A 56,717-nucleotide genomic window follows, 5' to 3' on the forward strand; every position below is an offset into this window, starting at 1 on the left:
TACTGTACATCTCGAAGGGAGCGGACGCGCTCGACCTCGGCGTTTCGGAGGGATTCCGCATGGCGATGGCGACGAACGCGCCTGGAAAGGCGATACTCGCCCACCTTCCAGAAAATCAAATCGATTCGATACTTGACGAGCACGGACTGCCGGAGATAACCGAGAAGACAGTGACGGATCGAGCCGCCCTTCGGGAACAGTTAGTGGAGATCCGCGAGCGAGGGTACGCGACGGATCAGGGTGAGCGGGTCGAGGGCGTTCGAGCCGTCTCCGTCCCGATCATCCCTGAAGGTCGCGTCCGGGGTGCGCTCACCATCAGCGGTCCGGCGAATCGAATGGAAGGCGAGCGGCTCGAAGCCGAACTGCCTACCCTGCTGTTACAGTCCGCAAACGTCGTCGAAGTGCAGTACACGCTCGGCGGGTAACGTAATCGACCATATGGGTGACGGCGATTCAAGCGGCGTCAATCGGTTCCGCATTCCGACCGCGCAAGTACGTCTCCACATATAGACTTATTACAAGGTTCCATGAATGGGATGGTACACCATGTCAGAGACAGGTGCGGCGATCGCTGCGGAGACTCTCGCAAAATTCGCGGACAGGGTGTATGGCCTCTGCGGCGGTCACATCCAGCCGATATGGGACGAGATCGGCGACACGGGGGCGTCGATCATCGATACGCGCGATGAACGTGCAGCCGTCCATGCCGCCCACGCCGAGGCGGCGGTGACCGGGGAACTTGGCGTCGCGCTCGTCACCGCCGGCCCCGGTTTCACGAACGCGCTGACGGGAATCGCGAACGCATATACGTCCGGTACTCCGATGCTGATCGTCACCGGCTATCCGCCGATCCCACAGTTCGAACGAGGGGCGCTTCAGGAGATCCCCCATCGCGATCTTGCGGAGGACATCACCGTCACGGATCGAACGGTCTACGAGACTGGCCGGATTCAGGAGTACCTCGTCGAGGCGGCAGGTGCCGCGCTCGATAACCGCGGCCCCGCGCTCGTCGAGATCCCGACTGACGTCCTCCGAAACGAGACCAAATGGACGCGTGACCGTCCGGATCCGACGGCACCCCACGATATCATCGCCCCTCAAGAGACGCTCGACGCGGCGGCAGACGCAGTGCGGAATGCCGACCGGCCGGTCGCGATACTCGGACGGGGCGCCCGCGATGCAGCGGCGGAGATCCGTTCATTCGTCGAAGAAACCCGGCTCCCGGTTCTCACGACGGCCGGAAGCAAGGGCGTCGTCCCGGAGACGAACGACTACTGCGTTCCGGGCGCACGCGGCGACGCGATGGGTCAGGCGGACCTCTTCCTGATCCTCGGCAAACGACTCGACTTCACGCTCGGATACGGGAGTCCGGCCGTCTTCGACGAGACGGTCTTCGTACAGGTCGATACCGACCCGGATGCGCTGCGCCGCAATCGAACCCCGGACGTTTCCGTTCGGAGCTCCGTTTCGTCCGCCGTCGCTGGACTCCGGGACCGACTTGAAGGGGCCGTCGGAACGGGCGAGTGGGTCGACGACCTCCGAGAGGGCCACGAGAGCCGAGCGGCGCGCATGGCCGAGCGGAAGACCGGAGACGAAACACCGATTCACCCCTACCGGGTCTGCGGTGCGATCGAACGGGCGATCGACGACGATGCGATCGTCGTCTGCGACGGCGGCGACGCCCTCTCCTTCGGCCGGATAGCGATACCGACAGCGAACCCGCGGGGCTACCTCGATCCCGGTCCGCTCGGCTGCCTCGGCGTCGGACTCCCGTTCGCCATTGGCGCGTCTCTTGCTCGACCGGAGTCGGATGTCGTCTGCTTTACCGGTGACGGCTCGCTCGGATTCAATATGGCGGATATCGAAACCGCGGTGCGCGAACGAGCGGATATTACGGTCGTCGTCGCGAACAACGCCGCGTGGAACATCGAGCGATACGATCAATTAGAGAACTACGGCAGGGAAATCGGGAGCGACCTCACCGACATCGCGTTCGACGAGGTCGCGACTGGCTTGGGTGCTGAGGGTATCTCCGTCTCGGAGCCGGACGCGCTTGATGAAGCCGTCGAACGCGCCGTAGCGACGGACGGCCCTGTCGTCGTCGACGTCGTGGTCGACCCCGATGCCGTGAGCCCGGACGCTGCAAACGGACTGGCTCGCGTTCCAGATTACCAGCCGCTCGACGCGTGGGACGAACTGGAACGGAAGTCCCGACACGAAAAGGGTGACTAAAACATCGACAGATAAACTCGCTTGAAATAACCGGGTGACGACCAGAACCGACCACGTAAACTTATAACAGTTGCCAACAGATACCACGGATAGGATGAGTTGGCCAACTACCGCCGGGTCGGACTCTCATACGGATCCGGATTCAGAGTACTGGGACGAGGAACAGGAGACTCGTCCCCCCGACGAACGCCGCGACGAAATCATCAAGAAAATACGCGAACAGGTTCGGTACGCGTACGATAATAGCGAGTTCTACCGCGAGTTCTACTCGGACGTCGATGTCGATCCGCGCAACATAACGTCGTTCGAGGAGTTCGAACAGTTACCAATCCTGCGCTCCGACGATATCAAACAGGAGCAGAAGGAACACCCGCCATTTGGTCGCTTTCTCTGTATCGACGAGGAGGCCATCACCCGTATCTACGGGACGTCGGGAACGACTGGTCGACCCAAGGTATTCGGAATCGGTCAGGATGATTGGGACCGAATCGGCGAGTGGCACGCACAGATTCTCTGGAGTGTTGGCCTTCGCCCGGACGATCGGGTCATCATTACGAGTCCGTTCATTCAGTATCTCGGCTCTTGGGGTGCGCTCGCTGGCGTCGATCGCTTAGGATGCACGACGTTCCCGTTCGGCGCCGGGATGGAGGGACAAACCGAGCAGGCCGTCGAGTGGATCGCCGACCTGCAACCAGACGCCCTCTACGGAACGCCCTCGTACGCCCTCTATCTGGGCGAGACGGCAGTGGAGAGAGGGTACGATCCGGCCGAAGACTTCGACTTCAAGGTAATGTTCTTCTCGGGCGAACCGGGTGCCAGCGTCCCGTCGACCCGTCGGCAGATCGAGACGATGTTCGGCTGCGAGGTCGTCGACCAAGGGAGTATGGCCGAGATGACGCCGTGGATGTCGAACTCCGGCTGTCGACACTTGGAAAACGGCATGCACGTCTGGAACGATATCGTCTACACGGAACTCCTCGACCCCGATACGGAGGAGTCGCTAGGGTACGGAGCGGAAGGCGTCCCGACGTACACCCACCTCGAGCGAACCTCCCAACCGATGATTCGCTATTGGAGCGGCGACATCACAACGTGGGAGCGCCATGACGAGACCGACTGCGAGTGCGGTCGCACGTACCCTACGCTCCCAAAAGGTATATACGGACGCGAGGACGACATGTTAGTTATCCGTGGGAAGAATATCTTCCCGTCACAGATCGAAGACCAGCTACACGCCCTTGATGACTACGGTGACGAGTTCCGGATCGTCGTCGAACGGGAGGGAACGCTTGACTCTCTCCAGATTGTCGTCGAGGCAGCAGACGACGCCGAGACAGATCCGGGCGAGTTCCACGATCTCGTCAGGCGGGAGATCAAGTCGGAAGTCGGCGTAACGCCGGACGTCACCATCGTCGAACAGGGTGAATTGGACCGAACGCAGTTCAAGGCGGATCGAGTGAAAGATAAACGCGAACTCGCCGTCGACATCTAACGAACGGAGAACACAGAATGAGTTCAGAAACAGACGAGAAAGCCGATACGCGGATTCCAGACGAACCGGAAGGGATGTACGATCCCGACGAAATGAGCGAGGACCCGCTGTTCGACGAAGAGCGACTGCGGGAGTTCCTCGAAGCGAAGGGCGACTGGGAGGAAGGAACCCTCGGGGAGTGGCTCGAGGGTCATCCCGAGCGAAAAGAGACGTTCGAAACGCTGTCAGGGTACGAACGAGAGCGACTGTACACGCCTGAGGACGTCGAGGACCTCGATTACGAGGATGACCTCGGCTTCCCGGGTGAGCCGCCGTTCACCCGCGGCCCTTATCCCACGATGTACCGGGGACGTCACTGGACGCATCGGCAGATCGCGGGCTTCGAGACGGCGGAGGAGACGAATGAACGGTACAAGTATCTCCTCGACCAGGGGCAGACGGGGCTGTCGACCGACTTCGATCACCCGACTCTGACGGGGTACGATTCCGACGACGAGCACTCCGAGGGCGAGGTCGGCCGCATCGGCGTTGCGATCGACACGCTGGACGATTTCGAGGACCTCTTCGAGGACATTCCCCTCGACGAAGTATCGACGAGCATGACGATCAACTCACCCGCGCCGATCCTCCTGGCCTTCTACGTCGCGTTAGCCGACCAGCGCGGCGTCGACCGAGAGAAGCTGCGTGGGACGATTCAGAATTCCATCTTCAAGGAGTTCATCGCCCAGAAGACCTACGCGCTTCCGCCGCGGCCGAACATCAAGCTCGTTGAGGACGTCATCGAGTACTGTACGGAGGAGGTTCCGAACTGGTACTGGGCGAACGTCAGCGGGTACCACACTCGAGAAGCCGGCGGAACCGCCGCTCAGGAGGCAGCATTCACTATCGGAGCGGGAATGGGCTACGTTGAGTCCGGTATCAAGCGGAATCTAGATCCGGACGAGTTCGCTCCCCGAATGTCCTTCTTCTACGTCTCCCAGACGGACTTCTTCGAGGAAATCGCGAAGTTCCGGGCCGTGAGACGTATCTGGGCACGTCTTATGGAGGACCGATATGGCGCGAAAACCGACGCTGCGCGCCGCATGCGCTATCACGTTCAGACTGCCGGCGAGAGCCTCACCGCAAAACAGCCTATGGTCAATATCGCCCGAACGACTATACAGGCGCTCGCTGCGGTGCTGGGCGGCTGCCAGTCTCTCCACACGAACGGATACGACGAGGCACTGTCGATTCCGAGCGAAGACGCGATGCGTATCGCCTTGCGCACTCAGCAGGTGATCGCTCACGAATCAGGCGTCACAGACACCATTGACCCGCTGGGCGGCAGCTACTACATCGAGAAAGCTACCGACGAGATGGAAGCGCGCATCCTCGAATACCTGGCTGATATCGAGGAGATGGGCGAGGGAAGCATGAGAGAAGGAATGCTACGAGGGATCGAGAGCGGCTACTTCGAGCAGGAGATCGTCGATTCGTCGTATCAGTGGGAGAAGCGCAAGGCGGAGGGCGACCTGAAGAAAGTCGGTGTCAACTGCTACACGGAAGGCGGCGACGACACGGAAATCGAGCTCTTCCAAGCGAATCCGGAGACCGAAGAACGCCAGAAAGAACGGCTGAAACGGGTGAAGGAGTCGCGAGACGACGACCTCGTCGAAGAACGTATCGACGCCCTCCGCGAGGCCGTCGAAAACGACGAAAACATTATGCCCTACCTCGTTGACGCCGCGAAGGCGTACGCTACCGAAGGCGAGATGATGGGCGTACTACGAGACAAGTATGGGACGTACGAAGATCCAGGAGTGTTCTAAAATGGCAGCAACAGATTCCACCGAAACGGAGCGTACAGTTCGCGTACTGATCGGCAAACCCGGGCTTGACGGTCACGATAGGGGTGCGAAGGTAGTGGCTCGCGCCTGTCGGGATGCAGGCTTCGAGGTCATTTACTCTGGCCTCCGCCAGTCGCCGGAAGCAATCGTCCAAACGGCCGTTCAGGAAGACGTCGATGTCTTGGGCTTGAGCATCCTAAGCGGCGCTCACGATACCCTCGTTCCGAAAATTATCGATCTACTGGAAGAGGAGGGAATGACCGACGTTCTGATGCTCGTGGGCGGCACCATCCCTGATGATGATCAGACGGAACTCCTCAATGAAGGCGTAGACAAGGTATTTGGACCAGATACCGATATCAACGAAATCGTCGAATACGTCGAAGGGGAGGTAGAAACATGAGTTCCCAGTCCCTTCCGAGCTACCATGAGCGCTTCTGACCTCGCAATCACGGATCTAAACGACGACCTGCGGCCGCTGGTCGAAGGCGTCCTCGACGGGGAACAGCTGTCGCTCTCGCGGCTCATCTCGAGAATCGAGAATGGTGCACCAGGGTATCAGGACGCCGTAAAAACACTCCACGACCACACGACTGGCACCCGAACCATCGGCATCACCGGACAACCGGGATCGGGAAAATCAACGCTCGTTGATAAGTTGGTTGATCGACTGCGTGAGCAGGACCTCACCGTCGGTGTGATCGCAGTCGATCCGTCGTCGCCGTACTCGGGCGGAAGTGTCCTCGGCGATCGCGTCCGCCAGACATCGCGCAACGAGGATCCGAACGTGTTCTTCAGATCGATGAGCGCACGCGGACACGTTGGTGGCCTCGCGGCAGCGACGTTCGACGTGGTTCACGCAATGGACGCGTTCGGGAAGGACGTCATCCTTATCGAGACGGTCGGGGCCGGGCAGAACGAAGTGGAGATTGTCCGAGCTGCGGACACCGTCTGCGTCGTCGCTATTCCGGGAGCCGGCGATGACGTTCAGGCGAATAAGGCGGGTATCCTCGAAATCGCCGACGTTTTCGCCGTCAACAAAGCCGATCTGGACGGCGCGACAGCGACAGCTCAGGAGCTTCAGCAGATGATCCGCATCGGTCAGGACCTCGAGCGAAGCGATACAGACGACCCGGTTGACGATCCCGACACCTGGGTTCCACGAGTCGAACTGACCGCTGCGATCAAGGACGAGGGAGTCGAAAATCTCGTCGACGCGTTTGACGCGCACTACGCGTTCATCAAGGAGAGCGGCGAACTAGCCGAGACACGAGCCAGACGGTTCGAACAGGAAGTACGAACACACATGGGTAACGAACTCGACCAGCTGGCCGACGCCGTCGCGGAAGCGCGTCGCGACTTACTCGCTGCAGATGCGGACGTCGACCCCTACACTGCGTCAGAGGAACTCGTTGTCCCCTTCCGAAGAGCCGTAGAGGAGTATATAGACGATGGCTGACTGGACGTCTATCGATGATCCGGTCGCTCGCCTTCACGGTTTCGTCAGCGGATTTCACGCGACGTTTTACGTATACACGGGGATCGAATGCGGGCTGTTCGAAGCTCTGATCGATCCACGAACGCCGAGCGATCTCGCCTCGCAACTCGGCCTCCACGAACCGTACGTGCGTCGGTTCTGCGAGATCGGCTTGCGGTGGGGCCTGATTGAGGCCAAGCCGCGTGACGGGAACGGTGAGACCGACGGAACTGTCCAACTGGCGGGAGACGACGATCACTATACCTTTCGTCTCTGCAAACCGTTCGTTCAACCACTGGCCGACCCCGAAGCGGCGCAGTACATGGGCGATCTCTTCCGGTTCGCGGCTGCTCACGTGAGCAAGGACTACGGGGAGTATCCGCAGTATTTCCGTAGTGGCAAGACGAGACCGTTCACCGATCGCGGCCCGGCATTCACGGACGTCATCGAAGGGACGACTCGCGGACTCCAGACGATCTTCGTCGAGAAACTGATTTCAGAGTCGCTCCCCGCGCTCGAAGCCCGGCTGTCACGAGGCGGCCGCGTCCTCGATGTGGGCTGTGGAACAGGGTATCTTGCGTGCCAGCTCTGTGAACGGTATCCCGATCTCACCGTCATCGGCGTTGATTTGGACGAGGATGCTATTGACCGAGCGCAGGAGCGCGCCAGCGAAGCAGGTATTAGTGATCGGACGACTTTCCGTGTCGAGGACGCGACGACGGTCGCGGCGGAAGCAACTTCGTTCGATGCAGCTATTTTCTTTATGAGCCAACACGAGATCGACGCAGACGGACGAATAGCTCTGTTCGATACGCTCGGAGACGTGCTCGTCGACGACGGTATCATCGCGGTTTTCGACGAGGTGTATCCCTCATATCCGTCGAAGTTTGACCAGCAACCATTTGCTACCGGCGTAGAGACGCAGTGGTCAGAACTCGTTTGGGGAAACGTCATCCCAACGGTCGCCGAACAGCGTAAGTTGTTCGCTACTGCTGGACAGACGGAGCAGTCTCGAACAACTTTTGCGGACCGATTTATCGTATATGAAGGGGTGAATGATAATGACTGACGAACCGTCTTCGCCGTACAATCAGACAATAGCCCATGAACGGGACGTATCCCAGTACCGTCATCCCTACCCGAACTTCGATTACGAAGAACGAATCGCCGAACTCGCTCAAGGGATCGAAGCGATCGAGGCTGACGCGGCGATACTACCGAATCACGTGGACCTCACCTATTACACGGGAAGCGGTCAACCTGCGAACCTCTACGTCCCCGCTGGAGACGGCGGAAGCGCGAAACTCTTCGTCCGCCGAGCAATGGCCTTCGCGAAACAGGAGTCCGAGTTGCCCAGTCGCTATCTCAAACAGGGTGGACTCTCCGCGCTCACAGAGTACGCGGACGACGTCTCGACCTTGGGTGTTCCCCTTGATGCTGTTCCGGCAGCGCTCACGTCGAAGCTGGCGACCGCTCTCGATGTCGAACTCGTCGACGTTTCTGACGTCGTCCTCTCGCAGCGTGCGATCAAAGCGGAAGGCGAAGTCGAACTTCTGGCGGATGCGGCCGAACTTTACGAGGTAGCGCACGACGCAATCCGACGGCGAGCGGCACCCGGCGTTACTGAGAAAGAGGTCGCAGGCGAGGTGATCGGCGCATTGGTGGCGGCAGGAATGGACGATCGCATTTTTTTCCGGCGCTGGGACGCTCGCCTTCCTGCGGCCGGACTCATTGCCAGCGGCGACGCGCTCCCGCTGGTTTCAGGACACGCCATGACTGTGACTGGAACCGGTGTCACTCGGAGTATGCCGTGGGGTCCGTCGAACCGACCACTGGAAAACGGCGACTTTCTAGCGGCGGATCTCGCACTGAACTGGGCAGGCTACCACGGTGACGTGGCCCGGACGTATGTGATCGGTGAAGCCACACCGGACCAACGGGAGTGGTTTCACACAGTACTCACCATCCACGAGGAAGCCAGAAACGCCGTCGAACCCGGTGCGCCCGCCGAAGTACCCTACCTCGCCGCACGCGAGTGCGCTGAGGAACTCGGCGTTTCCGAGTGGTTGTGCGGGTACGCGGAGATGCAGGCGCCCTACATCGGTCACAGCATTGGTCTCGAAGCAGACGAAGAACCGACGCTCGTACGGGGTAATACGACGGAACTGCGCGAAGGTATGGTTGTTACTATCGAACCCAAACTGATACACCCCGATCGCGGAACGGTAGTCGTCGAGGACGACTATCTCGTTACTGACAGCGGTACGGATCGCCTCTCGACAACGCCGCAGGAACTATTCGTAATTTCGAACGAAACGGACGGTCTATAAGCAAGTCCTGACCATCAACCGGTAGTGTGCCGACACTCAGGCATTTATTCAACAATTACGGGTCTACTTTTCCACACCGGGAACGAAAACGGGTCGGTCGCTCTCGAGGAGAACTGACTGTGTTACGCTTCCGAACAGTACTTTTCCCGACGGGGAACGTTTCCGTCCGGCGACGCAGATCGCATCTCTGTCCCGCTCCCTCGCGAACTCAACGATGTTTTGGGCTGGATCACCGCTGGATTCTCGAACGTCGACATCGACGCCGTGATCGGTGAGCTGGTCTCGGGCCGCTTTCACCGACTCAAGCTGGTGTGCGGACGCTCCCTCCGGATTATCTTCGAATACGTGAAGGAGCGTCACGTCGGTCGTTAGCCCCGATGTTGCTAGCTCGATGATCAGTTTCGCTTGTTCGACTGCCCATTCTTCGTTCGTACCGATGCCGGCGACGATTTCGTACATACCGTGAGTATTTGAGGAGACAACATATTAAACCTCGTTCCGATAGAAAGACAGCAGGACCGAGCTCGAAAAACGTCTGGAACGTAAGACGGACGAAGAGAGGGTGGGAGACATTCGGCTCTTTAGCCCTGTAATCGAGGTGGAACACTCTCGAGACGGACGACCGTTTCTCCGAACGGAAACTTAGGTTCCACGTAGAGTTATCGTGCCGAAGGTAGCGAACTGGACCTCGACAAAATCGCCGGGGGCAATTGGGACGAGGGGAGTGACCGAACCAGTCAACACGATATCGCCCGCTTCCAAACGGTCGTCGCATTCACGAAGCGATCGTTCGAGCCAGCGTACCGCATTACAGGGATGGCCGAGCACGTCAGCGCCGACGCCTGTCGCTTCCTGGGTACCGTTCTTTCGCACTCGTATCCCCTCGAGGGCGAGGTTTCCGTTTAGCGACGAGGGATCGCGGATTCGGTTCCCACAGATCACTCGACCGGAGAGCGTGTTATCGGCGACTGCTTCCGCTGCGGTGACATCCCAATCGTTGATTCGGCAATCGACAATTTCGACGACCGGAACGACGGCTTTCGTGGCCGTCAGAACCTCAGCCGGAGTTACTGGTCCGGTCAGCGGTTCTTCGAGACGGATCGCTAGTTCCGCTTCGACCTTTGGTTCGACGAGCGGCCCAAGATCGACTCTTCCGTCCGATTCGAGCGTGCCTGCGAGGAGGTGTCCGGAGGCGGGTTCGTCGATACCCAGTTCGTTCTGAATCGCTTCGGAGGTGAAGCCGACCTTGTATCCGACATGAGGGCCTTCCGCGGACCGGCGCCGCTCGGTTACCGCCCTCTGAATGCGGTACGCGTCCGATAGTGTTAATTCATATTCCTCTCGAATCGGTGATATGGGGATGCTGGACCGGTATGCTTCATAGAGCGACGATACGATCTCTTCTCGCGCCTGTGAGTTGGCTTCCATCGTCCGATACGGGGGCCCTCGAAGTATAAATTGCTGTACCGGCGAACAGTCGCTTACACATCCCGTACGAATACGATTGGTTCATTTAATCCATTAGATGCCATTATATACTCAGCTTCGAGACTCGACTAAAGCATATACAGGTATGTTAACATCCCCAAACACTTAATATTCAACATATGAAAGTGGGTGTCATGGCATGGGATGCCAATGATGTACGGCGACGGGATGTGTTGAAGACGACCGGTGCGTTAAGCGCTGCCGGTCTCAGTGGCCTAGCGGGATGTACGGGAAGACCTGGTGGAGGTGGTAATACAGAGTTGGGGGACGAGATCCACGTCGGACTCGTGGAACCATTCAGTGGTGTGTATTCAAACCTCGGAAACGCCGAGGTGGAAGGCGCTGAACTCGCAATACAAGACTTAGAAGAAGAGTTTGATATTACGATTCAAACAACGGAGGCGGACACTGAAGCCGACCCGGACACGGGTGTCCGGCGCATCGAAGAAGTCGTAACACAGGATAACGTTGATGTCGCGTTCGGCGGCGTTTCCTCATCAGTGGCTATTGCTATGGGACAGTGGGCGTCACGGAACGACCTCGCGTACATTGCGTCCGGGAGCCACTCAGACGCAACGACGGGAGGTGACTGTGGTCAGTACATGTGGCGGACTGCGAGTTCGAATACGATGCTCGCACGGACTGCTGGCGCAGCGATGGCGGACCACGCTGACTCGTGGACGCTCGTCTACGCAGATTACACTTGGGGCCAGACCGCTCGAGACGCTGTTTCCCAGGTCCTCCAAAACGAAGGTGCGGAGGTCGTTGACACAATATCAGTCCCGTTGGGTGCGGGTGACTATTCCTCTGCACTCAATCGAGTCGAGGATTCTGGTGCCGAGGCAATGGGGAATATTACCGCCGGTGCAGACACAACTCGTTTGTGCCAGCAGTACCTCGACAGCGGCCTCGCAAGCGAAATGAAAACCGGAGGCGTACTGCTCGAAGACGAAGTCATGTGGTCGCTGGGTCCAGAGGGGGTTGCTCAGATGGGTGTCTGGGCGACTGTCTGGAATCCTGCCTACCAAGAGGGCCAGATGAGCAATTTCGTCGAGCGTGTACGGAACGAGTACAGTAAGACAGCCTATTCACGGCATTACTTGGGGTACACGTCGATGGATCAGCTCGTTCGCGCGGCGGTCCGAGCGGAATCTACGGCCGCGGCCGATATTGCTAACGAACTTAACGGGCACGACTACTCCGACGTCGGACTCCTCGATGGGACCCAAGCCTGGCGAGAATGTGACCACCAGAACGAGAAGCCGACTTACGCTGTTCAGGCGAAGTCGGCTGACGATATGGTTGACCAGGACGGCGAGCGAATCTGGTTCGAACAAGTCGCGAAACGCTCCGGTCAAGAAGTCATGCGGTCATGCGACGAGACCGGATGCGACCTGTAACGACTTCCGCTATCGAAAAGCCTAACAAGCTTTTTAGCTAGATACCCCCTGTAAACAAAGAACATGGCGAATGATACGCTACCACAAGGTCGGTGGATAAAGCACGTCACTAGTACGTTTTCTACTATGACGACGACGTGGAGAGTAATCTATGCCCTTCTAGGGCTCTGGGTACTCCTGACAATCGCAGTCAAACCGGGACTGTTCGCTACTCAGCTCATCAGCGGCTTAGTGTACGGGATGATCCTCGTCATGATCGCGCTCGGTTTAACGTTGATTCTGGGTCTAATGGGAGTGATCAACTTCGCACACGGCGCGTTCTTCATGCTCGGGGCGTATCTCGCGTATGCGATCGTTGCTCAGTTCGGATTCTCGATCTGGATCGCATTGATCGCGGCACCGATTGGTGTCGGTGTCCTCGGTGTGCTCGTTGAGAGGTTCCTCCTCAGACGGCTATACGGGACAGAACCGATCAACGGACTACTGCTCACCTTCGGACTTGCTTTGATGATCGAGGAATCGATTCGCTTCATCTGGGGTTCCTCGCCCATGTCGTACTCCGCTGACATCCTGACCGAGCCCGTTCCGCTCCTCGTGACTCAGGTCGCCGGAATACGAGTATTCACCACGATCGTCGGAATCATATCGGTGATAGCGATCTACCTGTTGATCGTTCGAACTGATTTCGGGCTCTCAATTCGTGCTGGCGTACAAGATCCGGAAATGACAGAACTCGTCGGCGAGAATTTACCGATTAAATTTACGTTTTTGTTTTTCATCGGCTCTGCGCTCGCCGGACTCGCTGGCGTCCTTCGAGGCGCTGAAACCGGAATTGATCCTGGAATGGCTTCGTTGTTTATTATCCTCGTATTCGTGGTGATCGTTGTCGGCGGAATCGGGAGTTTCTTTGGAAGCGTTGCCGGTGGACTCCTCATCGGTACGGCTATGTTTCTCGCACCGACGATGCTCAACACTCTCGCGACCACTACGGGTATCTCGTGGATCAATCTCCAAGGCGTCCGACGAGTCGTTCCGTTTGTCGTAATGATCGTCGTACTACTCGCTAGACCACGCGGCCTCTTTGGAGAGGAGGGATTCTTGGAATGAGTTACACGAACAAGTTAGATAGGATCACAGCACGATTGGCGGACATTACCCTTCGAACAGTGATTAGCCATGAGTGAGAAAACACAGACACGGAAAGAACAGTTCAGAGAACTCATCAACGGGTCAGTCCCGATAGCGGAACGACGGATTGATGTCGCCGTTATCGCGGGGTTGATAGCGGTCGCGGTCGCTATGCCGACCGTCGCGGGCGTTCTGATGGGATATCCGGGCGTGGCGTCGAACGTGCTCATCTGGATGCTGTTCGCCGTCTCGTTCAACCTTCTCCTCGGATACACCGGTCTCCTGTCATTCGGACACGCGATGTTCCTCGGCGGCTCGATGTACGTCATCGCAATCGTTATGACGCAGTTCGGGCCAGGAATGATCGTCATCGGGATCCCTCTCGCCCTGGCACTCATGGGCCTCCTCGCCTACGGGATCGGACGGCTCATCGTCCAAAAAGGCGAGATCTACTTCGCCCTCTTGACAATCGCGTTCGGTGAAGTCATCTGGTACATCGCGAACTCGAACCCCGGCGGGGTGACCGGCGGAGACGATGGTATCGCAAGCGGTCTCCTCCCTCCTCTCGTGGAATCATACCGCGGTATCTTGACGATCGAACTAGGTTCGTTCATCGTTTCCATGTACTGGGCCGTAGCCGCCGTCTTCGTCGTCGCGACGTACTTGCTGTTCCGAATCGTTCGTTCGCCGTTCGGACGGACACTCATCACCATTCGGGAAAACGAACAGCTCGCCCGGAGTATCGGGGTGAACACGCGACGCTACAAGGTTCATGCATTCATGCTCAGCGCGGTGTTCAGCGCTGTCGCCGGAACGATGCTTCTAATCGTCAACCAGAGCGTCGCGACGAGTTACCTCTACTGGGAGACGAGCGGCGAGGTCGTTATGATGACGATCGTCGGTGGACTGAGCAGTTTCGCCGGACCGATGTTCGGGGCGTTCCTCTGGTTCCTCGGATCGGAGTTCCTCAGCGGATGGCAGGCTATCGGCGCCCTCCGTCACTACTGGCAGTTCGGGTTCGGCCTGTTGTTCATCATCATCATCCTCGTCGAGCCCCGAAAGGGCGGCTGGGGAGCGATCAAAAAGGGGGCCCGCTGGGCGGCAAACAAACTTCTTGGAGGAAACTAACATGGCAGAAACGATCGACACAGAACGAGCACACGATACGGAATCGGACGTGATCCTCGAGACGCGGGGCCTCACCAAAAAGTTCGGCGAGGTCGTCGCCAACGACGACATCTCGATCAACGTCGAGGACGACGAACTTCGCTCGATAATCGGCCCGAACGGTGCCGGGAAGACGACGTTCTTCAACCAGATCGCTGGCGTCCTGCCAGCGACATCAGGGACGGTCCACTTCCGGGGAGAAGATATCACCAACCTATCCATCGAAGAGCGCTCGCAGCTCGGCATCGGTCGTTCATACCAGAGCAACGAGGTGTTCTTCGATCGGACCGTCTTCGAGAACGTCCGGGTAGCAGTGCAGACCGCCGAAATCGGGGAGTTCAGCTTTAATGTGTTCTCCCGCGCTCGTAACTACCAGCGAGACCGGGCCGAAGAGATCCTCGAACAACTCCGGCTCTGGGACGAACGCGATACGACAGCAGAGAACCTCTCGCACGGTGACCAGCGGCGTCTCGGAATCGCGGTCGCAATCGCGACGGATCCCGACCTCCTGTTGCTTGACGAGCCGACCAGCGGAATGGGCCCGGAGGCGACTGAGGAGACGGCGGCGCTTATCGAAAACATCAGAAATGAACTAGGGATCGCTATCATACTGATCGAACACGACATGAGCGTCGTAATGGGAATCAGCGACCGAATCACCGTGCTCTACAACGGCGACCACATCGCAACGGGTACCCCCGAAGAGGTTCGGACGGACGAAGCCGTGCAGGACGCGTACCTCGGCGGAATGAAAGAGGAGGAACTAGATCTATGAACACTGTGGAAATCGAGAACGTCAACGCAGGGTATGGAACCGGGCAGGTACTATTCGACGTTTCGCTCGAAATCGAAGAAGGTGAAATCGTCTCACTACTCGGACGGAACGGCGCCGGAAAATCGACGATGATGCGCTGCGTGGCCGGCGCGAAACCGCCGCACATCCAGAGCGGCACAATCCGAGTCAACGGTGAGGATATTACTGATCTCGCAACGCACAAGCGAGTGAGCAAGGGGATCGGATACGTCCCGGAAGAACGCCGAGTCTGGCCGGGGCTAACGATCTCGGAAAATATCAGAATGGCCATCAATAACACGGCGGATCCGATGGGTTTCGACGAGGTACTCTCGTATTTCCCGCGGCTCCAGGAACTCGAGGACAAAGCGGCGCGGAACCTTAGCGGAGGGGAACAGCAGATGCTCGCAATCGCTCGCGCGTTAGCCAGTAACCCTAACGTCATGCTGATGGACGAACCGAGCGAAGGTCTCGCACCGTACATCGTCCGCGACGTCGAACAAGTTATTCGACAACTCAACGAGGAGGAAGGCCTCACTATCTTCCTCGTTGAGCAGAACGTCGTCATGGCGATGGACGTCAGCGATAGGCACTACTTCCTCGATCAGGGTGAGATCGTCGACGAGATGACGCCGACGAAACTACAGGAGAACCCAGAGGTTCGACAGCAATACCTGAGCGTCTGACTCATCGCTACCGATGTGTTGACTTAGGAGCAGGTGACGGAGTTACTTTTCGCCCTCGACCGGATTTCCGTCCTCGTCGACGGTGTACGTGTCGCCGTTGATGATTGCCGGCGAGTGAACGAACATCGCCCGAAACGTTCCGTCCGCGTCGTCCGGATTTCTCGGGTAATGCGGAACTCCCGGCGGAATGAAGACGAGGTGTTCGTCGGCGTGGCATGGCACCGCTTCGCCGTCGACGACAATTTCGCCCTCGCCTTTGAGCCCGTAGAACGTCTCACCACTGTACCGATGGACGTGTCGTGTCACGGATTCGCCGGGATCTACGTGTATGATTCCCTGATCGAACATCTGCGTATCGTCTTGATCAGTGTTCATCAGGAACTGAATCCCGATACCAAGCCGATCCCGGACGGGAGGTTCGTCGACGTCGTATAATTGGTATGATTTCGAGTGATCCATGCGATCCGTCTCTCGAATAGATGATCTATCGTGATATAGCTTACCGTGCTAGATGTCGACCCTCACTTGCATTTTACACCAACAATAACATGTTATTGGCGGTCGAGATACCCAAGCACGCCGCGAACGTTCATCCGGATCTCCGATACCGCGTTCTCTTCTCCCCATAGATCGACGATGTCGGTTCGTTGCGGGAAGTGCTCGATAACGGCCTCGTCGCCCGTGAGTTCCGCCCGCTTTTCTCTGATCTCGTCGACCCACTCTTTCAGTAGTTCTTCGTACTCAGAGAGGGCGCGATCCACGTCTGCGCGGGGTCCGAAGTGGGTATACAGTAACATATCGGGATCGAGGTCACGAAGCAGGTCGATATCCGTCAGCGCCCCCTCGAGATCGAACTGGGTAGGCGGCGTCGTCGGTTGGATTCGATCTAGCTCCGGAACGTATATTCCGGCAGCGTCCGCGGCGAATACGACGTCTGATTGGCGATCGTAGTACACCGCCTGATGCTTCGCGTGTCCCGGTGCGTGATGGACTTCAAGTTCACGGTCGCCGAGATCGATAACGTCGCCGTCTTCTAACCCCGATACCCGGTCCTCGTCGATGGGAACCGGTTCGACGTAGAATTTCCACCGCTCGCCAACTGCTTGCTTCGTTCCGGTGACAAGCCGAGACGGATCGACGAGATGGCGAGCCCCCCGTTCGTAGGTCCTCACGGTCGCGTTCGGACATTCACGCGCGAGAAAACCTGCACCTCCGGCATGATCTAAGTGTACGTGCGTCGGTGCGATAACTTCGACGTCCTCGTACTTGATTCCGATTTCGTCAAGAGCCTCGAGAATGCGTTCGTACCGCTTTCCGACGCCTGTTTCGATCACGGCGGGGCGATCCGCATCGAGGATATACGCACACCCCATCGACGGGATGTCGTAGAGGTCTAAATCGACGTAGTACGTATCTTCATAGTGCGTCGGATTAACCTCGTGAAGGAACGATAGGTCCATATTCATTCGAACGAATGATTCCAGGGGGTAAAAAGTCTGGTAGTGGGCTTGGTATCGGGGCGTTCAAGTCTTGAACGACGCGCGAGTGACATCGGTTTCACTCGCGCTACCGTACGCGACTATCGCTTTCCCGTTAGAATGGTGCGTCGACTTCTTCCCCGGATGCGTACCGTTCGGCCCCGAGACGGTCGACTCTCTGCTTGGCCCCGAACGCGTCGGGTGGACGTTTTAACGATCCTCGGGAGCCCCCTGCTCGTCGAGATCGAGATAGGCGGCGGCGGTTCGATAAAAGATATCACGGACCGCCGCTCGAGGCAGATCTCGAGCGAGCAGTTCGACGCGTTCGTTGCGGTACGGATACGGGATGTTCGGGAAGTCAGTCCCATACATAATCGATTCTGAGAGTTCGACGAGCGTCTCATCGGCGACTGTACCTGGGTCGAATCCCATCGTCTCTTCAGCCGATGCGGACATCGTCATCGTCGTATCGAGATAGACGTTCCCGTTGTCTCGTGCGAGGTCGAGAAACGCTTCAACCTCGTAGGCGCCCATGTGTGCACAGCAGACTCTGAGTTCTGGATATGAATCGACAAGATCGGTGAACGGGTCTACCCCAACATACGGGCTGTCCTCGAACATCGGTGCCGTACCGCCGTGGTACGTTATTGGGCGATCGTACTCCGCTGCCAGTTCAAGTGCCGGTTTGAGCCGCGAATCGGCAGGTCGGCATTTCTGAACCGGGCAGTGAATTTTCAGTCCTCGTGCACCCCTCTCGAACGATTCTCGGACTATGGCCGCAACGTCTTCATCATCAGGATGAACCGTTGCGAACGGAATCAGTCGATCTAATGAGTCGGCCTGATTGATGAGCCATTCGTTCATTTCAATCGCGACTCCGGGTTTGTGAGCGTACGGAAGGGCAACATACGTCGTGATACCTGCCGCTCGAAGGACATCTTCGATCTCGGACGGGGTTGTCGGCGTCGAAAAGTCCCACCCTGCCTCGTTGCTGAGCGATCGTTGAATCGCGGCAGCGAGTCGTTCGGGAAAAAGGTGCGTGTGGACATCGATCGCAGGACGAAAGGCGGACTGTTCTTTGGATGCCATCTGTTGTCCGATAGGTGGCATAGCGGTTTATCATTGTTCGTCGTACTTCTGTTATAGGGATCTCAACTGACCAGTAGCAGTGATTACCTGATGCAGATCCAAAATAGAATTGCTGATGACGGCGAATGACGACTCCCCGTATAGTCAAAGATGTCATTTGTACGGCCAATTATTTCTCTCCGGAATGTGAACGCGGAGACAGAAACAACAGATACCTCTTGAGCGCATTCCGGTCTCTCCGTTCGGCTCCATAGAGCCCCGTAGCGTCACTGATTTCTGCTCAGTGAAGGTTGACCACCCACCAGCACCCATCCATTTCGTTCATGATTCCGGCAGTTGAGAGGTCAGTTCTCGGCCCCTTCCTTGGACTCATTTCGTTCGCACATAGACGTTTTCCGTGTAGGTCTCGCCGCCGATAACCGTCTCTTCTTCGTCGACCTTCTCGAATCCGACCGTCTTGTAGAACACGTTCCCGGGTTCGTTTCCGGCCAGAACCATCGCCCGAATATCGTCGACGCCTCGGGTCAATAGGGCGTCTCGAGCGCTGGCAAAGAGTTCGGTGCCGATACCCTGCTTTCTGTAGTCGGGATTGACGTACACTCGGAGGATGAAACCCGTCCGCTGTCGACGGACGGCGTGCGTGAACCCGACCACCTTGTCGTCGATTTCGGCCACTAAGAGTATCGCGTCGTCTTCCGCCAGTTCGGACGCGATCTGTTCGGAATTGTACCACTCCTCAACGCCTTCTTCGATCGCTTCTCGATTGAGGATGTTCGGATAATCGGTCCGCCAACTCGACGCTGCGACCGCTCTGATCTCACCGGTATCTTCTGAAGTTGCTCGTCTGATTTCCATATCTGCGCCTACACCGTGTTGTTTGTTATCTCTTTTCGCGATTTCCTAACCGGTCGCGGCGAACGCGATCGTACCTTGCCTGTTCGTCGTGCGTATGCGTAAAGGAATACTTCATCCGAACCATTTTGTAACGGTACAGAAATGGTGTACTTAACCCCAACCATTTATGATAAAGCTTGTGTAACAGCCTGTTAGGTATCACCATGGGAGTTCATGTCGGTCAAGCAACTGGTAATCGTTTGACACTGTTATACTGCCGGTATTGTCAGATCAAATATGAAATCGACGAGACGACAGGTTCTCAGTGCCCCACCTGCAATCAGGTGAATTTCTTGTTATATAATACCGACTTTTCCGGGCCGTGGCGAGAGTAGACTACTCCCCCGAAGTAGGGCTCCGGTTTTCCCGTGCGGTTTTATTCGACCGGACCGTCGGTTCCCTTTGAATTGTTACTTAATAGCGGTAAGCTCAACTCGGTTGGTCTCTGTCGCCTACCCGTTTGAACGGTTTCCTGGACAGCGTCAAGACGAGGGATTCTTCGCTTAGTTCCTTTGAACACCCTTCTGCCAAACCAGTCATTGAATCCCAGGCTGGAGACTACTTCTTCCTGATGTCGTCTCTGTAGACTGGATCGCGGAACAATTTGACGAGGCTCTCCTCCGCGACGATGATTTGGGTCTGTGGCCACGCTTTCCGCTGGTACGCGATGCATCGTGTCGCCAACGACGGTGGCAGCGACGACTACCTCAAGATGAATGCCGATGGCATCGCTGTTGTCAGTGATGATATCTACACCCAACTTGGCTGTTTTGTCAGTGATATTGTCCCGGTAAAACAATGAAATAACCGTATGGGAACTGTCTATTTTAACACCTCCGCTGGCGTCTGTCCGTTGAGTGACTGGTGCGGTCACTATGTGTTATAATAGTGTACGAACTGCTCAAGCCAGTTTCTCACGCTCGCCCAACTACCCACCCACGAATTGTGAAAGCGGTCAACACGTATCTTCAGGGTATGAAACCATTTTTCGAGCGGGTTTCGCTCAACATAGTCGAGCTGACCGCTCAATCCTAATCGAGAGAGGGCAGTCAGATAACCATAGCCATCAACGAGAAACATGGTGTCGGAGAGATCGTGTTTCACGGTCAATCGGTGGAGAAACGCAGCGGCTGGATCAGTGCCTCGTTGTCCGAAGACTGCGACATCGAGAATGAGCCGTGAGTCTAAGCCTATTGCGGCGTACGCCCAAGACCAGTCGCCGTTAATCTTGACAGCAGTCTCATCAATGGCGACCCATGACGGCTTCGCCGTCCTCAGAACGCGAAGCGTTCTGATGGGGCGCACGAGAGCTTTGTTCTCGTGGATGTCGGCGGGTCTGAGACACTATCAGCTAGCCGATGTACCCAGTACCAGATTGCTTGATAAGTGCGTTCTACGCCGATCAAGCGAAGAATTGCTTGTATCTCTCGAAGCGAACGCCCTGATGGGCGTCGCCGTCCGCTCCCAAGCTTCATCAAATTCCGCTGTGTAACACTCGCTGAGCAGGTCTGCGAGCATCATCCTAAACTCACTTCACGACCTGCTCGCTTCTCAAACCGCACTAACTAGACGGTGCCATAGCGACAATTTTATCCCTTCAGAACATACCTCACGTGAAGTGAATCACTTAGTCATTATCCTCGTGGCTGCGATAACCGTCGAAACATTAGTAAACGCCAAGAACAATTAACTATGTATTATTTATTATTAAAGTGAATACTACCTTTGTATAGTGGATTTTTGGTGTTTCGACAATCTTCGTCTGCTACCTTCTCGTTCGACGTGTCGGTCAGCCGGAGGTGAAACTGTCGATCGGTCCTCGGTCGACGCTACTCATCGGTCCGTTCCTGAAACCACACGCAGGCCTACCGGCTTAATCGACCTCACAACGCGTTTTCAAAGATCGACTCGAGGTCCTCGGTCGTTACACGTCGGGGGTTGCCGACCAGCAGTCGCTGGATCTCCTCGGTCTTCTCGGCCAACCGCGGGAGGTCGTCCTCTTCGACACCAAGTTCGGCGAGGCCCGAGGGGATGCCGATGTCGGCCGACAGCGCTTCGACCGCTGCTGCGGCGCGGTCGGCGGCCTCGCGGTCGCTGACATCCTCGACGCGTTCGCCCATGAGGTCGGCGATGGTTGCGTAGCGGCTGAACGCCGTTGACGCGTTGTACCGCATGATCGACGGGAGCAGTGCCGCGACGGTGACGCCGTGGGGCGTGTGGCTCTCGCCGGCGACCGGGTAGGCCATCGCGTGGGTCGCGCCCAGCCCGGCGTTGGTGAATGCGATGCCGGCGAGGAGACTGCCCAGCGACATATCGCGGCGTGCCTCGACATCCGAGCCGTTATTCACTGCCTGACGGAGGCTCCCGCTGATGAGATCGATCGCCTTCTCGGCGTAGACGTCGGTGAACTGGGTTCGGCCGCCGTAATCGGCACGGTCGCCAGCGTGAGCCGGCGCTTCTTTCGTATCGAATCGACGGGTCGTATACGCCTCGATTGCGTGCGTGAGCGCATCCATCCCGGAGGAGGCGGTGATCGCCGGCGGCAGCGACACCGTCAGTAACGGATCGACGATCGCCAGATCCGGATAGATGTGGCGACTCGAGATGCCGACCTTGAGTTCCCGGTCTGGAAGCGAGACGACCGCCGCGGGCGAACTCTCGGAGCCGGTTCCGGCGGTCGTCGGAACGGCGAAAACGGGAATCTCGGAGTCGGGGACCGGTCGGCCGCCGCCGACCGGCGGCGCGACGTACTCGAGGACGTCTCGGTCCGTCCCGGCGAGCGCGCCGGTCACCTTCGCCACGTCCAGCGAACTCCCACCGCCGACGCCGACGACGCCGTCGGGGTCGCTGTCGGCGGCGGCCTCGAGTGCCGACTCGTAGACATCGATGGCCGGATCCGACTCGACGTCGTCGAACATCATCACGTCGACGGTCTCGGGAACCGATTCGGTGGCGTCGTCGACGATCCCCTGTTCGCGGAGTTGTTTGTCCGTGATCACGAGGAGTCGCTCAACATCGCGGGCCTTGAGTTCGTCCCCCAACTCAGCGGTCGATCCGAGTCCGAACTTGATCTGGTCCGCGATAGCGAAATCCCACACCGTATCTGGTTCGTACATCCGTGTTGGATCGTAACGAGACCGTCCACTTAATTCTACATCTGTGCGACCCCTCGCTGTGCGTTCGGTATTCCCGAACGCCCGCAGAAATTACAAGCATATACGTGTAATATATTGCAGCCGCCACGCATATTTCGCCGTCGAACGCCCCGATCGTTAGCAGATCTATATTAATAATCGTCGGCTTATCGTGGATATCAAATCCGCTATTTCCGAACGGAGGCCAGCGATTACGCGCCAAAACCGGTTCATCGAATCGCTGTGTTCGAACTCGCGTTCGGAAGCAGCGGATTTCCGCTCCGATCGAGACCACACCCTTATTATCCGGGCCCACCTCGAACGACAACGATGTCGGACAACCCGAGTCGGACCGTCAAGTCGGCGAACAACCTATTCGGTGTCCTCGAGGCCGTCCACGAACTTGAGGGGACCGGCGCGACCGAGGTCGCCGACCACCTCGGGATCGCCAAAAGTACGGCCCACGACCACCTAACGACACTAGTCGAACATGAGTTCCTCATCAAGGAGGACTCAACGTACCGGGTCGGCCTCAAGTGTCTCAACTACGGGATACAGGCCAAGAACCGACTCGAGTTGGCGAACGTCGCGAAACCCTCCCTCGAACAGATGGCCGAGGAGACGGGCGAGATCGTCTGGCTGACCGTCGAGGAGTACGGGAAGGGCGTCTTCATCGAGAAGGCGATGGGCGACCGCGCGGTCCAGCCTTACGGCGAGATCGGTCGACGCGTACCACTCCACGACATCGCCTCGGGAAAGGCGATCCTTGCCCATCTTCCGGAATACCGCGTCAGGGAGATCGTCGAGAAGTACCCACTCCCCAAGCGGACGGAAAATACCATCACGGATATCGAGGAACTGCTGGCGGAACTCGAGACGATCCGCGAGCGCGGGTACGCGCTCAACGATAACGAAACGTTCGATGGGTTCCGCGCCGTCGCAAGTCCGATCATCGTCGGGGAAGACCTCCTCGGCTCGATCGTCGTCTCTGGGCCGAAGAACCGATTTCGGGGCGAACGGTTCCGGACCGAATTGCCGGAAATCGTCACGGGGACGGCCAACGCGATCGAGCTAAGTCTGGCAGACTATTAACGGTGGGACGACAGTTCAACGTTCGAGCTAGGCAATAGATCGTTACATTTATTTTGTTTGTAAGTAAGTCTGGGGTGTAGTGGTAGCAATGAACGTATTACAGGTGCTGCTAGTGACGTCGATCCTCTACTTCATCGCCGTCGCCATCTGGGTGATGAAGATCGAGGATCTTATCGAAGAGAGCAGTGAACGGCGGGCCGATCGCGGGGGTGGTCAGTGATGGCAGTCTCCGACACCGTCGTCACCTATTCGTGGGCGTTTCTCGCGATGTATCTCGTGATGATCGCCGGCCTCGGCTACTGGGGCTGGCAGAAGACCACGTCGCAGGACGACTACGCGACCGCGCGCGGCGGCTTCGGCTTCCTCGCGCTCGGGTTTGCCTACGCCGCGACGGTCGCTAGCGGATCGACGTTCATGGGAATGCCCGGAATGGCCTACGACATGGGGTTCAAGGCCGGCTACTACGCGCTGATCTACCCCATCGGGGCCTACCTCGGGATGATGCTTGTCGCTCGCATTACCAAGAAGGTTGGCGACGAGGCCGGGTCGCAGTCGATTCCGGACTTCCTTGGCGACCGGTTCCGGAGTCCGACGCTCCGACTGCTCGCCTCTTTCATCGCCCTGTTCCTGCTGTTCTACGTCATGTCGCAGGTCGTCGCAGCGGGACATATGTTTGACACCATCCTCGGCCTCGACTACGAGGTCGGGATCTGGTTCGCCGGCGGCCTGCTCTTGCTGTATCTCACCTTCGGGGGCAGTAACGCCGATATCATCACCGACGCCGTCCAGGGCGCGATCATGGTTGGCATCGCCATTCTCGTCTTCGTGATGGTCCTGACCGGCTGGGGGCTCGACGGCGGTATCAGTGCCGTCAACGCTAACCTCGATCCGGCCCAGCAGTGGGATACCCACACCAATCCGGACAATCCAACCTTCTCAAGCTGGTGGGCGATCCTCCTGCTCTTTATCGCCCACATCGGCTTCACCGCCCAGCCCCACCTCGGGAACAAGTTCTTCGCGATCAAGGGCACGCAGTACATCAAGAAGTTCATGCTCACCGCCGGCGTCGCCGGGATGGTGCTGCCGCTGATGTACCTTGCCGGGGCCCTCGGTGCCGCCAACGGGATCGAGGTCGAAAACGCTGATGCCATCGTCCCAGTGCTGTTCGCCGAGACGATGCCGGCGGTCGTCGCCGCGTTCCTCAGCGTCGCCATTCTGAGCGCGATCATCTCGACGGCCGACGGGCTCATCATCTCTGTCTCGCAGATTTTCGCCAACGACTTCTACCGCAAGACGTACGTCCCGTGGAAGGGCGGGGATCCCTTGAGCGACGAGGTCAACCAGCGCGCGCTGCTGATATCGCGAATCGCGACGGTCGTCGTGACGGTCGCCGCCGTTGCCGCGGTGATGACGCCGCCACAGTACCTCTCGATCTTCATGTGGATCGGTATCGGCGGTATTATCTCCGCCTACAGCGGTCCGTACCTCGTCGGTAGCCTCAAGGAGTCGACCTCGAAGACGGCCGCTCTCGCCGGCTTCCTCGCCGGCTTCGCGGTCTACGCTGTGATCCACCTCGGTCCGCAGATGGGGCTGTACGAGGGACTCTTCCCGTACAACGAGAACCCGTTCGCGTCGACCGGGATCGGCTTCCTCGTGAGCTGTTTCACCACGTACGTCACGGGCAAGTTCACCGAGCCGATGCCCGTCGAGGATCGCAACGAGATCTTCCGCGGCTCAACGGAACTCTCTGACGGCGGCGTCGTCGACGACGACTGATCGACGCCACCGAGAGTCATCGCAGCTCGTACCGTTCCGTGCCCTCTTGTCTCGGACGCGACCGCCGGGTCCGCACAACGACTACGCAGCGGCCGCCACGCCGGCGTGGGGCCGAATCAGCCCCGACCGACGACGCGCCGTTCGGAACAGCGAACAGTATAAGTAGGCGTCGTGGTTCGTTGCCGATAATGGAGATCCCGTGTTTCGAGCCTCGAATCGACGCTGACGACGCGGTCCAGCGGACGGATCGCCTGACGGTGACGAGCTACCTGTTGTCGACGCTTCGGTCCCTTCTCGGTCGTGCGGACGAGTCGGAGCCGACCATCACCGCACTCTACTATCCCGACTATCTGGCCTACACAACGGTGACGCTCCAGCGAGTCGGGCTCAGCGAAAAGGAGGACAAGTTCATCGCCGCGGTCGACGCGGCGACCGGCCGCGTCGGCGAAGTCGACGTTACCCTCCCCGACGTCGAGACCCGCGAGATCCCCGAATCGCAGGTCGTCCCGATCGAGTACGACGAGGACGACGCCGAAGCGGAGTGGGACGAATGGCTGTTCTCCTACATCGACCGCACGTATCGTCCGGTCAAGCAACCCGAAACCTCACTCGACCGTCTCGAACTCGTCTACACGCCCTACTACGCCGTCGACTACGGTCCGGACGCCGACGAGGGCCCGTACGCAGTCAGCGCGCTCACGAAACAGGTCGAACTGATCGCGGACATTCCGCCGCTGAACGACGAGTACTCCGCAGTCGACACTCGCCCCCTCAGTACCACGCCGTTCCCGCGTCGACGTTGATGTCCTGTCCCGTGATGTGACGCGCCTGCCGGCTCAGTAAGAAGGAGACGGTGTCCGCAACGTCCTCAGCGTCGACGAGTTCGCCCAGCGCCGCGTCGTCGGTGAACACCTCCCGTTTGGCCTCCTCGTAGGAGATGCCGCGTCGCTCGGCCTGGTTCTCGATGACGCGCTCGATGCGTGGCCCCTTCGTCGCACCGGGACAGACGGCGTTGACCGTCACGTCGTCGTCGCCGAGTTCGAACGCGAGCGTCCGCGTCAGCCCGATAACGGCCATCTTCGACGCAGTGTACGGCGTCCGGTCCTCGAGCGGCCGCTTCCCGCTGATCGATGAGACGTTGACGATACTCCCGCGGTCGCTCTCGGTCAGCAGCGGTGCGGCGTGCCTAACAACTAGAAACGGCCCCTTCGCGTTGACGGCCATGGTCTGGTCCCAGTCGTCGGTGTCGACCTCCGTCACAGGTGCCGTCGGCCCTGCGATCCCGGCGTTGTTCACCACGCTATCAAGACCGCCGAACGTCGCTTCGGTCTGCTCGATCAACTCCTCGACCGACGATTCCTCAGTCACGTCCGTCCGAACGGGGAGCGCTCGGTCCTCGGCGTCGGCCATCGCCGCCGTCTCTTCGACGCCGTCGCTGCGCGCCGCCAGCGCGACGTTCGCCCCCTCGTCGAGGAGTCGGAGTGCGATCGTCCGTCCGATGCCACCGCTCGCGCCGGTCACGATGACGGTTCGTCCGTCGTGCATATGGACATCGATTTCGCGGGCCGGACAATAATTCCTCGCCCTCGACTGGGACGGACCGAGACCGCTCGGATGGACGGAGCGCGCAAGGGAGAGCCACGGATTTTATAGCGTCCGAGGAGGATGGCTGACTCGTACACATGTCCGAGACAGTCGACTATCTGAAAGAGGCGGGTAGCGCCTCGATCGAGATCGACCAAGAAGTGACCGACGCCGTCCACGACATCCTGAGCGAGGTCAAGGAGCGCGGCGACGAGGCGCTCTACGAGTTCACCGAGCGGTTCGACGATGTCGAGGTCAACGAGTTCCGCATTGATGACGCGGAGATCGAGGCTGCAGCCGCGGAACTGACCGACGCCGAGAAGGAAACGATCGACAACACGATCGAGAACGTCCGCGCGTTCCACGAGGAACAGCGCGAGCATATCGAGGGCTTCGAAAAAGAGTTCGAGGAGGGCGTGAAACTCGGCCAGCGCATCGTCCCTGTCGAGTCCGCTGGCACGTACGTCCCCGGCGGTCGCCACCCGCTCGTGGCCGCGCCAGCGATGTCGATCGTCCCCGCGAAGGTAGCCGGCGTCGATCAGATCGTCACCTGCGCGCCGCCACAGGAGAACGGCAGCATCCAGCCAGCCCAACTGTACGCGATGGATCGGGCCGGAGCCGACGAGATCTACAGCATCGGCGGCGCGCAGGCCATCGGTGCGATGGCCTACGGCACCGAGTCCGTCCCGGGCGTTGCGAAGATCACAGGCCCCGGAAACGTCTTCACCACGGAGGCGAAGCGGCAGGTCTTCGGTCACGTTGGCATCGACTTCCTCGCCGGTCCCTCCGAAGTGCTGATCCTTACCGACGAGACGGCCGATCCCGAACTGGTCGCGACCGACCTGCTCGCCCAAGCCGAACACGACCCCAACTCGCGGCCGATCCTCGTTTCGACTGACCACGACGTCGCCGAGGCGGCTGTCGAGGCCCTGGACGAGCAGGCCAGTGACCTGCGCACCGAGGACGTCGCCCGCGAGTGTTGGGACGAGAACGGCGAGGTCGCCGTCGCCGACTCCATGAACGCCGCCGTCGACATCGTCAACGACTACGCGATCGAACACCTGCAGGTGATGATCGACGACCCCCGCTCGATCGTCGACGACCTCACCAACTACGGCTCGCTGTTCCTCGGCGACCACTCGCCGGTCGTCTTCGGCGACAAGGCCGTCGGAACCAACCACAGCCTCCCGACGTTGGAGGTCGCCCGCTACAGCGGCGGCATCACAGTCAGTACGTACCTCAAGCTCCTCACCCATCAGGAGGCGACCGAGGAGGGAGCTGCTCGGATTGCGCCGTGGGCGGCCGAGATCTGTAAACTCGAGGGCACGCACGCCCACCAGCTCTCGGCGGAGGCGCGCTTCCGCGACGATATCAGCCCCGATTACGGCCCGCAGGAGTGACGAGAGCGAACGCTTCGCAACGCCCGCGGCCCCGCTCGAGCACGTACACCCTCGAGTGCGGCCATCGAGACGCCGTTCACCGACGGCCATCGGTCGAAGAGCGGTAGCTCCCGTCGCGGCGCGTCGCGACTGACGAACCTGTCATCCGGACGGGTATTTGATGTTCGATTCGAAGAGAATACAGCCTGTATGACCGACTCAGACGACTAGCAGCAGGTATCTAAGCCGCTCGCCGCACTCTCCGGGACCGACCTCTTCGTTGACGGTACATACGTCCCTGCGACCGACGGGGCGACGCTGACGACGGTCGGTCTGGCGACCGAGGAGTCGATCGAAACAGTCGCGGCCGCACAAGCCATCGACATCGACGATGCGGTCGTGGCCGCACGGCGGGCCTTCGCCGACTGGCGCGACCTCGAGCCGGCCTCGTTCGGCCGGCTCGTCCATCGAGTCGGTCCCTGATCCACGACCATGCCGATGAACTCGCGGCCATCGAGAGCTTCGATCAGGGGAAACCGCTCTCGCAGTCCCGAAGTGACGTGATCGGCGCAGCCGAGTACTTCGAGTAGTACGCCGGCGCGGCCGACAAACTCGAGGGGCGGACAATCCCGCTCGGTCCGGGACAGGCCGATTACACGGTCCGCGAACCCTACGGCGTCAGCGCACAGCTCACGCCGTGAAACTTCCCGGCCAACATCTTCGCTCGCGGCGTCGCGCTGGCGCTGGTGGTCGGCAACACGACGGTCGTGAAACCGGCCGAGCAGACGCCGCTCCTTCTTGCTGCGGCTCGCGAAACTCTGTCAGGAGGCCGGCGTTCCGGACGGCGTCGTCAACGTCATGCCAGGCTACGACGACCCCGTGGGACAGGCGTTTGCCGATCACGAGGGTGTCGCTCAGATCACGTTTACCGGCAACGTGCTGACCGGCAAGCATATTATGGAGACTGCCGCTGGCAGCGTCACGCCGGTCACGCTGGAACTGGGCGGCAAGAATCTGACGATCGTCTTTCCGGACGCAGACCTCAAGGCCGCCGAGTCGATCGCGACAGGTATTTTCATCAACGCGAGCCAAATCTGCTCGGCTGCCGACCGTAACCTCATCCACGAGTCCGCCTGCGACGACCTCGTCGACGTCGCGTCATTGATGTCGATCGGTCCCGGTTGCGAGGACCCCGAGGTCAGCCCCGTCGTCTCCCGAGAACAGCTCTAGAAGATATTCAAGTACGTCGACGTTGGCGTCGACGAGAGCGCGACCCTCGAGTCTGGCGGCAGGACGCTCGATCGTGACGGCTTCTTCGTCGAACCGGCAGTGTTCTCCGACGTTGAACCCGAGATGTGAATCGCTCGCAAGGAAATCTTCGGTCCGGTCCTCTCGGTGCTCACCTTCGCGGACGAACGCGAGGCGATCGAGATCGCGAACGGTTCCGATTACGGCCTGACGGCCGGTGTTTTCATGACCGATATCTCGCGGGCCCACCGCCTGACCCAGGATCTCGAGGCCGGCAACGTCTACGTCAACCAATGGTTCGGCGACACGAACCAGACGCCATTCGGCGGCTACAAGCAGAGCGGCATCGGTCGCGAGAAAGGACTGGAGGCGCTCGACTCCTACCTGCGGACAAAAACGTCGCGATCGACCTCGAGTGAGCACCCGCGGTGCCCCTGTCGACGGACGGTCGTCCATGAGATTTTAGGCCCCGCTCGACGAGGTGTCGGTGATGGCTACGCAATTCGATCCCGACAGCGTCGCAGTCGTCGGTGCCGGAACGATGGGTCACGGAATCGCGACGGTGTTCGCGAGTGAGGGGTACGACGTCGGACTGTACGATCAGGACGAAGGGCGACTCGAGACCGCCCATGATCACATCCGTGAGTCGCTCTCACAACTCGACGACCACGACCGGCTGGGAGTGGAACTCGAGACGGCCCGGAACGCGGTCTCCAGCGGAACCGACCTTGAGGCGGTCATCGCGGACGTCGATCTCGTTATCGAGGCCGTCACCGAAGAGTTGGATGTGAAACGGACAGTGTTCGAGACGCTCTCTGACCTAACAGACTCTGAAACTGTACTATCAACTAATACGTCCGGTCTATCGATCACCGAGATTGCTGCTGCAACCGACGCCCCCGACCGAGTGCTGGGAACGCACTGGTTCAACCCGCCCCACATCGTCCCGCTGGTCGAGGTTGTGAAAGGCGAGGAGACCGATGACGACCTCGCAGCGGCCATGACGGCATTTCTCGACGATCTCGGGAAGACAGCAATCACCGTCGAGAAGGACGTACCGGGGTTCATCGGAAACCGAATTCAGATGGCCATGTGCTACGAGGCATTCTCGTTACTCGACCGCGGCATCGCGAGCGCCGAGGACATCGATAAGGCAGTCAAAGCCGGATTCGGGTTCCGACTCCCGTCGATGGGGATCTTCGAGAAGGTCGACCAGTCCGGGATCGATGTCCACTACGCCATCGAATCGTATCTCATGCCCGAACTTGACCGGGGCACCGATCCAAACCCGGTCGTCTCAGAGCTCGTCGAGCAGGGCGACTTCGGCCTGAAGACCGGCGAGGGCATCTACGATTGGACGGACGCGGATCCCGACGCGGTCGTCGCCGACCGCGACGCGTACCTTCTCGCCCAACTCGAGCAGTACGAGTCGAACCGTTGAACGATTATCGGACAGGGAGTTCCTACGACTGCCATCAGTATGGCAGAAATGATATGTATTACACAAATTATCGGACGTAATATATTTCTTGCTATTGACTCCAACGACTGCCACACGATACGTCACTGTTGATAGACCGGAACCGTCTAGTTCTGGATTTCCTCAGTTGGCGTGTTTCCGTTGAGCGATTGATGCGGTCTCTGTCGGTTGTAGTAATACACAAATTGTTCAAATCAATGCGAGACGCCAGCACCACCGACCCCGATCGAGGCAGGAGGGTACTCGATCAATGACGCGCAAACACGCCGTGCGCTGAGCGAGGAGATGGACGTCCGCTTCACCGCGGCGGGACCGATCTACGAAGTCGAGAGTGAGAGGGGGAACACAGACGAACTCGACATCGAGGCAGAGACCTGTTACTGCCCAGACTTCGAACAGCGCCAGCCGGAGAGTGGTTGTAAGCATCTTCGGCGTGTCGATGTCGAGATTCGAACCGCGCTCGTTCCTGCTCCGGATGGATATTCGTTCGATAGGAGAGAGGGACTTTTCGAGACAGTTTCTCTCCCTAGAGGGGTGCAGGGGACGCGAACAAAGTCCACTGTACAATGCATGGAATCAAGATTCACAGCAATAGCGTCGAGCAGGGCTGAGATGATTCGGTTCCTGAAATGAGGTATTGCTAGATGACTGACCGTGACGAGTACCGACCTATACGAGACTCGCCCGTGATCAGGCAGGATACGCTGGCCGATTCTGTTCGGACAGCTGTGAGGTCCGGTACGAACACCTGCAGGCGGACGCTCGAGACGCGGCTCAGGAGGCTACACGCTGATGCTCGAGCAGATCGACCACCGAGGCAAGCTCTCCACGATCGATAACGACGATGTCGTCGACGACGGGAGAATTGAACGCTGTCGTCGGGCAGACGCCCTCGAACGGCAGGCTCAGCGAGAGCTCCGCGAACTCGAGCGGGCGAAAGCGGTCGCTGGTCCAGCCGGTGCAAATCCCGACGTCGAGGTGCTCGACCGATGATGCCAGACGAACCCGATCCACAGGACGTCTCTGAGCTTGACCGAGCTCTTGGTGTCGATGATCCGGTTCCCGACTCGGCGTACAGTGATCAGGGGTCTCACCCAGAACGTGGTACTATGGATGGCGGTCAAGTTCCCATCGAAGATCTACACAAGGCACTCCTCGCGGGCATGAGTGAGGATACACTACGGCGGAGGGGTGAGAGAGTTGGTTCACGAAATTCTAGATGTTTATCCGATAGCACTGATACTATCACTCAATGCACCGACTTACTGCGGTCGCGATCACGGCACTCGTTCTCGTTTCAGTTCTGTCTGCTGGTTCAAGCGTGGCGGCTACCACCGCGACAACGCAATTCAGAGACACTACAACGGGAATTTCGTATGGGCAGGTCACTGACAGCAATATCGAGAATTTCGACAAGATCAAATCAACGCTCGAGCAGTTCGGGATAGAACCTCCTAGTGAGACAACAGTCGTCATCGACTCAAACAATGACCGGCATATCGTACTCAGTTCTGACCCCATTCCGGCAGGGGAAGCGACTATCGACGGAAGATCGTTCTCGACCGGCGAGGTTTCCGGGAGTATCATCGTCGCGGATGATTTCGAGGTCAAAACGCGTGGAACACCAGTTTCATTCGACGACCTAGATGAGAATCCCCAAGAACACGAATATGAGGTCGTTCGGCTCGAGGCTTCAACGGCAGTCGTTTCCCTTGCAGCCAAACCCTCATCGGCCGTCTCGAGTCAACAGACAATTGGATACTTTGCCGAACCTGGTGGCCTATCCAGCGACCTCTTTCAAGAGCCACCAGGTGAACTCGCAAGTTGGGGAATGCTGAATGGATCTAACGATTCAGCACAGCGGAATGGTGGCTTTCAGATTCAGGTACCCGAATCGGGTGCTCAAGCACAGTCATTTAGCCAAGGGTTCTGGGGCGAGGGTGTTGCGGCGATCGACATCGCAATAGTACCGATCTATGGGCCGAGTGGAGATGTCTCAGAACCGACCGGGTACGACATAGTGCTTGTCGATGTGAACTATGACAGCCAGACGCTCGATTCGCCTGCTGAAATTCGGAGTGGTAACTACGAAGGGGAGATTGTCACAGTTGAATCGGATCTCGCCGGGTCGTCAACATCTAGTCAAGAATACCTCACCTCGGTCGCGTCGTGTGGTGATAAATCGGTTGCCGTTCCAATGTCACCCCCGATCTGTGTCCCGGTGACGCATGATATCGTCGTTCATTCTGGTGTTTTAGTCGATGGGACTAGCCTTGGCGAGATGCCGATAACCTACGCAGGCGTATCCAACAAGATTCAAAGCGTTCCGACGGTGACTGAAATCGGTCGGTACGAAATGACCGGCGAAGTCGTCGGTACGAGCGAGATTGATAGTTCGCTCGAGGGTGGATACGCGTTGCGCGTTTTCGATATGGAACGTGTTGGTGATGCGAGTATTGCAAGTAGTTTTGAAGCAGACGCCGATCGGGTAGAGCAACGGATCAAAGCACAGTTCGAGTTTGACGATTCTGAGTGGGGACAGGGAAGAGACAGTGACGAGGGTACTGACGGCAGTCAGGAGAACACTGACGGCAGTGGTGAACCAACTGAGGAACAAAGTAGCGACGGGGGCGAAAACGCAGTCAATCCCAGCAGCGGAAGTGATGGTGGAGATGGAGGAGGGAGTGACAGCAGTGAGGATGGAGAGACAAGCAACGAGATAACGAGCGACAGTAGTACAAACAGTTTCATCGCCTCGTGGACAGTATCCGACATAGGAGCATTCCTTGGGGTTATCTCAGCAGCCGTATTCTTGTTAGGCGTCGTGTTAGAAGGGGCGAGAGGGTTCAAAAATCGATATGGGAGCGAAGAGCCCGTCCTAACTGAGCAAATGACGACCGCGATCGTTGCCAGTGCATCGGCCGGGATGCTTATAGGCGGGTTCTTGCTTGAGTCGGACGTGAGTTTGCTGTTACTTCTATTTGGTAGTGTGGGTGTTTTGACGTTCGTCGGCGATTATCTTATCCGATCGGCCCTTTTGCTAACCCTGAAACAAAATCTGAATTTGGAGGGGGAAGAAAAGAAATCGGTCAGAATTGTCGGCGGGGTTGTCCTTCTGCTTGGGGGATTAGCGCTCGTTGCGATAGTTGGGAGTGTTCTCCTCCCCGGGCCTGCACTCCCGATCGTTCTCCAAGTACTGTTCGCCGTTATGTCTACCATCGTTGTTCTTTTCGGGTCGATAGTTGGTGGGATACGATTCTATAAGAAGTATCTGACAGAAGATACGTTGAATACGGCTGGGGACATGGGGCTTGCGATTACGTTTACCGGATCAATAGGTATGGCTACGGCAGGGTTTCTTGGTGAAAGCATATTTGGTGAGAGATTTATCCTCATGGGTGGAGTGCTTTTCTTCGTTTGTTTCATTGTGTCTACGGTGAAAATTGTCTACCGAATCGTATGAACATCTGAATAGCGCCGTATGAGCGAGCGGAATACACGTCAGATATATCGGATATTCAGCTGGAGCCCCTTTCACAGAGGATAGTCATTCAAACGGTAATGAATCTCATTACTCAATCCCATCTAGTCGGGCCAGCGCGTCGGTGGGGCCTTTATCCACGGGCCGCCCGACAGAGGAAAGACTAACGCAGCACAGTTGCTCGTCCGGCGGCTTAAGCAGGCAACAGATCACATCCGAACGGCGCATATCGACTGCTTGGATAAGAACACCTACACGAGCGTTCTCACGGAGTTATTCGAGGGACTCGGCGGCACAGCGAAGCTGCCGAACAGCGCAGGGTATGAGTTGATCGACGAACTTCGCTCAAATCAATCGGTTACGCGAGTCAGCTTGGTGGTGATCCTGCTGACACAGCCAACACAGATCCTATGATACGCTCGCAAAAAGGAACGTACGTCTCTATAGCTGCCGAATTCGATATCTCAATTCCACCTGCAGTCCTGACTTTGAAAGTACATCGAATTGCGGTGATAATCCTGATACGAGTGAGTTAGATGGTAACCCGTTCGACAATAACTGACAAATCTCGTATCGCCTAAACCACCGACGGTAGACGCTCCACATCCTGTTCTCGTCACTCTTATACCCTGATAAAACACAGAAGAGATATGTACGATTTAACAGGATTTCAACGCGACCTGCTGTATACGATCGCCGGCCAAGACGAACCCCACGGACTTGCGATCAAACAGGAACTCGAGGAGTACTACGAAGGTGAGATACACCACGGGCGGCTCTATCCGAACCTCGACGAGATCGTCGACAAAGGCCTCGTCGAGAAGGGAGAACTCGACCGCCGAACGAACTACTATACAATCACGGCTCGCGGCCACCGTGAACTCGAAGCCCGTCGCAAGTGGGAAGACCAGTACGTGAGCGGCTTCCTCCCCAAATCCAAGTGACAGAGCAACATCTTCACTCCGCAGATGGGAGAGTCACGCGGAGTTCAGCGCCGACTTCGTAAAAATACCCGCGCTCGAGTAGCCGTGTGATTGCATGCTCTGCATCCGCTGGCTCGAGTGTCAGTTGGTCAGTTGTGCAAAGGATATCGATCGCCTGATCTCGATCGATTGACGGGACCTGCTGGTTGCTGTCTTCGGTGTTTGAGTTCGATATCTCAGCAGAAAGGACAGCGTACGCCTCAATGATCCACTCGGGAAGCGGGGGACGAGGGTCATCGGCCAGATACATGTGTCACTTCACCCGCACATATAACGCTCAATACGATACTGCTTAATTGTATTCCTTATTGGACATACTATAAGTTCTTGGAGAGACATTTGGAAGTTAGGAGTCCGCATGAGAGACCGGTCTACATAGCATATAGACAAACATACAGGCTGAAAACTCTGTGAGCCTCTCCGGCCAACTTGTAAAAAGATGGCCTCTAGCGTTGACATACAGCCATGTACGGATCTGATAACAAACATCAGAACGATTGAATTGCCACGACATGGATGATCTCACAGGGTTCCAACGAGACCTGCTATACGTGATCGCTGGTGCTAACCAACCGTCTGGTCAGGATGTGAAAGAAGAGATCGAGCAGTACTACAGTGACGAGATCAATCACGGCCGGCTGTATCCGAATCTCGATACCGTCGTCAACAAAGGCCTCGTCGAAAAAGGGCAGCTCGATAGGCGAACGAACTATTACGCAATCACGAAAGACGGCGAAGAAGCTATCGAGGACCGACGAGCGTGGGAATCACAGTATATCGAGTAGCTACTGTACCGGTGACGGCTTCGCACTGGCTCAAGTAGCGAATTATGCATGACTATCCCGATCACCGGTCTGGTCGTCAATTCGCTCCAGTCGTCCATGATTCGACGATCCTCCCCCGTCTCGAGGTCGACAGCAACGAGTGCTCCCAGCTCGGATTCGGTCAGGTACGCGACCCCATGCTCGACGTCGACGCGAACGTCGTTGAGGTACGCAGCGCCGTTCGGTGTCGGCGTGATTTCCGGGGAGAAATGGTGGGCGTCCACGACTTCGTCGCGCTCGAGGTCAATCCGGACAAGCTTGGGTCCACCCTCGACGATCGCCTCAAACTTCGGGTTGCCGGTGTCGAGGACCCACAGCGTGTTCGGCGCTTCCGGTTCGACGTGGACGCTCTGGACACCAACGAACTGTTCCGCAGGAACGTCGCCGGTCCACTCCTTGTTCTTGGAGTTCCACTGCCCCTGGTTCCACGACGCGTTCGGATACGGTGTGATTGACCCATCCTCGGTCACCTCGGCGACAGACACGTCGATCGGCACCGCCCACGGGAACCGGGGGAAGTTGACGAAGATTCGCTCGTCACCCGAAACGGCAATACCGGTTAGCAACCGATCAGGAAATGAAGCTACTTCGATGAGTGATCCATGTCCGTTCGCGTCTTCATGATTGTCGGCGGCTACGAGGCCGGCGATGCTCGCCATACTTCCGACCCCAACCGCGGTCAGGAAACTACGCCGCTCGATCGTCCGTCGTCGGTCGTCTTGATTCACCGTTTCGTGTTCAGTTTCGGTCGTCGATCGATAGTCATGATCGCTCATGAATTGTGAACTCAACGTGTTCTCTCCACGGCGATCTCAAAAAGGACGATTGATGGTTTCTCTGACTGTGGTGTCGCAAGTATGGAGTCTCGAACTGATCATTCCACAAGATATGCGGACTATGATATCGGAGACGAATTATGGACATATATGTTGAGAATTTTTATTTATAATGAAGTGGATAGTTCAGAATTAATCCCAATAATTAGTAAGTCTGTTTCACTTGGGGCGTCACCTTATTTCATTATTCTAACAAATATGAAAATCATACTATTCTACTGTTAGATCTTCTGTGAGAGCTTACATGCGCTGGTGAAGAACTCATCTTCATTCATATTCTAAGTACCCTCGCTATGTTTAGTCCCGAGTCAGCCAGTTCCCAGTCCCGCAATGAGCCAATCGATACCTCTGAACAGCGCTCCATGGCCGGTTCCGAGTGCGAATTATGTGAGTCACGGCAACAGGCCACGCGGAAGTATGGAATGAGCGTGTGTCGAACCTGCGACCGAGAGCTGTTGCCTTGACGGACACCAAATGAGATGCAGTACTGTCGGACAAAAGTCAACATCCCCCAACAGTAAACCGTATACGCGATGCACTGCCGTACATGGCGACTGACGGATCACATACCGTGACCGAGATCCCGGTTAAAGACGTAGCTCTCGAGGGGGAGCTGTCGGTTCCGAGCGAATCAACTGGCCTGGTCCTCTTCGCTCACGGGAGTGGGAGCAGCAGACATAGTCCGCGAAATAATTTCGTCGCGGAGACGCTGCGCGAGCACGGCCTCGGGACACTCTTGTTCGACCTGCTCACCGAAGCCGAAGATCAGGACCGAGAGAACCGATTTGACATTCCACTGCTAACGGATCGACTCGTTGAAACGACCGAATGGGTCCGCGACCGACCGGAGACGAGTGACCACTCGATCGGCTACTTCGGTGCCAGTACGGGAGCTGCAGCCGCCCTCCGCGGGGCCGCACAACTAATGACAGAAATTGACGCAGTAGTCTCACGCGGCGGGCGGGTTGACATGGCAATCGAGTCCGTCGACGTGACTGCGCCAACGTTACTCATCGTCGGTGGTGAGGACGACTCGGTACTTGAGCTGAACCGGGAGGTCCATGATGCACTCTCCTCCGAGAAAGATCTCCGGGTCGTAGACGGCGCAGGCCACCTCTTTGAGGGACCCGGTGAACTCGAGGCGGTCGCCGATCACGCGGCCGATTGGTTCACAGGACACCTCGAGTGACATCCTGACGCCAGCCCGCAACGCCACTGAACAGCGTCGGCTCGACGAGACGATGACCGCCGACGAAACGGGATCGAACTGGGACGACGCACATTCAAGGTCGAGATTTAGGCCCAGTGACGAGGTTCTGCCGATTATGGCCGAAACTCCAGACGTCGACGGCGTGGAAACGGAAGATGAGTACATTCACGTTCGGTTTCGTGATCCCGACCGATACGACGAGATCCGAACCCCCGACTGGGCGGACGATCCGGCGGAGTCGGTCTCCGAGGGCAGTGAGGTGCGCACCGGCAAAGTCGAGGGCAGCGACGACTGGGAGGTCACAAGTATATTGATCAAAAAGAACGTCGGCGAGGAGAATGCCGAGGAGCAAGCACTCGAAATCATCGAGAAGATCGAATCGTAGTACGCAGGCCAATTCTCTTGAGGTCTGGTGGTGAGTCATCGACTATGGACGTTACTGTGGCTGAGCGTGTCATAGAAGGGTTCACATGGTCTATTGAATCAGATCTAACGGATTGAAACCGTCGTGCACTTAGTGCACGCTGTTCTTAGCTTGTTTTACTATGGCCAAAAAGAAGTTCGGAATCGCTGTTGACGAAGAAATCGTACAAGAAGTGGACGAACTGGTCGCTGAGTGTGACGATCTCGGAGCGTTCATCCAAACCGAGTCAGATCACGCCCAACAAGTGAGAGAGATCATAATACGGAAACGAAAGAGTACTCTCTAACTTATTTTGTAGTCCGTATACCTAGTGCATCGTATTCTAAGCTAATAACGCCCTATAAATATAAGAAGTATGACTATAGTGTGGTAACCGTTCTATGACACCCTCGTGGCTATCAAATCATGAATTGAACTGAGAGAGTACGCAAACGAGACCGTTGACAAGAAGACGAAGCACGCGATTTTCAAGACAGGTCGTCTCGCTCCGAGCGGGAAAACCTCCAGCACTGGCGTTCTGATTGACAACGAGGGCGACCTCGAGGAACTGGCAGATAACTCGCCGACCGCTGGCTGGAATATATCTCTATTAGCTAAGAAGACGTGACGCTGGTTTCGGATCAACCCGACATGAAACGGAGGTGACTACGCGATACTACCAATTCTGCACTGCTAGTGCCCCGAAAATGACGACAGACGATTAGATTTGCGGGAGTTTGCCCTGAAATATGACTTTGAAAACCCAGAGGGGGCGCCGAGTTGCTAGTTACCGAAGCGTGGAGAACTCAACTGACAGACCACGCATTTTAGCCGTTGCTACCACTCCATAGCCTCACTATTCGGCCACCAGTTTCTATATATCACGATATAGTTTATCAAATTGAGATCCCCACTGTTACTGGCGTCAGCTGTCTGAGAACGGACGAACGAGGGGGATAGGCCATTACACTTGATTAGTTGAATAATCAAGTGTGGTTTTATGAGGGTCCATCCCCTCTACGAATCACGAACGATGGTACTCAGCACGAACACGGCTCTCGAGGGGAACAGAGCGTGAATTCCGAATCGATACCGGTTGCCGAGCCACTCGAGGAGTTCCTCCGGTCGAAATCGAAGGGCAGCGAGGGCAGCGGGAACTACCAGCGAAATCTCGAGCGCTGTGTTGAGGACTTCCTCGCATGGCTCGAGACGGATCCTCACTCTATCGACACCTTCGACGAGTTGACCGAACGAACGTTCCGACGGTACGCCAGAGAACTCACGGGACGAGAGCTCGCACCGGGAACGGTTCAGACGTACTACGCACACGTGAGCGCCTACATCGGCTGGTGCGTTCGCGAAGGACTCCTCGAAGCGAACTACGCTCAGCGCAACGTCGCGAAGGAACCGCTGCCCGAAACCGATGGTCGACGGTCGGGGGATCAACAGGCCTGGACCGATGAACATCGAACGCTGATCACACGGTACGTCGACGAGCGGGCACACGATGCTGCTGACGAGAAAGGGCTCGATGCAATCCAGGAGTTTCGAGACCGAGCGCTCGTCTACGTCCTCTGCTACTCCGGCGTTCGTGGTGGTGAGATTGTCGCGGATCCAAAGGACGATCGTCGGAACGGCCTCAAATGGGGCGACGTCTCCCTCGCGGATCAAAAGATGACCGTACTCGCGAAAAAACAGAACTGGTCCGATAGATCGCTGACGAAACAAGTGATAAATCCTATGTCGCGATATGAAGGTTTGCTCGATCCCGCCGGGGATGACTGGCCGGTCTTCCCGACGTTCCACCTCCCGACGCTTTACGAAACGCTTCGAACGGGACTCCGGGAAGAATACGGGTGGTCATCGGACGAGGTCGAGAAGTTCATCGACGAGCTTACCGGCCAACCCAACGTTTTCGGCGCCCTCCGTGAATACGAGTTGGCGCCTTCCTCGATCAACACGGACGGTGCTCGCCGAATCATGCGACGACTGTGCGAGGGAGCCGGGGTTGATCTCGACGATAAACACGGATATCTCGCACTGCACGGTGGCCGCCGCGGTGCTGGTGAAGTGATGGTCCGACAGCGCGGCTTCACTGCTGCTGCTCGTCTCCTTGATAACAGTGAAGAAGTGGTTCGGAAATCTTACTCACATATCGAAGCAAAAGAGATGGCCGAGGACGCGGGCAATGCGTTTGCCGAACACGATACTTAACATCCTCTCTGCGCTAAAGCGCGAGGATTCTCCACATTGGGAGTTCGGTTACCGACTACGGAAACAACGTGCGGTACTGTTAGTTTAGTACGAGTCTTGTGATCGAGTAACCGGATTGAGAAGTTCGTGACCGTTCTCATGCTGGTTACCGAAAACCTCCGTGCCTAGGATTCCTAGAAAATCCGTGAGTCCACCCTCGAACTCTCTTTAGGGTGACAGGGGTTCGATTGCTCGAGAGCGGGGCGAACCAGCCGGCTCCGGACGCTTACGGTCCGTACCGGTGCTTGATCGTGATCGAATCGATCGTCTCCTGTAACTTCTGGAGGAGCGTCCGCTGGTAGCTGTCGTTCCTGATCCGACCCGTCGGGCTGACGATGCCGATAGCACCGTCCAGTCGGCCGTCAACGAGGATGGGTGCGGCGATGAGTCCCATTCCGGTGACCTGCTGGTTCCAGTCCACGGCGTACCCTCGCTCTCGAATCTCGTCCAGCTCCGCCCGTAACGTACCCTCGTCGGTGATCGTCTCGTCGGTCACCTGCGCCAATCCCCGCGTTTCAATGATCTCGTCGGTTCGCTCGTCTGGGAGGTGCGCGAGAATCACCTTTCCCGTTGCGTTTGTGTGCAGCGGTATCGTCATTCCAGAGTAAATGCCCAACTCGAGCGAGCGCTCGCCGAACGTCTTGTGCAGGATCACCGCCTGTCCTGATTGCTCGACCGCTAGCGACACGAGCTCGCCGGTCTGTTCGGCGAGGTCCTTCAGGAACTCCTCTGACACTTGGAAGAGGCCGTTTCGGTGCTTGATCTGGGAACCGGTCTTGAGGAACCGGTAGCTGAGCCGATACTCGCCGCCGTCGTTGATGACGTACCCCGTCTCCGCGAGCGTACGGAGGTACGCGTGCGCGGTACTCTTCGGGATGTCTAGCAGCGCAGCGAGCTCGGACGGTCCCGCGCCGTTGACCTCCCCCAGGGTCTCGAGGACGGTGAACGCTCTGAGGACCGACGACATCGTGGACGTTCCCCCGGTCATATCCGTACGTTCGACTGCTCGCCGATAAATCGTTCGGTTATATTGGACGAAAATCGCTCATCCGTGCTCCTCCTCGATCCGAAGCGCTATTGGGAACGGGCGCGCGGAAAAAATCTCGTCCACTCCCGTCCACTAGTGTTGAACGGAATCGGCGAAATGCCGGCAGTTCCAGCAGGATAATTACAACAGTAGGGGTGTAAATTCACTCGCCTCAAGCGACGCCCCGCTGTCGTTTCGACTCGGGGAATGGGAAGACAAAGCCGCGCGTCCATGAATAATGGACAGTCCAAGAAAGGAGATCCTTCGGGGTGGCATCGTCGAACGAGTACGAATCAGAAAGCGCATCGAGAAACGCACGGCAGACGAGAGGCGGTCAAAATCGGGCCCTCGAGCTACTCCTCGAGCGGCAACGAGCCGTACTCGTCGACGAACTCGTCGCGCAGAACCTTCTTGTCGAACTTCCCGGTCGTCGTCTTCGGGATCGACTCGCAGAAGAAGATCTCGTTAGGGAGCCACCACTTCGGGAACCGTTCAAGGAGATGCTCGCGGAGTTCGTCGGCGGAAACCTCGTCCGCCGAGGCCACGACGTAAGCGACCGGACGCTCCTCCCACTTCGGGTGTTCGACGCTGATCACCGTCGCCTCCACGACGGCGTCGTAGGCCATGAGTTCGTTCTCGAGTTCGAGCGAGGAGATCCACTCCCCCCCGCTCTTGATGACGTCGTCGAGGCGGTCGACGACCTCGAGGTAGCCGTACTCGTCGATGGTTCCGACGTCGCCGGACTTGAACCAGCCGTCCTCCGTGAACGAAGCCTCGGTCTCCTCGGGGCGAGCGTAGTACTCGTCGATGAGCCACGGTGACCGAGCCTGGATCTCGCCGGTCGACTCCCCATCGTGGGGGACCGGGTCGCCGCTCGTGTCCCGTAGTCGAATCTGTACGCCGGGCGCTGGGATGCCGGGTTTCATCTGCTGCTGGTAGCGCTCGCTCTCGGGGAGGTCGGCGACCTCGGTCGTCGTCATCGTATTGACGAGGTGAGGAGCCGCCTCGGTCATCCCGTACCCCTGGTGGATCGGCGCGTCGATCTCCTTGTCGAACTTCTCCATGAGCCACTCCGGCGGCGATGTGCCGCCGATGAGCACTCGATCCAGGCTCTCGAGCTCGACGTCGTCGCGCTCGTCGTAGAACTCCGCCATCTCGAGCCAGACTGTCGTCACCGCCGCCGTGACGGTCACCTCCTCGCGGTCGATGAATTTGGCGATTGCCTCGGCGTCGGTCTTGGGGCCTGGCAGGATCAGCTTCGAACCGGACATCGTCGCGGAGTAGGGAAGCCCCCAGCCATTGACGTGGTACATCGGGACCACGGGCATCACAGCGTCGTTCTCGCCGATCTCGAAGACGTCGACGTGGCCGTGCGTGAGCGTGTGGAGGTAGAGGTCCCGGTGGGAGTAAGCCGCCCCCTTCGGCAGTCCCGTCGTCCCGGAGGTGTAGCAGATCCCCGCCTCGTCGTCCTCGTTGAGGTCGGGCCAGTCGTAGTCGGTATCCTGGCCCGCCAGCAGGTCTTCGTAGGCGCAGACAGGCTCGAGATCCGTTTCGGGCACCTCGTCGTCGAGGATCACGTAGTGTTCGACGGTCTCAAACTCGTCGGCGACGCGCTCGACGGTCTCGACGAACTCGGGGTCAACGAAGACAACCTCGTCCTTGGCCTCGTTGACGATCTCGACGAGGTGCTCGTCCGGGAGCATGTGGTTAGTCATGTGGATGCTCCGGCCGCTGCAGGCGGGACCGAAGTACAGTTCGTAGTGACGGTAGTGGTTGATCGCCATCACCGACACGCGCGAGCCGGCGTCGACGCCGAGCTCGTCGAGGGCGTTCGCCAGCTGCCCGATCCGGTCGTAGGCGTCGTCGTACGTGTACCGGTGGGTCGTTCCGTCGGGCAGTTCCGAGACGATCTCCTTATGGCCGAACAGGCCAGTAGCCCGTTCGAGCATGACCTGCAGTGTGAGTTCGTAGTGCTTCATTGCGTGTCACCCTCGTCGACATCAGCCGGCTCGAACCGGTAAAAAACCCGATCTTCGTCGGTAGGACCGTCGATCTCGACGATCTTCAGCGAGACCGGGTCCCCGATCTCGAGGTCGCCGTAGGAGGCGTCGTCGATCCGCGCCGACAGTTTGACGGGACCGAGGTCGACGACCCCGACGACGAACGGTACGTCGTGTTCGGCCAGCCCCATCGGGAGGCCGCCCCGCACTTCCGAGAACGCGAACAGTTCGCCCTCGTGGGGGAGATCCACGTACTCGAGGTCGTCGCCCGTACACTCGGGGCAGACGATGCGGGGCGGGTAGTGGGTTGCGTCGCAGTCGGTACACTGTGTCGTGGTCAACCGGCCGTCCCGGAGGTTGTCGTAGAACTCATGGATCTTCGTGTGGTCGTCGGTCTGGAGCTCGTAGAAATCGAGCAATCGCGGCAGCTCGATCTCCTTTGGCACCGAGACGCGGTCGCGCTCTCCCTCTCCGCCGTTCGAATCTGTCGTATCGCTCATCGTGGATCCCTCGCGAGGGTCATGACGCTGTGGACCGACCCGCTGCCGCTGAGGTTGTGGATCAGGCCGGTCTCCGGGTCCTCTACCTGTCTCTCGCTCGATACCTCGCCCTGGAACTGCTGGGTAACCTCCAGCGCCTGCGAGACGCCGGTCGCGCCCAGCGGGTGGCCACAGCCCAGCAGGCCGCCCCGCGGGTTGACCGCCACGTCGCCGTCGATGTGGCTGCGACCGTCCTCGATGAACTGGCCGCCCTCGCCGCGCTCGCAGAAGCCCAGTTCCTCGTACTCGATGATCTCGCTGATCGAGAAGCAGTCGTGGATCTCCGCGATATCGATCTCCTCGAGGGGATCCTCGATTCCCGCCTGATCGTAGGCGTTCTGCGACGCTTTCCGGGCCTGAGGCCAGCCGGAAAACGAGGGCAGGTTGTTAATCGAGTTGCCCGCCATTGAGGACTGGCCGCTGCCCGTGATCCAGGCCGCGGTGTCGGTGACCTCGCGAGCCTTCTCTTCGCTCATCAGGATCACGCCCGCGGCGCCGTCGGTGATCCCGCTGCAGTCGAAGAGATGGAGCGGCGGCGCGATTTCGGGCGACTCGAGGATGTCCGCTGGGTCGATCTCCTTTCGGAACTGGGCGAAGTCGGTCTTGGCGGCGTTGCTCTTGTTCTTGGCCGCGACCAGCGAGAGTTGCTCGCGGGTCGTCCCGTACTCGTGCATGTGTCGCTGGGCGTACCACGCGAAAAACGGCGGCGCGGCCAGCCCGTTGACGCCATCGAACTCCCGATCGAGGACGTTCGCCATCGACCCCTGCATCTCGGGGACGTAATCGCGGCCGAGGTTCATCTTCTCGACGCCGAGCACGAGCGCGGTGTCGAGTTGGCCTGCGGCGATCGCCAGCCACGCGTAGCGCAACGCGGCCTGCCCGCTCGCACAGGCCAGTTCGGTCCGGGCGGTCATCTCGGTGACCTCGATGCCGAGCAGTTCCGCCACCATCGGGGCAACGTGAGACTGGTAGGCGAACCGTTCGGGCTGGACCGTGCCGACGAACAGCCCCTCGATGTCATCCGGACCGACGTCGGGGACGGCGTCGAACGTGGCCTTCCCGCCCTCCTGGGCGAGATCCTTCCAGGTCGCGTTGCGCTCGCCCCAGTCCGCGTGACCGCCGCCGACGATCGCGACGTTTCGCGTCGTAGCGCTCACGATCACTCACCCTCGAACTGCGGTTCGCGGTTCCGTCTGAACGCCGTCACGCCCTCGAGCATGTCGTCGGTCGTCGCCAGTACCGCGAAGGACTGTTTTTCCATCGCCAGTGCCGCCTTGAGACTGGCGTCCTGGCCGTCGTTGATGACGCGTTTGGCCGCCTTGAGCGCGACTGGGGGGCCCGAGACGAGGTCGTCGACGAGCTCGCTGACGCGGTCCTCAAACGCCTCGTCGTCGACAGCGTGGTTGACGATGCCCCACTCCTCGGCCTGGGCGGCGTCGAACTGCATTCCGCGGAACACCATCTCCTTGGTTCGACCCTCGCCGATCAGGCGGACGAGTCGCTGGGTCGCGCCGCCGCCGGGAATCACGCCGAGGTTCGTTTCGGGAGTACCGATCGTCGAGTCCTCGGTTGCGATGCGGATGTCACAGGCCAACGCGAGTTCGATGCCGGCACCGAGACAAAAGCCGTCGATCTTCGCGACTGTCGGACGGGGGAAGTCGTAGACGGTCTGGAACATCTCGTCGACATCCATGATTTTGGCGGGGTCATCGGCCGTGAAGCCGGTGATGTCGGCGCCCGAACTGAACGCGCGGTCGCCGGCTCCCTCGAAAACGACGCAGGAGACCTCGTCGACGTCGACATCGTTCAGGAGCCGGTCGATCTCCATGAACATGTCGTCGGACATCGAGTTCATCCGCTCCTGACGGTCGAGTTCGACCTCGAGGACGCCGTCGTCGAGTTCCCAGTTGATGTAGTGGTACGGCGGTTCGACCCGGTAGTCGTAGAACCCCTTCCCGGCATCTTCGCCGGTCCATCCCTCCTCGACGAGTTCGACGAGGTAGTCGGTCGGCTCGTAGCGCTCCGCGTCGTACTCCGCGGAGAGTGCCTCGAGTTTCTCGAGAACGATATCGAGACCGATGCGGTCGCCGCGCCGACACATCCCCTCGGGGAAACTGCCGCCCAGCCGGAGACCGATGTCGATCTCCTCGGGCGTGGCGACGTCGTTGCCGACGAGCCAAGCGGCCTTGTTGATCATGACGGCTTCCGTTCGAAGGGTGTCGTAGCTGCCGGCGTCCTCGGGCTTGTAGTCGACGCCGTCACCGTCGTCGTAGTCGTAGAAGCCTTTGCCACTTTTCTTCCCGAGGTGGTCGTTCTCGACTTTTTCCTCGACGACCGGCGGAACCGGCTGGTCGGACTCGGAACGGAAGTGATAGCCGATGTCGATGCCGCCGAAGTCGTTGAGTTCGAACGGCCCCATCGGATACCCCCGTTCGTAGACCATCGCGGCGTCGGCCTCCCGGATCGTGGTTTCGTCGTTCGAGAGCATCCACGCGGCCTCCTCCATGAACGGGACGAGGACGGTGTTGACGACGAAGCCGTGGACATCCTTGCGGACGTAGATCGGCGTCTTGTCGACCGATTCGACCCACTCGTAGGCGGCCTCGGCCGTCTCGTCGCTCGTCGCCTCGCCGTAGGTAACCTCGACGAGGTCCATCTTCACCGGCGGATTGAAGAAGTGGAGTCCGACGACTTGGTCCGGTCGATCTGTCGCCGATGCGATATCGGAAATCGAGAGGCTCGAGGTGTTCGATGCGAGAATCGCGTGGTCGGGGGCGTACTCGTCGACCGACGAGAACGTGTCCTCCTTGATCTCGAGTTGCTCGGGAACGGCCTCGATGACGAGGTCGGCGTCGGAGACCGCATCGGCGAGGTCCGTTGTCGTCCCGATTCGCCCGAGAACTTCGTCGGCGGACTCGTCGATTCGTCCCTTCTCCTCGAGTTTCTCGAGGCTCCACTCGATGTTCTCGTAGCCCTCGGTCACGATCTCCTCGTCGATGTCCCGGATGGTCACGTCGTACCCGCCGATCGCGGCGAGTTCCGCGATACCGTGTCCCATGCTACCAGCACCCAGCACTGCTACGCGCTCTACAGTGTCATTTGTCATCAAGAATCTGTGCGTGATTGAATACTATATATCTTTGGTGAAGCGTCGATCGCGCCCCCACCGTCGGATTGCGACTTGAGGCGCGATCGCGGGTTCACTCGAGATTCGAGGACGGGTCCCCTCGGGGATCAGTAGAGGAGATCGAACAGACCGAACTGGAGGGGGAGCAACAAGAGGATGGTGGCAACGGAGCAGGCGACCGTCGTCCGGATCACTTCCCGGGTCTCGACATCGCCCTCCGCAAGGATGACGATGAGCACCGCCGACTGGTACGGGAAGAAGTACGAACTCAGGGCCATCACCTCGGCCATCAGGACCGGCGTGAACGGGAGGCCCGCTGCCTCCGCGTACGGGATCAGGATCGGCGTGAGGACGCTCGCGACGGCCAACCCCTCCATCAGGAACGCCAGCGCGAACGTGACGAAGAAGACGCACGCGAGGATCACCGCGAGCGGCGCGTCGGTCGGGATGAAGTCGAGGAGGTACGTGGCCGCCTCGTCCGTGAACCCGGTCTCGGTGAGCCCGTCGCCGATCGCGAACACGGCCGCGATGAAAAAGAGGATGGAGAAGTCGACCTCGCCCCCGATCCCGTCGAAGTCGACGACGCCGATTCCCGGCAGGAACGCGAGGACGACCACGACGACGGCGCCGATCACCGGGTGGAAGCCGTGGGCGAAGTCGGTCGCCCAGATCAACGCCCCGACGAGCAGGAAACCAAGCATTCGTCGCTCGACGCTGCCGATCCCGGCGCCGTCTGTCTCGGGCATGTCGACGCTCGAGTCGGGCGACGGCCGGAAGAGGAGATAGACGACGGTCACGACGAGCAGGACGCGAGTGATGCCCATGATCGGGTACATATGGACCCACCAGTCGGACCACGAGATAGTGTGCCCGGCAAGCGACTCCCCGAACCCGGTGATGATGATGTTCGGGAGGTCGGCGGTCAGGATACCCGCGGAGCCGTAGAAGGTCGCGAACAGCGGTCCGAGGTAGATCCCGGTGCGGGCTTCCCGGGAGTCGAAGAGCGATCCGGTCTCCCGGAGGATCGGCGCCACCACGAGGATGCGCACGAGCGCGGAGGGGACGAACAGCGCGAGGGCGTGGGCGCCGAGCGAGAGCGCGAGGAGCAGCCGACGGTACGTCCGGATGGGATCGGACCGAACCGACTCCGAAACGCTCCTGACCGCGATCCACTGACCCGCCGCAGTCGCGAGTCCGCTGCGCCGGGTCGCCTCGCCCATTAGCAACCCGAAGCCGATGAGCCACGTCGCCGGCTTTTGGAAGCCCGAGAGCGCCAGGTCCGTCGATGTCGTGACGGCGATCAGCCCGATGCCGATCAGCCCCGTATACGAGGGCGGGACGGGCGTCAGGATCCAGAGGACGACACAGAAGAGCGTGATCGCGAGGATCGTCGCCGCCGCGGTCGATCCCGAGCCGAGCGTCCACGTTGCGAGGCCGACGATCGCCGCAAGGGAGAACGCCAACGGCGGCGATCTGAGCGCCTCGATCGCGTCCGAACGAGTCATTGCTGCATACCTCTCAGTACAGCGGTATAACTGTCGCGGGTGTCGAGCCCGCGGCAACTACTCCTCCCCGGAGATCGACTCGATCAGCGCTGCCACGGCCTGCGCCCCGCGTTCGGGCGTGTCGAACGTCGGAATACCAAGGGTCTCCATCTGCTCGCGCTCCTCCTGCAGGGCCTCGTGCGGCCCGGCCACCGTAAAGAGGATCGGCTTGTCGACCTCCTCGGAGAGCGCCTCGAGTTCGTCGACCGGGTACCCCAGCGAGTCCTCGTAAATCTCGTAGACCAGCACGATGTCGACGTTCTCGTCGCGCGCGACGGCGTCGACGACGTCGCCGAACTCGGGCATCGGTCGACCCGTGTCCACGGGGTTCTCCGCGTACGTGATCCCCTCGAGGAGGTCGTCGACCCGTTCTCGCGTCCTCTCGGTGAGGTCCGGGAAGGTGGCACCCGCGTCCTCGAGGTAGTCATTGACGATGATCCCCGGTCCCGCCTGCGCGGTGACGACGCCGACGTTCGGGCCGTCGGGCGTCGGCGCGTTCGCGAGCACCCGGCCGGCGTCGAGCAGTTCGGTCGTCGAGGAGACCGTCGCCAGGCCCGGCCGGTCGAACGCCTCCTCGTACATCGCATCGTCCTGCGACGGGGCCGCGGTGTGAGCCTGCGCAAAGTCGGGGTCGGCCCGTTCGCCCACCTTGTACGCGACGATCGGGGTGTCGGCCTCCTCGCAAACCGCGAGGAGCCTGTCGACGTCCTCCGTGCCCTCGACGTGGAGGACGACCGCCTCGGTACGGGGATCCTCGTCGAGAACGGGGATCACGTCCGCAAACTCCGTGTTCACCCGGTTGCCGAGGCCGAACATCGACGAGACACCGTACCCCTCCCGCGTCAGGTGGAACGAGAGGGAAATTGCGACGCCGGCGCTCTGGGCCACGATGCCGACGTTACCGGTCTCGACCTCGCGGATTCGGGGGACGAACGACCCGTAGAGGTCCGAGTGTGGGATCGCGTACCCGGCCGTGTTCGGGCCGAGGACGGTGATGTCGTACTCGTCGGCGATTCGTTCGATATCGTCCTGGAGTTCCCGACCCTCGCCGCCCATCTCGGCGAAGCCGCCGGCGAAGATTACCGCGGCGCCGACGCCCGCCTCGCCGCACTCCTCGAGGACCGTCGGCTGCAGGTGGCGGGGGACGCAACACAGCGCCAGGTCGGCGTCGGTCTCGGCGACCGAGTCAACGAATTCGTAGCCATAGACGGTCCCCGAACTCGAGGGGTTTACGGGGTAGATCTCGCCGTCGTAAGCCTCGACGTTGGACATCGCGTCGTTTCCGAGTTTGCCCGGCGTCGCCGACGCGCCGATGACGGCGATCCCGTCCGGATCGAAGAGGTCGGATAGGCTCATACCGCGATACACCGAGCGTTGTACCATAAATTCCGTGGATCTCTCGGACTCGACCTCGGGCTCGGCCTCCGGCACCCGGTCCGCGAGGAGGCCGACGGTCAACTCGCGGCCACGCGCATCGGCCCGTTCGCGTCCCGCGGCGGTTGGAGGATCGCTTCGGCCATACTGGCGCCGATCAGCGTTACCTCAGTCGAATCCAGGAGATCGTCCCAGTCGTTCGCCGCGGTTTTTATAACCCCTGGCCGGATCTCTACGGGACGAAGCATGAGTTTCACGCACGTATGGACCGTCCGCTTTTCGGACACGGACCCGTTCGGCATCGCACACTACCCCCGCATGATCGACGCGATCCACGAGACGTCGGACGTGTTCATGGAAGACGTCGGCGTCCCCTACTGGGAGTTGACCGAGGAACGCGGCCTGGGTCTGCCACTCGTTTCGATGGACTTCGACTTCACGGGACAGGTTCGCGGCGGCGATCGGGTTGAGATCGAACTGATACCGGAGGTCGGGGAGTCGAGCGTCCGGTTCGACTACGTCGCGACCCACGACGGGGAGGTCGTCTTCGAGGGCACGGAGTATCGAGTCTGCGTCCCCGTCGACGGCGACGACAGCGTTCCCGTTCCCGACGACCTCAGAACGGCCCTCGAGAGCACCGCTGAGTGAGGAAAATCGCGGCGGGCGGCGAACCGGGCCGGTGACGCAGGCGCGAGTCCGTCAGTCGCCCGCGACGGGGCCGGTCGCGTCGTGGTCCCGACCGGCTGACGTCCCGAGATAGGCCTCGATGACGCGCTGGTTGTTCTGGATCTCCTCGGGCGACCCCCGCGCGATGAGCTGCCCGTTGTCGAGCACGAACACCCGCTCGCTCACGGACATCAGCGCTCGCATCACGTGGTCGATGAGGAAGATCGTCTTGCCGCTCTCCTTGATGTCGCCGATGAGGTCGACGATCGCCTCCGTTTCGTCGGTGTCCAGGCCGCCCGCGACCTCGTCGAACAGCATCACGTCCGGATCCGTCGCGAGCACGCGCGCGATCTCGAGTCGCTTGAGCGCGCCGACGCTCAATTCGTCGGGTTCCGTGTGCGCCAGGTGGTCGAGGCCGACGAACTCGAGGGACTCGTATGCTTTCTCCCGCGGATCGTCGACGTCGCGGCCGCCGAACTCGGCGCCGACGGTCGCGTTCTCGAGCAGAGTCATGTGTTCGAACGGACGGACGATCTGGTGGGTCTTGACGAGCCCCCGGTGACAGATATCGTGGGAATCCTTGCCCGTGATCTCATCGCCGTCGAGGAAGACGTGGCCCTCCGTGGGTTCGTGGACGCCGGTGATCAGGCGAAACAGCGTGGACTTGCCGGCCCCGTTCGGACCGATGAGACCGACCGATTCTCCCCGGTCGATCGAGAACGAGACGTCGTCAACGGCGAGGACTCCCCCGAAACTTTTCGTCAGATTCTCTCCTTCGAGTAGCGCCATTTTGCGAGGTGTTGACTATCCACTCGCATAAACTTACCCCTCGCACGTCGGCCCGGTTAGGCTCCGTTCGCCCGAACACAGATCCGACCGTTGATCGTCGCCTCCGCGCGTCATGCCTCCGAGGAGGGCCTTGCCGGCCGGTGAATGCTTCTACCCGGCGAGGCAGATCAGATCGGAGTCATGCTCCGCCGCGTGGCGGCGGATCTCTTTCACCGAATCGCCGCTACGCGCTTCCAGCTGGAACTCGAGACCGCGCTCGGCCAACCGCTCCTCGACGAATTTCGCCGAGACGAGTCTGTGAACCGAGTCACCCGCCGGATTGTCGGTGAATACGTGCAGCACCCGGACGAGCACCGCCCGTCCGACCGGATGCTCCGCCATCGCTCGAACTTGCGGATCGGGCCCGCGATTCGCTCTCGTCGACGGCGGACGCAAATCGGTTCCCCTCGCACCGACTGTTGTCCCACGCGCCGTACGCGTTCGTCGTCATTTCGCTTCGACAGACGCTTCCAGACTCCGAGAGCGTGATCTCGAACAGTAGATTTTCCGCCAACGATAGGCGGGTACCCGCAATGATTCGGCCGGCTGGTGGCATCATTCTAGCGAATTTTCGCTCCGACGGCTCGGGCGCATCCGATCCGGCGCGTCGACGCGGCAATCGGCGCGTGGATGAGATGGATTTACATGGTATCGGCGACGAATGCTGGCATGGCACTGGAAACGGACCTCGAAGCGGTCGCAACGCAACGCGAGGACGTCCCGGACGCGGGGGACGTCTACGACGCGGACGAGGAGATACCGATCACCGACGTGTTCGACGACGCCTTCGTGCGCGAACACACCGAGTTCGACTCGTTCGACGAGATGGTCGCAGCGAGTCCCAGCGACACCGACTCCGCCGCCGATCTCGAGATGGTTCCCCACGGCGAGTGGGACGAGTTCGTCGCCGAGACGACGGACTTCGCCGACGAGGAGGAGCTGGTGATGGCCGCTCGAGACCACTGGGTCGCGAAGCGGCTGGACCTGTACTGACGGATCGATCGCCCTTTTTGCGGGTCGGACTTCCGGCGCCGGTTCGGATTCCGATTTCGGACTCCGCACTTCGCACGTCGCGTACCGATACGGATCCGTCACGATCGAGTCGACGCAAGCTGGCCCCACCGCTCGTCGAGCGTACCCCTCGACGACGGGAGAATCGAACCGGTCTGGTCGACGAGAAACGAAGGAAAAGAGGTAATTGCCGACTCGCTCCGCTCGAGTCAGTAGTTCCCGGTCGAGACGATCGGCGGGGTTCCGTGGGGGCCGTACGGCGCGTCGTCGAGCCACTCGCCCGCCGTCTCGAAGGAGTCGGCCATCTCGGCGGCGACCTCCTTTCGCAACACCGTCACTGGATCGTCGCCCTGGAGGTACTCGAGGGCCTGTCCGGCCGCGCCGATGTTGTACTCGGCGGCTGTCTCGCGGCGCGCGGCGAACAGTTCGACCTCGTCGCGGGCGACGGCCTCCGTCTTCGCGTCGATCGCGACCGCGATCGCCGAGGCGGCCTCGTCGGCGTCGGCGATGCCGGAGTTCATGCCGCGGGCGCCGAACGGTGCGAGCAGGTGGGCCGCCTCGCCAGCCAGCAGGACGCGGCGGTGTTCGTCGACGAACGAGTCCGCCTTCACCTGAAGGAACCGGTAGGACGACGCCCACGTCACGTTGTCCTCGTAGCGCTCGCCCATGACGTCGCGGACGAAGTCGCGCATCCGCTCGTCGCCGATGAGTTCTTCGGGATCGTCGTCCTCGTAACACTGGATGTCGAGGCGCCAGCCACCGGTGAACGGGACGAGAAGCACGTTCCGCCCGTCTGCCTCGGGCGCGTCGTAGTGGAACATCCGCTCGAGGCCGGGGTGTTCGTCGTCGACCTCCTCGTCCTCGACGTCCGCGATGATGAAGTGGTTTGCCGACTGGTCGCCCTCGAAGTCGACGCCGATCTCGCTGCGGACGGTTGACCCGCCGCCGTCGGCGCCGACGAGGTACTCGCACTTCCACTCGCGGCCGTCCGCTGTCTCGACGCGGACGCCCTCAGTCGAGGAGTCGACGGTTTCGACCGCCGACTCCCAGTGGACCTCGATCCCGGCCTCGGCGAGCGCCGCGAGCATGTACTGCTCCGTGACGACCTGAGGAACACTCGTGAAATGAGGGATGTCGCCCCTGCCGCCGGGCGAGTCGTACGTCCGGTTGAAGACCTCCTTCCCCCGGTAGAGGGTGCGTCGCGTCGGCCAGATGAGCCCCTCGTCGACGAGGTCGGTCCCCAGTCCCGGATGGAGTCGCTCAAGCGTGCGCAGTGTCGATCCGTGGACGTAGATGGCGCGACTCCCCGACCGGTCCCGGTCCTCGGGTTCGGCCTCGAGGACGGTCGTCTCCACCCCACGCGCGTTCAGTGCCAGTGCTGCCGTCATGCCAACCGGGCCAGCGCCGGCTATCAGTACCGGAGCCTCCGCCGTTTCACCGCTCATGGACGTGACAATGCAGTACGTTCTCATAGTAGTTGTGGTCCGCTGGAGGCCGATTTCGGCCCGGATCTGTTCGTACACCGGCTGTGGTCGCTCGCTCGATCCGGCGGTGACCGTCGGATCGAGGTTCGACGTCGGCCCTCCAGCGAACCCGACGCCACGAACCGGGGGGGCACCTTTTTATTCCTGTACTGAGAGATTCACGGCACACAATGACACTGCTCGAAGTCGACTCGATCGACGTCGCGTACGGCAACGTTCAGGTGATCTGGGACGTGAGCTTCGACGTGGCGGAGGGGGAAACGGTCGCGCTACTCGGCGCGAACGGAGTGGGAAAGACCACGATCCTGAAGACGATCTGCGGTCCGCTGACGCCCCGGAAGGGTGAGGTACGCTACGACGGCGAATCGATCGGCGACCTAGACCAGGACGAGGTCGTCCCAAAGGGGATCGTCCACGTTCCCGAGGGTCGCGAAATCTTCACAGAGAGCACTGTCGAGGAGAACCTCCGCCTGGGCGCGTTCACGAATCCCGAGGGGAAGGACGAGCGGTTCTCGTTCGTCTACGATGTCTTCCCCCGACTCGAGGAACGAAAGGACCAGCGGGCGGGGACCCTCTCCGGCGGCGAGCAGCAGATGCTGGCGATCGGCCGAGGTCTGATGAGCGATCCGGACATGATCCTGCTCGACGAGGCGAGTCTCGGCCTTGCACCGGTGCTCGTCGACGACGTGTTCGAGGCGATCGAGGAGATTACGGACCGCGGGACGACTGTCCTCATCGTCGAGCAGGACGTCAACAACGCGCTCCGGATCGCTGACAGGGGGTACGTCCTCGAGTCGGGACGGATTTCGATGTCGGGTGACAGCGACGAACTCGCGTCGAACGACGAGGTCGCGGCGACGTACCTCGGCGGGTAATCGCCAGCGTCGGCTCTTTTTCGCGTCCTCACGTCGATTTCGCGCACCGCTCCGGAAGCGTCTCGCTCGTCGTGCGGGACGCGTCTCGAGTGGATCGATCGGAGAAGGAACGAGTGAGCGGTTCGAAGAGCGGGCGTCAGTCGGTCGCCGATTCGTCGGGGGTCGGGACGGTGTCGTTCGGCGGGTCTTCCTCCGACGTATCGCCGGTTCGGCTAGTGATGAGCCCGTAGATCCCCTTCGGCATGTAGAGCATGAAGAGGATGATGAGGAGCCCCTCGATCGCCGTCGAGTAGCCGCTCGCCACCTCGCCGAGGACCCAGTCGAGCCCGACGAACAGCCCGGCTCCCAGGATCGGGCCGGTGATCGTCCCCATTCCACCGAGGACGACGACCACGAGCGCTTCGACCATCCAGTGGAGGCCGAGCACGTCCGCGGGATTGAGGTATCCCGTGTACTGGGCGTAGAGTCCGCCCGCCATCCCGGCCATGCCCGACGCGATGCTGAACGCGACCAGCTTGTACTTGAGCGGATTGATGCCGAGACTGCTGGCCGCCGTCTCGTCGTCGTGGATCGCTCGCATCGCCAGACCCCACCGACTCGTGACGACGTAGTAGGAGACGATCACTGTAACGACCGTCACGGCCAGGGTCAGGAGGAACAGCTGTTGGTACTCGGCGGAGCCCGAGTCGACGAAGTAGCCGCTCGAGCCCCCGGAGACGCTGCGCTCGTTCGACAGGATCAACTCGATGATCGCGGCGAGTGCGAGCGTCCCGATCGCGAAATAATGGCCCGTCAGGCGGAACATGACCGGTCCGACGACGAGCGCGAGGAGACCCGCGACGAGCGCGCCGCCGAGGACGGCGACGATCACCGGTGACTGGATCCACTCGGGGAAGCCGGCTCGCGTCGGCGTCGTCAGCCAAGCGGAGACGTACGCGCCGAACCCGAAGAACGCGACGTGACCCAGGGAGATCTGGCCGGCGTAGCCGCCGATGATGTCCCAGGAGACGCCGAGGATCACGAAGACGAGCACGGTGAAGAAGACCTGAGTGAGCCACCGCTCGGTGACGAACGGTATC

General features: G+C 59.5%; 53 protein-coding genes and 4 pseudogenes (2 of these 57 running past the window's edge). 34 read left to right on the plus strand and 23 right to left on the minus strand.

The window, feature by feature from the left end; translation table 11 throughout:
• The 8 genes from HYG81_RS41120 to HYG81_RS41155 all read left to right on the plus strand — a co-directional run.
• Positions 1-425: the 3' portion of an IclR family transcriptional regulator gene (locus HYG81_RS41120; RefSeq protein ID WP_226778330.1), read on the plus strand. 334 nt of this gene lie to the left of the window's left edge; only the last 425 of its 759 coding nucleotides appear in the window; its start codon lies beyond the left edge, outside the window; it ends in the stop codon at positions 423-425.
• Between the two features lie 121 nt (positions 426-546).
• The gene (locus HYG81_RS41125; protein ID WP_226778331.1) at positions 547-2,232 is read left to right on the plus strand and encodes a thiamine pyrophosphate-binding protein; all 1,686 of its coding nucleotides are present in this window, start codon (positions 547-549) and stop codon (positions 2,230-2,232) included.
• A 94-nt stretch (positions 2,233-2,326) separates the two neighbouring features.
• Positions 2,327-3,724 (plus strand): phenylacetate--CoA ligase family protein, encoded by a 1,398-nt coding sequence (locus tag HYG81_RS41130; RefSeq protein WP_226778332.1) that lies wholly within the window; start codon positions 2,327-2,329, stop codon positions 3,722-3,724.
• A 107-nt stretch (positions 3,725-3,831) separates the two neighbouring features.
• On the plus strand, positions 3,832-5,532 hold the full coding sequence (locus tag HYG81_RS41135) for an acyl-CoA mutase large subunit family protein (RefSeq protein WP_226778387.1): 1,701 nt from the start codon (positions 3,832-3,834) through the stop codon (positions 5,530-5,532).
• Position 5,533: 1 nt separating this feature from the next.
• Entirely contained in the window at positions 5,534-5,953 is a 420-nt protein-coding gene (locus HYG81_RS41140) for a cobalamin B12-binding domain-containing protein (RefSeq protein WP_226778333.1), read from the plus strand.
• Positions 5,954-5,977: 24 nt separating this feature from the next.
• On the plus strand, positions 5,978-7,009 hold the full coding sequence (gene meaB, locus HYG81_RS41145) for a methylmalonyl Co-A mutase-associated GTPase MeaB (protein ID WP_226778334.1): 1,032 nt from the start codon (positions 5,978-5,980) through the stop codon (positions 7,007-7,009).
• Positions 7,002-8,096, plus strand: a complete 1,095-nt coding sequence (locus tag HYG81_RS41150; RefSeq protein WP_226778335.1) for an SAM-dependent methyltransferase — start codon at positions 7,002-7,004, stop codon at positions 8,094-8,096. Before meaB ends, HYG81_RS41150 begins: the two co-directional genes overlap by 8 nt.
• Entirely contained in the window at positions 8,089-9,357 is a 1,269-nt protein-coding gene (locus tag HYG81_RS41155) for a M24 family metallopeptidase (RefSeq protein WP_226778336.1), read from the plus strand. Before HYG81_RS41150 ends, HYG81_RS41155 begins: the two co-directional genes overlap by 8 nt.
• A 63-nt stretch (positions 9,358-9,420) precedes the next feature.
• Here the strand turns inward: HYG81_RS41155 and HYG81_RS41160 are convergent, their stop codons facing one another.
• Positions 9,421-9,816, minus strand: a complete 396-nt coding sequence (locus tag HYG81_RS41160; protein WP_226778337.1) for a universal stress protein — start codon at positions 9,814-9,816, stop codon at positions 9,421-9,423.
• A gap of 183 nt (positions 9,817-9,999) precedes the next feature.
• Entirely contained in the window at positions 10,000-10,785 is a 786-nt protein-coding gene (locus tag HYG81_RS41165) for a 2-keto-4-pentenoate hydratase (RefSeq protein WP_226778338.1), read from the minus strand.
• A 194-nt stretch (positions 10,786-10,979) separates the two neighbouring features.
• On the opposite strand from HYG81_RS41165, the gene HYG81_RS41170 reads away from it, so the two are divergent.
• The 5 genes from HYG81_RS41170 to HYG81_RS41190 all read left to right on the plus strand — a co-directional run bounded on the left by HYG81_RS41170 (position 10,980) and on the right by HYG81_RS41190 (position 16,019).
• Entirely contained in the window at positions 10,980-12,245 is a 1,266-nt protein-coding gene (locus HYG81_RS41170) for an ABC transporter substrate-binding protein (RefSeq protein WP_226778339.1), read from the plus strand.
• Positions 12,246-12,371: 126 nt separating this feature from the next.
• A complete protein-coding gene (locus HYG81_RS41175) occupies positions 12,372-13,352 on the plus strand; it encodes a branched-chain amino acid ABC transporter permease (protein ID WP_226778340.1) in 981 nt (326 codons plus the stop codon).
• A 69-nt stretch (positions 13,353-13,421) separates the two neighbouring features.
• A complete protein-coding gene (locus tag HYG81_RS41180; RefSeq protein WP_226778341.1) occupies positions 13,422-14,501 on the plus strand; it encodes a branched-chain amino acid ABC transporter permease in 1,080 nt (359 codons plus the stop codon).
• Between the two features lies 1 nt (position 14,502).
• Positions 14,503-15,315, plus strand: a complete 813-nt coding sequence (locus HYG81_RS41185) for an ABC transporter ATP-binding protein (RefSeq protein ID WP_226778342.1) — start codon at positions 14,503-14,505, stop codon at positions 15,313-15,315.
• The gene (locus HYG81_RS41190; protein ID WP_226778343.1) at positions 15,312-16,019 is read left to right on the plus strand and encodes an ABC transporter ATP-binding protein; all 708 of its coding nucleotides are present in this window, start codon (positions 15,312-15,314) and stop codon (positions 16,017-16,019) included. The genes HYG81_RS41185 and HYG81_RS41190 overlap by 4 nt, the downstream gene beginning before the upstream one ends.
• Positions 16,020-16,061: 42 nt before the next feature.
• Here HYG81_RS41190 and HYG81_RS41195 read toward each other — a convergent pair whose 3' ends face one another.
• From HYG81_RS41195 to HYG81_RS41210, 4 genes are all read right to left on the minus strand, one after another.
• A complete protein-coding gene (locus HYG81_RS41195; protein WP_226778344.1) occupies positions 16,062-16,478 on the minus strand; it encodes a cupin domain-containing protein in 417 nt (138 codons plus the stop codon).
• A gap of 92 nt (positions 16,479-16,570) precedes the next feature.
• Positions 16,571-17,479: an MBL fold metallo-hydrolase gene (locus HYG81_RS41200; protein ID WP_226778345.1), complete on the minus strand. Its 909-nt coding sequence runs from the start codon at positions 17,477-17,479 to the stop codon at positions 16,571-16,573.
• Between the two features lie 228 nt (positions 17,480-17,707).
• Positions 17,708-18,607: an amidohydrolase family protein gene (locus HYG81_RS41205; protein WP_226778346.1), complete on the minus strand. Its 900-nt coding sequence runs from the start codon at positions 18,605-18,607 to the stop codon at positions 17,708-17,710.
• A 348-nt stretch (positions 18,608-18,955) separates the two neighbouring features.
• Positions 18,956-19,441 (minus strand): GNAT family N-acetyltransferase, encoded by a 486-nt coding sequence (locus tag HYG81_RS41210; protein WP_226778347.1) that lies wholly within the window; start codon positions 19,439-19,441, stop codon positions 18,956-18,958.
• 706 nt (positions 19,442-20,147) lie between these two features.
• Between HYG81_RS41210 and HYG81_RS45500 the strand changes: the two genes are divergently transcribed.
• Positions 20,148-20,282 (plus strand): hypothetical protein, encoded by a 135-nt coding sequence (locus tag HYG81_RS45500; protein WP_255647809.1) that lies wholly within the window; start codon positions 20,148-20,150, stop codon positions 20,280-20,282.
• 20 nt (positions 20,283-20,302) lie between these two features.
• Here the strand turns inward: HYG81_RS45500 and HYG81_RS41215 are convergent.
• Both HYG81_RS41215 and HYG81_RS41220 read right to left on the minus strand, forming a co-directional pair.
• Positions 20,303-21,001 (minus strand): annotated as a pseudogene (locus HYG81_RS41215) (IS6 family transposase).
• Positions 21,002-21,363: 362 nt separating this feature from the next.
• The gene (locus tag HYG81_RS41220; protein ID WP_226778348.1) at positions 21,364-22,596 is read right to left on the minus strand and encodes a hydroxyacid-oxoacid transhydrogenase; all 1,233 of its coding nucleotides are present in this window, start codon (positions 22,594-22,596) and stop codon (positions 21,364-21,366) included.
• A 348-nt stretch (positions 22,597-22,944) separates the two neighbouring features.
• On the opposite strand from HYG81_RS41220, the gene HYG81_RS41225 reads away from it, so the two are divergent.
• From HYG81_RS41225 to HYG81_RS41235, 4 genes are all read left to right on the plus strand, one after another.
• On the plus strand, positions 22,945-23,706 hold the full coding sequence (locus HYG81_RS41225; RefSeq protein ID WP_226778349.1) for an IclR family transcriptional regulator: 762 nt from the start codon (positions 22,945-22,947) through the stop codon (positions 23,704-23,706).
• A gap of 88 nt (positions 23,707-23,794) precedes the next feature.
• Entirely contained in the window at positions 23,795-23,926 is a 132-nt protein-coding gene (locus tag HYG81_RS45505) for a hypothetical protein (protein WP_255647810.1), read from the plus strand.
• On the plus strand, positions 23,926-25,482 hold the full coding sequence (locus HYG81_RS41230; protein WP_226778350.1) for a sodium:solute symporter family protein: 1,557 nt from the start codon (positions 23,926-23,928) through the stop codon (positions 25,480-25,482). Before HYG81_RS45505 ends, HYG81_RS41230 begins: the two co-directional genes overlap by 1 nt.
• Before the next feature lie 188 nt (positions 25,483-25,670).
• Positions 25,671-26,285, plus strand: coding sequence for a hypothetical protein (locus tag HYG81_RS41235; RefSeq protein ID WP_226778351.1), 615 nt, complete (start codon positions 25,671-25,673; stop codon positions 26,283-26,285).
• On the opposite strand, the gene HYG81_RS41240 is transcribed toward HYG81_RS41235, so the two are convergent.
• A complete protein-coding gene (locus tag HYG81_RS41240) occupies positions 26,254-27,027 on the minus strand; it encodes an SDR family NAD(P)-dependent oxidoreductase (RefSeq protein WP_226778352.1) in 774 nt (257 codons plus the stop codon). The two genes, HYG81_RS41235 and HYG81_RS41240, sit on opposite strands and share 32 nt — an antisense overlap.
• 137 nt (positions 27,028-27,164) lie before the next feature.
• On the opposite strand from HYG81_RS41240, the gene hisD reads away from it, so the two are divergent.
• The 4 genes and pseudogenes from hisD to HYG81_RS41255 all read left to right on the plus strand — a co-directional run bounded on the left by hisD (position 27,165) and on the right by HYG81_RS41255 (position 31,134).
• Entirely contained in the window at positions 27,165-28,466 is a 1,302-nt protein-coding gene (gene hisD / locus HYG81_RS41245) for a histidinol dehydrogenase (RefSeq protein ID WP_226778353.1), read from the plus strand.
• A 330-nt stretch (positions 28,467-28,796) separates the two neighbouring features.
• On the plus strand, positions 28,797-28,928 hold the full coding sequence (locus HYG81_RS45620; protein WP_340674452.1) for a hypothetical protein: 132 nt from the start codon (positions 28,797-28,799) through the stop codon (positions 28,926-28,928).
• Positions 28,929-29,303: 375 nt separating this feature from the next.
• Positions 29,304-30,269: pseudogene (locus HYG81_RS45625) on the plus strand (aldehyde dehydrogenase family protein).
• On the plus strand, positions 30,184-31,134 hold the full coding sequence (locus HYG81_RS41255; RefSeq protein ID WP_226778354.1) for a 3-hydroxyacyl-CoA dehydrogenase family protein: 951 nt from the start codon (positions 30,184-30,186) through the stop codon (positions 31,132-31,134). Before HYG81_RS45625 ends, HYG81_RS41255 begins: the two are co-directional and overlap by 86 nt.
• A gap of 146 nt (positions 31,135-31,280) precedes the next feature.
• On the opposite strand, the pseudogene HYG81_RS41260 reads toward HYG81_RS41255, so the two are convergent.
• A pseudogene (locus HYG81_RS41260) lies at positions 31,281-31,364 on the minus strand (integrase core domain-containing protein); the annotation flags it as partial.
• Positions 31,365-31,371: 7 nt separating this feature from the next.
• On the opposite strand from HYG81_RS41260, the pseudogene HYG81_RS41265 reads away from it, so the two are divergent.
• The 6 genes and pseudogenes from HYG81_RS41265 to HYG81_RS41290 all read left to right on the plus strand — a co-directional run.
• Positions 31,372-31,653 (plus strand): annotated as a pseudogene (locus HYG81_RS41265) (hypothetical protein); the annotation flags it as partial.
• A 312-nt stretch (positions 31,654-31,965) separates the two neighbouring features.
• Positions 31,966-32,166: a hypothetical protein gene (locus HYG81_RS41270; RefSeq protein ID WP_226778355.1), complete on the plus strand. Its 201-nt coding sequence runs from the start codon at positions 31,966-31,968 to the stop codon at positions 32,164-32,166.
• Positions 32,167-32,425: 259 nt separating this feature from the next.
• Entirely contained in the window at positions 32,426-34,636 is a 2,211-nt protein-coding gene (locus HYG81_RS41275) for a hypothetical protein (RefSeq protein WP_226778356.1), read from the plus strand.
• A gap of 153 nt (positions 34,637-34,789) precedes the next feature.
• Entirely contained in the window at positions 34,790-35,068 is a 279-nt protein-coding gene (locus HYG81_RS45920) for a Cdc6/Cdc18 family protein (protein WP_425607574.1), read from the plus strand.
• Between the two features lie 236 nt (positions 35,069-35,304).
• Complete coding sequence (locus tag HYG81_RS41280) at positions 35,305-35,598, plus strand: PadR family transcriptional regulator (RefSeq protein ID WP_226778357.1); 294 nt, start codon at positions 35,305-35,307, stop codon at positions 35,596-35,598.
• A gap of 551 nt (positions 35,599-36,149) precedes the next feature.
• Positions 36,150-36,422: a PadR family transcriptional regulator gene (locus HYG81_RS41290; protein WP_226778359.1), complete on the plus strand. Its 273-nt coding sequence runs from the start codon at positions 36,150-36,152 to the stop codon at positions 36,420-36,422.
• Here HYG81_RS41290 and HYG81_RS41295 read toward each other — a convergent pair.
• Positions 36,350-37,237, minus strand: a complete 888-nt coding sequence (locus HYG81_RS41295; RefSeq protein WP_226778360.1) for an L-dopachrome tautomerase-related protein — start codon at positions 37,235-37,237, stop codon at positions 36,350-36,352. The genes HYG81_RS41290 and HYG81_RS41295 overlap by 73 nt on opposite strands.
• Positions 37,238-37,844: 607 nt before the next feature.
• Between HYG81_RS41295 and HYG81_RS41300 the strand changes: the two genes are divergently transcribed.
• The 3 genes from HYG81_RS41300 (at position 37,845) to HYG81_RS41310 (ending at position 41,124) form a co-directional block, all read left to right on the plus strand.
• On the plus strand, positions 37,845-38,486 hold the full coding sequence (locus HYG81_RS41300; protein ID WP_226778361.1) for a dienelactone hydrolase family protein: 642 nt from the start codon (positions 37,845-37,847) through the stop codon (positions 38,484-38,486).
• Positions 38,487-38,622: 136 nt separating this feature from the next.
• Positions 38,623-38,892, plus strand: coding sequence for a hypothetical protein (locus tag HYG81_RS41305; RefSeq protein WP_226778388.1), 270 nt, complete (start codon positions 38,623-38,625; stop codon positions 38,890-38,892).
• A 1,092-nt stretch (positions 38,893-39,984) separates the two neighbouring features.
• Positions 39,985-41,124 carry a tyrosine-type recombinase/integrase gene (locus HYG81_RS41310; RefSeq protein ID WP_226778362.1) on the plus strand — a complete coding sequence of 380 codons (1,140 nt, stop codon included), beginning with the start codon at positions 39,985-39,987 and terminating at the stop codon, positions 41,122-41,124.
• A gap of 265 nt (positions 41,125-41,389) precedes the next feature.
• On the opposite strand, the gene HYG81_RS41315 is transcribed toward HYG81_RS41310, so the two are convergent.
• The 8 genes from HYG81_RS41315 to HYG81_RS41350 all read right to left on the minus strand — a co-directional run bounded on the left by HYG81_RS41315 (position 41,390) and on the right by HYG81_RS41350 (position 51,022).
• Positions 41,390-42,151, minus strand: coding sequence for an IclR family transcriptional regulator (locus tag HYG81_RS41315; protein ID WP_226778363.1), 762 nt, complete (start codon positions 42,149-42,151; stop codon positions 41,390-41,392).
• A 392-nt stretch (positions 42,152-42,543) separates the two neighbouring features.
• Positions 42,544-44,169, minus strand: coding sequence for a long-chain-fatty-acid--CoA ligase (locus tag HYG81_RS41320; RefSeq protein WP_226778364.1), 1,626 nt, complete (start codon positions 44,167-44,169; stop codon positions 42,544-42,546).
• Positions 44,166-44,690, minus strand: a complete 525-nt coding sequence (locus HYG81_RS41325) for a Zn-ribbon domain-containing OB-fold protein (RefSeq protein ID WP_226778365.1) — start codon at positions 44,688-44,690, stop codon at positions 44,166-44,168. The genes HYG81_RS41320 and HYG81_RS41325 overlap by 4 nt, the downstream gene beginning before the upstream one ends.
• Positions 44,687-45,886, minus strand: a complete 1,200-nt coding sequence (locus HYG81_RS41330; protein WP_226778366.1) for a thiolase C-terminal domain-containing protein — start codon at positions 45,884-45,886, stop codon at positions 44,687-44,689. Before HYG81_RS41330 ends, HYG81_RS41325 begins: the two co-directional genes overlap by 4 nt.
• A gap of 2 nt (positions 45,887-45,888) precedes the next feature.
• On the minus strand, positions 45,889-47,835 hold the full coding sequence (locus tag HYG81_RS41335) for a 3-hydroxyacyl-CoA dehydrogenase/enoyl-CoA hydratase family protein (protein ID WP_226778367.1): 1,947 nt from the start codon (positions 47,833-47,835) through the stop codon (positions 45,889-45,891).
• Between the two features lie 128 nt (positions 47,836-47,963).
• Positions 47,964-49,361, minus strand: a complete 1,398-nt coding sequence (locus HYG81_RS41340) for an SLC13 family permease (protein WP_226778368.1) — start codon at positions 49,359-49,361, stop codon at positions 47,964-47,966.
• 57 nt (positions 49,362-49,418) lie between these two features.
• Positions 49,419-50,756, minus strand: a complete 1,338-nt coding sequence (locus HYG81_RS41345; protein WP_226778369.1) for a CoA-binding protein — start codon at positions 50,754-50,756, stop codon at positions 49,419-49,421.
• A gap of 98 nt (positions 50,757-50,854) precedes the next feature.
• Positions 50,855-51,022 carry a hypothetical protein gene (locus HYG81_RS41350; protein WP_226778370.1) on the minus strand — a complete coding sequence of 56 codons (168 nt, stop codon included), beginning with the start codon at positions 51,020-51,022 and terminating at the stop codon, positions 50,855-50,857.
• Here HYG81_RS41350 and HYG81_RS41355 point away from each other — a divergent pair.
• Complete coding sequence (locus HYG81_RS41355) at positions 51,021-51,422, plus strand: acyl-CoA thioesterase (protein ID WP_226778371.1); 402 nt, start codon at positions 51,021-51,023, stop codon at positions 51,420-51,422. The two genes, HYG81_RS41350 and HYG81_RS41355, sit on opposite strands and share 2 nt — an antisense overlap.
• Before the next feature lie 51 nt (positions 51,423-51,473).
• Here HYG81_RS41355 and HYG81_RS41360 read toward each other — a convergent pair whose 3' ends face one another.
• Both HYG81_RS41360 and HYG81_RS41365 read right to left on the minus strand, forming a co-directional pair.
• Complete coding sequence (locus tag HYG81_RS41360; protein WP_226778372.1) at positions 51,474-52,229, minus strand: ABC transporter ATP-binding protein; 756 nt, start codon at positions 52,227-52,229, stop codon at positions 51,474-51,476.
• A gap of 150 nt (positions 52,230-52,379) precedes the next feature.
• Positions 52,380-52,610 carry a hypothetical protein gene (locus HYG81_RS41365; protein ID WP_226778373.1) on the minus strand — a complete coding sequence of 77 codons (231 nt, stop codon included), beginning with the start codon at positions 52,608-52,610 and terminating at the stop codon, positions 52,380-52,382.
• Positions 52,611-52,937: 327 nt separating this feature from the next.
• Between HYG81_RS41365 and HYG81_RS41370 the strand changes: the two genes are divergently transcribed.
• Positions 52,938-53,261, plus strand: coding sequence for a hypothetical protein (locus tag HYG81_RS41370; RefSeq protein ID WP_226778374.1), 324 nt, complete (start codon positions 52,938-52,940; stop codon positions 53,259-53,261).
• A gap of 227 nt (positions 53,262-53,488) precedes the next feature.
• Here HYG81_RS41370 and HYG81_RS41375 read toward each other — a convergent pair whose 3' ends face one another.
• The gene (locus HYG81_RS41375; protein WP_226778375.1) at positions 53,489-54,724 is read right to left on the minus strand and encodes an FAD-dependent monooxygenase; all 1,236 of its coding nucleotides are present in this window, start codon (positions 54,722-54,724) and stop codon (positions 53,489-53,491) included.
• Between the two features lie 209 nt (positions 54,725-54,933).
• Here HYG81_RS41375 and HYG81_RS41380 point away from each other — a divergent pair, with 209 nt between their 5' ends.
• Complete coding sequence (locus HYG81_RS41380) at positions 54,934-55,638, plus strand: ABC transporter ATP-binding protein (protein ID WP_226778376.1); 705 nt, start codon at positions 54,934-54,936, stop codon at positions 55,636-55,638.
• 136 nt (positions 55,639-55,774) lie between these two features.
• On the opposite strand, the gene HYG81_RS41385 is transcribed toward HYG81_RS41380, so the two are convergent.
• Positions 55,775-56,717, minus strand: the 3' portion of a protein-coding gene (locus HYG81_RS41385; protein WP_226778377.1) for a branched-chain amino acid ABC transporter permease. 101 nt of this gene lie beyond the right edge of the window; only the last 943 of its 1,044 coding nucleotides appear in the window; the start codon falls outside the window, past its right edge; its stop codon occupies positions 55,775-55,777.

This window comes from Natrinema zhouii (assembly GCF_013456555.2).
Lineage (GTDB): Archaea > Halobacteriota > Halobacteria > Halobacteriales > Natrialbaceae > Natrinema > Natrinema zhouii.

Excerpts from the sequence above, each read along its gene's own strand:
- HYG81_RS41125 (WP_226778331.1), top strand. The coding sequence starts at position 547 with ATGTCAGAGACAGGTGCGGCGATCGCTGCGGAGACTCTCGCAAAATTC.
- HYG81_RS41130 (WP_226778332.1), top strand. The coding sequence starts at position 2,327 with ATGAGTTGGCCAACTACCGCCGGGTCGGACTCTCATACGGATCCGGAT.
- HYG81_RS41140 (WP_226778333.1), top strand. The coding sequence starts at position 5,534 with ATGGCAGCAACAGATTCCACCGAAACGGAGCGTACAGTTCGCGTACTG.
- meaB (WP_226778334.1), top strand. The coding sequence starts at position 5,978 with ATGAGCGCTTCTGACCTCGCAATCACGGATCTAAACGACGACCTGCGG.
- HYG81_RS41150 (WP_226778335.1), top strand. The coding sequence starts at position 7,002 with ATGGCTGACTGGACGTCTATCGATGATCCGGTCGCTCGCCTTCACGGT.
- HYG81_RS41155 (WP_226778336.1), top strand. The coding sequence starts at position 8,089 with ATGACTGACGAACCGTCTTCGCCGTACAATCAGACAATAGCCCATGAA.
- HYG81_RS41160 (WP_226778337.1), bottom strand. The coding sequence starts at position 9,816 with ATGTACGAAATCGTCGCCGGCATCGGTACGAACGAAGAATGGGCAGTC.
- HYG81_RS41165 (WP_226778338.1), bottom strand. The coding sequence starts at position 10,785 with ATGGAAGCCAACTCACAGGCGCGAGAAGAGATCGTATCGTCGCTCTAT.
- HYG81_RS41170 (WP_226778339.1), top strand. The coding sequence starts at position 10,980 with ATGGCATGGGATGCCAATGATGTACGGCGACGGGATGTGTTGAAGACG.
- HYG81_RS41175 (WP_226778340.1), top strand. The coding sequence starts at position 12,372 with ATGACGACGACGTGGAGAGTAATCTATGCCCTTCTAGGGCTCTGGGTA.
- HYG81_RS41180 (WP_226778341.1), top strand. The coding sequence starts at position 13,422 with ATGAGTGAGAAAACACAGACACGGAAAGAACAGTTCAGAGAACTCATC.
- HYG81_RS41185 (WP_226778342.1), top strand. The coding sequence starts at position 14,503 with ATGGCAGAAACGATCGACACAGAACGAGCACACGATACGGAATCGGAC.
- HYG81_RS41190 (WP_226778343.1), top strand. The coding sequence starts at position 15,312 with ATGAACACTGTGGAAATCGAGAACGTCAACGCAGGGTATGGAACCGGG.
- HYG81_RS41195 (WP_226778344.1), bottom strand. The coding sequence starts at position 16,478 with ATGGATCACTCGAAATCATACCAATTATACGACGTCGACGAACCTCCC.
- HYG81_RS41200 (WP_226778345.1), bottom strand. The coding sequence starts at position 17,479 with ATGGACCTATCGTTCCTTCACGAGGTTAATCCGACGCACTATGAAGAT.
- HYG81_RS41205 (WP_226778346.1), bottom strand. The coding sequence starts at position 18,607 with ATGCCACCTATCGGACAACAGATGGCATCCAAAGAACAGTCCGCCTTT.
- HYG81_RS41210 (WP_226778347.1), bottom strand. The coding sequence starts at position 19,441 with ATGGAAATCAGACGAGCAACTTCAGAAGATACCGGTGAGATCAGAGCG.
- HYG81_RS45500 (WP_255647809.1), top strand. The coding sequence starts at position 20,148 with ATGCATCGTGTCGCCAACGACGGTGGCAGCGACGACTACCTCAAGATG.
- HYG81_RS41220 (WP_226778348.1), bottom strand. The coding sequence starts at position 22,596 with ATGTACGAACCAGATACGGTGTGGGATTTCGCTATCGCGGACCAGATC.
- HYG81_RS41225 (WP_226778349.1), top strand. The coding sequence starts at position 22,945 with ATGTCGGACAACCCGAGTCGGACCGTCAAGTCGGCGAACAACCTATTC.
- HYG81_RS45505 (WP_255647810.1), top strand. The coding sequence starts at position 23,795 with ATGAACGTATTACAGGTGCTGCTAGTGACGTCGATCCTCTACTTCATC.
- HYG81_RS41230 (WP_226778350.1), top strand. The coding sequence starts at position 23,926 with ATGGCAGTCTCCGACACCGTCGTCACCTATTCGTGGGCGTTTCTCGCG.
- HYG81_RS41235 (WP_226778351.1), top strand. The coding sequence starts at position 25,671 with ATGGAGATCCCGTGTTTCGAGCCTCGAATCGACGCTGACGACGCGGTC.
- HYG81_RS41240 (WP_226778352.1), bottom strand. The coding sequence starts at position 27,027 with ATGCACGACGGACGAACCGTCATCGTGACCGGCGCGAGCGGTGGCATC.
- hisD (WP_226778353.1), top strand. The coding sequence starts at position 27,165 with ATGTCCGAGACAGTCGACTATCTGAAAGAGGCGGGTAGCGCCTCGATC.
- HYG81_RS41255 (WP_226778354.1), top strand. The coding sequence starts at position 30,184 with ATGGCTACGCAATTCGATCCCGACAGCGTCGCAGTCGTCGGTGCCGGA.
- HYG81_RS41270 (WP_226778355.1), top strand. The coding sequence starts at position 31,966 with ATGCTCGAGCAGATCGACCACCGAGGCAAGCTCTCCACGATCGATAAC.
- HYG81_RS41275 (WP_226778356.1), top strand. The coding sequence starts at position 32,426 with ATGCACCGACTTACTGCGGTCGCGATCACGGCACTCGTTCTCGTTTCA.
- HYG81_RS41280 (WP_226778357.1), top strand. The coding sequence starts at position 35,305 with ATGTACGATTTAACAGGATTTCAACGCGACCTGCTGTATACGATCGCC.
- HYG81_RS41290 (WP_226778359.1), top strand. The coding sequence starts at position 36,150 with ATGGATGATCTCACAGGGTTCCAACGAGACCTGCTATACGTGATCGCT.
- HYG81_RS41295 (WP_226778360.1), bottom strand. The coding sequence starts at position 37,237 with ATGAGCGATCATGACTATCGATCGACGACCGAAACTGAACACGAAACG.
- HYG81_RS41300 (WP_226778361.1), top strand. The coding sequence starts at position 37,845 with ATGGCGACTGACGGATCACATACCGTGACCGAGATCCCGGTTAAAGAC.
- HYG81_RS41305 (WP_226778388.1), top strand. The coding sequence starts at position 38,623 with ATGGCCGAAACTCCAGACGTCGACGGCGTGGAAACGGAAGATGAGTAC.
- HYG81_RS41315 (WP_226778363.1), bottom strand. The coding sequence starts at position 42,151 with ATGACCGGGGGAACGTCCACGATGTCGTCGGTCCTCAGAGCGTTCACC.
- HYG81_RS41320 (WP_226778364.1), bottom strand. The coding sequence starts at position 44,169 with ATGAAGCACTACGAACTCACACTGCAGGTCATGCTCGAACGGGCTACT.
- HYG81_RS41325 (WP_226778365.1), bottom strand. The coding sequence starts at position 44,690 with ATGAGCGATACGACAGATTCGAACGGCGGAGAGGGAGAGCGCGACCGC.
- HYG81_RS41335 (WP_226778367.1), bottom strand. The coding sequence starts at position 47,835 with ATGACAAATGACACTGTAGAGCGCGTAGCAGTGCTGGGTGCTGGTAGC.
- HYG81_RS41340 (WP_226778368.1), bottom strand. The coding sequence starts at position 49,361 with ATGACTCGTTCGGACGCGATCGAGGCGCTCAGATCGCCGCCGTTGGCG.
- HYG81_RS41345 (WP_226778369.1), bottom strand. The coding sequence starts at position 50,756 with ATGAGCCTATCCGACCTCTTCGATCCGGACGGGATCGCCGTCATCGGC.
- HYG81_RS41355 (WP_226778371.1), top strand. The coding sequence starts at position 51,021 with ATGAGTTTCACGCACGTATGGACCGTCCGCTTTTCGGACACGGACCCG.
- HYG81_RS41350 (WP_226778370.1), bottom strand. The coding sequence starts at position 51,022 with ATGCTTCGTCCCGTAGAGATCCGGCCAGGGGTTATAAAAACCGCGGCG.
- HYG81_RS41360 (WP_226778372.1), bottom strand. The coding sequence starts at position 52,229 with ATGGCGCTACTCGAAGGAGAGAATCTGACGAAAAGTTTCGGGGGAGTC.
- HYG81_RS41365 (WP_226778373.1), bottom strand. The coding sequence starts at position 52,610 with ATGGCGGAGCATCCGGTCGGACGGGCGGTGCTCGTCCGGGTGCTGCAC.
- HYG81_RS41370 (WP_226778374.1), top strand. The coding sequence starts at position 52,938 with ATGGCACTGGAAACGGACCTCGAAGCGGTCGCAACGCAACGCGAGGAC.
- HYG81_RS41375 (WP_226778375.1), bottom strand. The coding sequence starts at position 54,724 with ATGAGCGGTGAAACGGCGGAGGCTCCGGTACTGATAGCCGGCGCTGGC.
- HYG81_RS41380 (WP_226778376.1), top strand. The coding sequence starts at position 54,934 with ATGACACTGCTCGAAGTCGACTCGATCGACGTCGCGTACGGCAACGTT.